The 57,671-nt window shown below is 71.4% G+C and carries 45 protein-coding genes, 1 tRNA gene and 2 pseudogenes (1 of these 48 running past the window's edge); 26 read left to right on the top strand and 22 right to left on the bottom strand.

Annotated elements, in window-relative coordinates:
- The 6 genes from ACIP37_RS13570 to ACIP37_RS13545 all read left to right on the top strand — a co-directional run.
- On the top strand, window positions 1-10,299 hold the 3' portion of the coding sequence (locus ACIP37_RS13570; RefSeq protein WP_400806889.1) for a LamG-like jellyroll fold domain-containing protein. Its footprint begins 1,392 nt before the window's first position; only the last 10,299 of its 11,691 coding nucleotides appear in the window; its start codon lies off the left edge, out of view; it ends in the stop codon at window positions 10,297-10,299.
- Between the two features lie 34 nt (window positions 10,300-10,333).
- Window positions 10,334-10,879, top strand: a complete 546-nt coding sequence (locus ACIP37_RS13565; protein WP_363624238.1) for an SMI1/KNR4 family protein — start codon at window positions 10,334-10,336, stop codon at window positions 10,877-10,879.
- A 92-nt stretch (window positions 10,880-10,971) separates the two neighbouring features.
- A protein-coding gene (locus ACIP37_RS13560) for an IS3 family transposase (RefSeq protein ID WP_400806982.1) occupies window positions 10,972-12,170 on the top strand; the annotation gives its coding sequence in 2 pieces (ribosomal slippage) (window positions 10,972-11,203 and window positions 11,203-12,170; 1,200 coding nt in all).
- Between the two features lie 140 nt (window positions 12,171-12,310).
- Window positions 12,311-12,460 carry a hypothetical protein gene (locus ACIP37_RS13555; RefSeq protein WP_400806892.1) on the top strand — a complete coding sequence of 50 codons (150 nt, stop codon included), beginning with the start codon at window positions 12,311-12,313 and terminating at the stop codon, window positions 12,458-12,460.
- Window positions 12,461-12,943: 483 nt separating this feature from the next.
- Window positions 12,944-13,522: a hypothetical protein gene (locus tag ACIP37_RS13550; protein ID WP_400806894.1), complete on the top strand. Its 579-nt coding sequence runs from the start codon at window positions 12,944-12,946 to the stop codon at window positions 13,520-13,522.
- A gap of 1,012 nt (window positions 13,523-14,534) precedes the next feature.
- Window positions 14,535-14,777, top strand: a complete 243-nt coding sequence (locus tag ACIP37_RS13545; protein ID WP_400806897.1) for a hypothetical protein — start codon at window positions 14,535-14,537, stop codon at window positions 14,775-14,777.
- A 142-nt stretch (window positions 14,778-14,919) separates the two neighbouring features.
- On the opposite strand, the gene ACIP37_RS13540 is transcribed toward ACIP37_RS13545, so the two are convergent.
- The gene (locus tag ACIP37_RS13540; RefSeq protein ID WP_400806900.1) at window positions 14,920-15,879 is read right to left on the bottom strand and encodes an alpha/beta hydrolase family protein; all 960 of its coding nucleotides are present in this window, start codon (window positions 15,877-15,879) and stop codon (window positions 14,920-14,922) included.
- A gap of 167 nt (window positions 15,880-16,046) precedes the next feature.
- Between ACIP37_RS13540 and ACIP37_RS13535 the strand changes: the two genes are divergently transcribed.
- On the top strand, window positions 16,047-16,658 hold the full coding sequence (locus tag ACIP37_RS13535; protein WP_400806902.1) for a TetR/AcrR family transcriptional regulator: 612 nt from the start codon (window positions 16,047-16,049) through the stop codon (window positions 16,656-16,658).
- A 364-nt stretch (window positions 16,659-17,022) separates the two neighbouring features.
- On the opposite strand, the gene ACIP37_RS13530 is transcribed toward ACIP37_RS13535, so the two are convergent.
- Window positions 17,023-17,151, bottom strand: a complete 129-nt coding sequence (locus tag ACIP37_RS13530; protein WP_363585497.1) for a hypothetical protein — start codon at window positions 17,149-17,151, stop codon at window positions 17,023-17,025.
- Between the two features lie 170 nt (window positions 17,152-17,321).
- Complete coding sequence (locus ACIP37_RS13525; RefSeq protein WP_363585498.1) at window positions 17,322-18,080, bottom strand: SDR family oxidoreductase; 759 nt, start codon at window positions 18,078-18,080, stop codon at window positions 17,322-17,324.
- Window positions 18,081-18,226: 146 nt separating this feature from the next.
- On the opposite strand from ACIP37_RS13525, the gene ACIP37_RS13520 reads away from it, so the two are divergent.
- Window positions 18,227-18,862 carry a TetR/AcrR family transcriptional regulator gene (locus tag ACIP37_RS13520; RefSeq protein WP_400806906.1) on the top strand — a complete coding sequence of 212 codons (636 nt, stop codon included), beginning with the start codon at window positions 18,227-18,229 and terminating at the stop codon, window positions 18,860-18,862.
- Window positions 18,863-18,949: 87 nt separating this feature from the next.
- Here the strand turns inward: ACIP37_RS13520 and ACIP37_RS13515 are convergent, their stop codons facing one another.
- Window positions 18,950-19,213 carry a hypothetical protein gene (locus ACIP37_RS13515; RefSeq protein WP_400806908.1) on the bottom strand — a complete coding sequence of 88 codons (264 nt, stop codon included), beginning with the start codon at window positions 19,211-19,213 and terminating at the stop codon, window positions 18,950-18,952.
- On the opposite strand from ACIP37_RS13515, the gene ACIP37_RS13510 reads away from it, so the two are divergent.
- Both ACIP37_RS13510 and ACIP37_RS13505 read left to right on the top strand, forming a co-directional pair.
- Window positions 19,208-19,534: a PadR family transcriptional regulator gene (locus ACIP37_RS13510; RefSeq protein ID WP_363627768.1), complete on the top strand. Its 327-nt coding sequence runs from the start codon at window positions 19,208-19,210 to the stop codon at window positions 19,532-19,534. The two genes, ACIP37_RS13515 and ACIP37_RS13510, sit on opposite strands and share 6 nt — an antisense overlap.
- Window positions 19,531-20,433 (top strand): hypothetical protein, encoded by a 903-nt coding sequence (locus ACIP37_RS13505; protein WP_363627769.1) that lies wholly within the window; start codon window positions 19,531-19,533, stop codon window positions 20,431-20,433. The genes ACIP37_RS13510 and ACIP37_RS13505 overlap by 4 nt, the downstream gene beginning before the upstream one ends.
- 20 nt (window positions 20,434-20,453) lie before the next feature.
- Here the strand turns inward: ACIP37_RS13505 and ACIP37_RS13500 are convergent.
- Both ACIP37_RS13500 and ACIP37_RS13495 read right to left on the bottom strand, forming a co-directional pair.
- Window positions 20,454-20,612 (bottom strand): annotated as a pseudogene (locus ACIP37_RS13500) (IS630 family transposase); the annotation flags it as partial.
- An 81-nt stretch (window positions 20,613-20,693) separates the two neighbouring features.
- A complete protein-coding gene (locus ACIP37_RS13495; RefSeq protein ID WP_363627770.1) occupies window positions 20,694-20,993 on the bottom strand; it encodes a hypothetical protein in 300 nt (99 codons plus the stop codon).
- Between the two features lie 130 nt (window positions 20,994-21,123).
- On the opposite strand from ACIP37_RS13495, the gene ACIP37_RS13490 reads away from it, so the two are divergent.
- The 7 genes from ACIP37_RS13490 to ACIP37_RS13460 all read left to right on the top strand — a co-directional run bounded on the left by ACIP37_RS13490 (window position 21,124) and on the right by ACIP37_RS13460 (window position 30,833).
- Window positions 21,124-21,924 (top strand): maleylpyruvate isomerase family mycothiol-dependent enzyme, encoded by an 801-nt coding sequence (locus ACIP37_RS13490; protein WP_400806912.1) that lies wholly within the window; start codon window positions 21,124-21,126, stop codon window positions 21,922-21,924.
- Window positions 21,925-22,365: 441 nt separating this feature from the next.
- Window positions 22,366-22,902, top strand: coding sequence for a transposase (locus ACIP37_RS13485; protein ID WP_400806915.1), 537 nt, complete (start codon window positions 22,366-22,368; stop codon window positions 22,900-22,902).
- A gap of 555 nt (window positions 22,903-23,457) precedes the next feature.
- A complete protein-coding gene (locus ACIP37_RS13480; RefSeq protein WP_400806918.1) occupies window positions 23,458-24,432 on the top strand; it encodes a DUF4184 family protein in 975 nt (324 codons plus the stop codon).
- Between the two features lie 9 nt (window positions 24,433-24,441).
- On the top strand, window positions 24,442-27,711 hold the full coding sequence (locus tag ACIP37_RS13475) for an AfsR/SARP family transcriptional regulator (RefSeq protein ID WP_400806920.1): 3,270 nt from the start codon (window positions 24,442-24,444) through the stop codon (window positions 27,709-27,711).
- 344 nt (window positions 27,712-28,055) lie between these two features.
- Window positions 28,056-29,219, top strand: a complete 1,164-nt coding sequence (locus tag ACIP37_RS13470) for an alpha-hydroxy-acid oxidizing protein (RefSeq protein ID WP_400806923.1) — start codon at window positions 28,056-28,058, stop codon at window positions 29,217-29,219.
- 367 nt (window positions 29,220-29,586) lie between these two features.
- Window positions 29,587-30,489, top strand: a complete 903-nt coding sequence (locus ACIP37_RS13465; RefSeq protein WP_363585508.1) for a 2OG-Fe dioxygenase family protein — start codon at window positions 29,587-29,589, stop codon at window positions 30,487-30,489.
- Entirely contained in the window at window positions 30,489-30,833 is a 345-nt protein-coding gene (locus ACIP37_RS13460) for a tRNA-binding protein (protein ID WP_400806927.1), read from the top strand. The genes ACIP37_RS13465 and ACIP37_RS13460 overlap by 1 nt, the downstream gene beginning before the upstream one ends.
- A gap of 397 nt (window positions 30,834-31,230) precedes the next feature.
- On the opposite strand, the gene ACIP37_RS13455 is transcribed toward ACIP37_RS13460, so the two are convergent.
- On the bottom strand, window positions 31,231-32,427 hold the full coding sequence (locus tag ACIP37_RS13455; RefSeq protein ID WP_400806929.1) for an agmatine/peptidylarginine deiminase: 1,197 nt from the start codon (window positions 32,425-32,427) through the stop codon (window positions 31,231-31,233).
- Between the two features lie 145 nt (window positions 32,428-32,572).
- Here ACIP37_RS13455 and ACIP37_RS13450 point away from each other — a divergent pair, with 145 nt between their 5' ends.
- Window positions 32,573-33,244, top strand: a complete 672-nt coding sequence (locus ACIP37_RS13450) for a TetR/AcrR family transcriptional regulator (RefSeq protein WP_363585511.1) — start codon at window positions 32,573-32,575, stop codon at window positions 33,242-33,244.
- A gap of 124 nt (window positions 33,245-33,368) precedes the next feature.
- Here the strand turns inward: ACIP37_RS13450 and ACIP37_RS13445 are convergent, their stop codons facing one another.
- From ACIP37_RS13445 to ACIP37_RS13415, 7 genes are all read right to left on the bottom strand, one after another.
- The gene (locus ACIP37_RS13445; RefSeq protein WP_400806932.1) at window positions 33,369-34,166 is read right to left on the bottom strand and encodes an ABC transporter ATP-binding protein; all 798 of its coding nucleotides are present in this window, start codon (window positions 34,164-34,166) and stop codon (window positions 33,369-33,371) included.
- Window positions 34,167-34,230: 64 nt separating this feature from the next.
- Window positions 34,231-35,205 (bottom strand): ABC transporter ATP-binding protein, encoded by a 975-nt coding sequence (locus tag ACIP37_RS13440; RefSeq protein ID WP_400806935.1) that lies wholly within the window; start codon window positions 35,203-35,205, stop codon window positions 34,231-34,233.
- Window positions 35,202-36,056, bottom strand: coding sequence for an ABC transporter permease (locus tag ACIP37_RS13435; protein WP_400806938.1), 855 nt, complete (start codon window positions 36,054-36,056; stop codon window positions 35,202-35,204). The genes ACIP37_RS13440 and ACIP37_RS13435 overlap by 4 nt, the downstream gene beginning before the upstream one ends.
- The gene (locus tag ACIP37_RS13430; protein ID WP_363624274.1) at window positions 36,053-37,012 is read right to left on the bottom strand and encodes an ABC transporter permease; all 960 of its coding nucleotides are present in this window, start codon (window positions 37,010-37,012) and stop codon (window positions 36,053-36,055) included. The genes ACIP37_RS13435 and ACIP37_RS13430 overlap by 4 nt, the downstream gene beginning before the upstream one ends.
- A gap of 73 nt (window positions 37,013-37,085) precedes the next feature.
- Window positions 37,086-38,744: an ABC transporter substrate-binding protein gene (locus ACIP37_RS13425; RefSeq protein ID WP_400806941.1), complete on the bottom strand. Its 1,659-nt coding sequence runs from the start codon at window positions 38,742-38,744 to the stop codon at window positions 37,086-37,088.
- A 172-nt stretch (window positions 38,745-38,916) separates the two neighbouring features.
- Window positions 38,917-39,915 (bottom strand): agmatine deiminase family protein, encoded by a 999-nt coding sequence (locus ACIP37_RS13420; RefSeq protein ID WP_363585517.1) that lies wholly within the window; start codon window positions 39,913-39,915, stop codon window positions 38,917-38,919.
- Window positions 39,916-40,002: 87 nt separating this feature from the next.
- Window positions 40,003-40,296 carry an agmatine deiminase family protein gene (locus tag ACIP37_RS13415; protein WP_363585518.1) on the bottom strand — a complete coding sequence of 98 codons (294 nt, stop codon included), beginning with the start codon at window positions 40,294-40,296 and terminating at the stop codon, window positions 40,003-40,005.
- A 256-nt stretch (window positions 40,297-40,552) separates the two neighbouring features.
- On the opposite strand from ACIP37_RS13415, the gene ACIP37_RS13410 reads away from it, so the two are divergent.
- Both ACIP37_RS13410 and ACIP37_RS13405 read left to right on the top strand, forming a co-directional pair.
- Window positions 40,553-41,149, top strand: a complete 597-nt coding sequence (locus tag ACIP37_RS13410; protein ID WP_063352386.1) for a TetR/AcrR family transcriptional regulator — start codon at window positions 40,553-40,555, stop codon at window positions 41,147-41,149.
- Between the two features lie 251 nt (window positions 41,150-41,400).
- On the top strand, window positions 41,401-42,135 hold the full coding sequence (locus ACIP37_RS13405; RefSeq protein WP_363585519.1) for an alpha/beta hydrolase: 735 nt from the start codon (window positions 41,401-41,403) through the stop codon (window positions 42,133-42,135).
- 212 nt (window positions 42,136-42,347) lie between these two features.
- Here the strand turns inward: ACIP37_RS13405 and ACIP37_RS13400 are convergent, their stop codons facing one another.
- Window positions 42,348-43,526: an agmatine/peptidylarginine deiminase gene (locus ACIP37_RS13400; protein WP_400806946.1), complete on the bottom strand. Its 1,179-nt coding sequence runs from the start codon at window positions 43,524-43,526 to the stop codon at window positions 42,348-42,350.
- 365 nt (window positions 43,527-43,891) lie between these two features.
- On the opposite strand from ACIP37_RS13400, the gene ACIP37_RS13395 reads away from it, so the two are divergent.
- Window positions 43,892-44,524: a cyclase gene (locus ACIP37_RS13395; RefSeq protein ID WP_350878819.1), complete on the top strand. Its 633-nt coding sequence runs from the start codon at window positions 43,892-43,894 to the stop codon at window positions 44,522-44,524.
- A gap of 81 nt (window positions 44,525-44,605) precedes the next feature.
- On the opposite strand, the gene ACIP37_RS13390 is transcribed toward ACIP37_RS13395, so the two are convergent.
- Both ACIP37_RS13390 and ACIP37_RS13385 read right to left on the bottom strand, forming a co-directional pair.
- Window positions 44,606-44,679 (bottom strand) — tRNA-Met (locus ACIP37_RS13390).
- A 184-nt stretch (window positions 44,680-44,863) separates the two neighbouring features.
- Window positions 44,864-47,203 (bottom strand): MMPL family transporter, encoded by a 2,340-nt coding sequence (locus ACIP37_RS13385; protein ID WP_400806952.1) that lies wholly within the window; start codon window positions 47,201-47,203, stop codon window positions 44,864-44,866.
- A gap of 311 nt (window positions 47,204-47,514) precedes the next feature.
- On the opposite strand from ACIP37_RS13385, the gene ACIP37_RS13380 reads away from it, so the two are divergent.
- Complete coding sequence (locus ACIP37_RS13380) at window positions 47,515-48,753, top strand: sensor histidine kinase (RefSeq protein ID WP_400806954.1); 1,239 nt, start codon at window positions 47,515-47,517, stop codon at window positions 48,751-48,753.
- Complete coding sequence (locus ACIP37_RS13375; protein WP_363585542.1) at window positions 48,753-49,451, top strand: response regulator transcription factor; 699 nt, start codon at window positions 48,753-48,755, stop codon at window positions 49,449-49,451. The genes ACIP37_RS13380 and ACIP37_RS13375 overlap by 1 nt, the downstream gene beginning before the upstream one ends.
- Before the next feature lie 150 nt (window positions 49,452-49,601).
- On the opposite strand, the gene ACIP37_RS13370 is transcribed toward ACIP37_RS13375, so the two are convergent.
- Complete coding sequence (locus ACIP37_RS13370) at window positions 49,602-50,777, bottom strand: serine hydrolase domain-containing protein (protein ID WP_400806957.1); 1,176 nt, start codon at window positions 50,775-50,777, stop codon at window positions 49,602-49,604.
- 141 nt (window positions 50,778-50,918) lie between these two features.
- Complete coding sequence (locus ACIP37_RS13365) at window positions 50,919-52,085, bottom strand: serine hydrolase domain-containing protein (RefSeq protein WP_400806960.1); 1,167 nt, start codon at window positions 52,083-52,085, stop codon at window positions 50,919-50,921.
- Between the two features lie 213 nt (window positions 52,086-52,298).
- Here ACIP37_RS13365 and ACIP37_RS13360 point away from each other — a divergent pair, with 213 nt between their 5' ends.
- Window positions 52,299-52,613: a DUF6968 family protein gene (locus tag ACIP37_RS13360; RefSeq protein ID WP_400806963.1), complete on the top strand. Its 315-nt coding sequence runs from the start codon at window positions 52,299-52,301 to the stop codon at window positions 52,611-52,613.
- A 123-nt stretch (window positions 52,614-52,736) separates the two neighbouring features.
- On the opposite strand, the pseudogene ACIP37_RS13355 reads toward ACIP37_RS13360, so the two are convergent.
- Window positions 52,737-53,069: pseudogene (locus tag ACIP37_RS13355) on the bottom strand (cupin domain-containing protein).
- 122 nt (window positions 53,070-53,191) lie between these two features.
- On the opposite strand from ACIP37_RS13355, the gene ACIP37_RS13350 reads away from it, so the two are divergent.
- Window positions 53,192-54,283, top strand: a complete 1,092-nt coding sequence (locus ACIP37_RS13350) for a polyprenyl synthetase family protein (protein WP_400806967.1) — start codon at window positions 53,192-53,194, stop codon at window positions 54,281-54,283.
- A gap of 79 nt (window positions 54,284-54,362) precedes the next feature.
- On the opposite strand, the gene ACIP37_RS13345 is transcribed toward ACIP37_RS13350, so the two are convergent.
- On the bottom strand, window positions 54,363-55,346 hold the full coding sequence (locus ACIP37_RS13345; RefSeq protein WP_400806968.1) for an NADP-dependent oxidoreductase: 984 nt from the start codon (window positions 55,344-55,346) through the stop codon (window positions 54,363-54,365).
- A 140-nt stretch (window positions 55,347-55,486) separates the two neighbouring features.
- On the opposite strand from ACIP37_RS13345, the gene ACIP37_RS13340 reads away from it, so the two are divergent.
- Window positions 55,487-55,864, top strand: a complete 378-nt coding sequence (locus ACIP37_RS13340) for a helix-turn-helix domain-containing protein (protein ID WP_363585541.1) — start codon at window positions 55,487-55,489, stop codon at window positions 55,862-55,864.
- Window positions 55,865-56,522: 658 nt separating this feature from the next.
- Here the strand turns inward: ACIP37_RS13340 and ACIP37_RS13335 are convergent.
- Window positions 56,523-57,671: ABC1 kinase family protein (locus ACIP37_RS13335; protein ID WP_400806972.1), on the bottom strand; the 1,149-nt coding region annotated here is incomplete at its 5' end.

Raw genomic sequence — 57,671 nt, 5'->3', positions numbered from 1 at the left:
TCGAACGACTACCTGCACGCCGTCACCCTCAATCTGAACAACACGCACTCCTACGAGTGCTCGCCGCATCCGGTGTACGTGAACCAGATCACGAGCGGGTGGGACGCGGCGACGATCAACAGCTACCCCGGCGTGTCGATCGGTCAGCAGCTGGGCACCGCGAGCTTCTCCGCGGGCGACACCTGTGGCGGTGCGAAGTGGGAGGCCATCGACCTCGGCAGCAGCCACAACGACGCCGGCGTCCAGCTGGTCGAGAGCTGGGCCCGCGGCGGTGCCAACTACGGCCTCGCGCTGACGGCCAGCACCACCAACTCGTACGACTGGAAGAAGTTCTCGAGCGCCAACAGCGCCTACCCGCCGTACCTGTCGATCGTCTACAGCGACTGGGCCGCGACCTACGCGCCGGCCGGCAGCTACATGCCGCCGACCTACAACACTCCCGGCTACCAGCAGGTCACCCTGACGAACATGGCGGCCAACTGGTGGAACTGGCAGAGCATGCAGGTCAAGGCCCGCTTCTTCGACTCGAACTGGAACGAGCAGTGGTTCAACGCTCCGCCCACCGGCGTCTCCGGGCTGGTCAAGACCTATGAATCCGTGACCGTCAACGGGGTGATCCCACCGCTGCCGCTCGGACGCTCCTACTACCTCTGCTGGGACGGATACGTCGGCGGGACCACGTCCCTGCACGACTCCTACTCGATACCCTTCGGCAACTGCACGACCGTGTCCGGGGTCAACACCTCGCCCCAGCTGGACATGCTGGCGCCGCTCAACGACACGGTGGTCGGCAGCCTCACGCCGCAGCTCTACGCCACCGGCCACGACCCGGACAACTATCCCGGCACGGGCCTGGACTACTACTTCAAGGTCTACACCAACCCTGCCTCGGGCGATCCGCAGCTCGTCGCCGAGTCGGGTTGGCAGCCCAGCGCCTCGTGGGCCGTGCCGCCCGGCAAGCTCGCCTGGAGCACCAGCTACCTGTGGAACGTCATGGTCGGAGACCACATCGGCGCGAGCCCGCTGTCCGGCATGGTCTCCTTCTCCACCCAGGTCCAGCAGCCGGTGATCACCTCCCACCTGGGCGGTGCCGTCGGCGACGGAGCCGGACGCCCCTTCGACGCCAAGGTCGGCAACTACACCACGTCGGCGACCGACGCGGACGTCAAGAGCATCGGACCGGCTCTGACTGTCAACCGCTCGTACAACTCCCTGGACCCGCGCACCTCGACGCTGTTCGGCAGCGGCTGGACCTCCAACTTCGACATGCGGGTCCAGCCCGACAACGACGGCACCGACTCGGTCGTCCTCACCACCGCCAGCGGCCGTGCCGCCCGCTTCGGGGCCGATCCGAACAAGGGCGCCCTGTACACGCCGCCACCGGGTGAGTTCCAGTCGCTCAGCAAGGCCGCCGCCGGCTTCGACCTGATGGCCAAAGACGGCACCCGCTACGAGTTCCATGCCGCTTCGGGCGACGGCTTCGCGCTGTCCCTGGTGCGCGACGCGCTCGGTCGAACCCAGGAGCTGAGCTACGGCAACGGTGTCCTGACGGCGGTGAAGGACACCTCCTCGGGTCGGGTGCTGCACTTCGAGTGGACGGCCGGCAACCGGCACGTCGTGAAGGTGTACACCGATCCGGCCACCGGAACGGACTGGAACACCGCCCAGGCCTGGACGTACACATACAACACCAGCAACCCCGACGAGCTGGACCAGGTCTGCGCACCGGCGACCGGCGGGAACACCGCCCGGTCCTGCACCGCCTACTCGTACACCCCGGGCTCGCACCTGCGCTCGGCCGTCCTCGACTCCGCCCCCGTCTCGTACTGGCGCCTCGGCGAGTCCTCCGGGAACACCGCGGCCAGTGAGGTGATCGAGAACCAGGGCAACGACAACGCGACCTATTCCTCCAGCGGCGTGACCCTGGGTACGCCCGGGCCGGCCGCGTCCGCGTCCGCGACGGCGGCGACGTTCGACGGAAGCACCGGCTATGTGACGCTGCCCCAGACCGAACTGTCCACGTCCTCCTACACCTCGGTCGGGCTCTGGTTCAAGACCACGGGCTCGGGTGTGCTCTTCAGCTACCAGACGGAGAACTTCCCCGGAAGCGGCACCACGGCAGGCGACTACACCCCAGCGCTCTACGTCGGCAGCTCCGGAAGGCTCCACGGCAAGTTCTGGGCCGGCTCCTCCAACCCCATGCAGTCGTCCAAGGTGGTCAACGACGGCCAGTGGCACTTCGCGATGCTGTCGGCCTCCGGCGTCTCCCAGACGCTGTACCTCGACGGCCAGGCCCAGGGCACGCTGGCAGGCCCGGTCCTCGCACCGGGACAGCGCGCAGGGGCCATCGGCGGCGGCTTCACCAGCGCCTGGTGGCAGGACAGCCCCTTCGACGACTTCACCGGCCGGGCCAGCTACTTCACCGGCAGCATCAGCGATGTGGCGTTCTACAACCGGACCCTCGGCGCCCCGACCGTCCAGGCCCTGTGGCAGGCCGGCAGCCAGCCCTCGGTCGAGCTGTCCGGGCTGAAGCTCCCCTCCGGCAAGACCCGGCTCGCGGTCACCTACGACACCGCCAAGGACCGCGCCTCCCAGGTCACCGATGAGAACGGCGGCACCTGGAAGCTCAACGCCCCCACCGTGACCGGTTCCTCCCAGAAGTACCGGGGCGCGGTCATGGGCCCCCGGCCGACCGACTACTGGCGGCTGTCCGACGGCGCCGGCGTGCAGGCCGCGAACCAGATCTACACACCGCGGCCGACCCCCAACAACGGCACCTACTCCGACGTCGCGCTAGGTGCCGCCGGACCGATGACAGGCTCCACCGGATCGGCCTCCTTCAACGGCAGCACCTCCTGGGCCGAGCTGCCGGCCTCGTACGCACCCCAGTCCGGCCCAGGCGCACTCGGGGTGTGGTTCAAGACCCGCAGCGCCGGTGTCCTGCTCAGCTACCAGTCCTTCCCCGTCAACGCCCCACACGCCCAATGGGGCCTGAAATGGAACCCGGCCCTGTACGTCGGCACCGACGGGAAGGTCCATGCACAGCTGTGGACCGGCGACGCCTCCCGCACCATGGCCAGCGCCGCCACCGTGAACGACGACAAGTGGCACTTCGCCATGCTTTCCGCCGACAGCCCCACCTCCCAACGGCTCTACGTGGACGGCGCACAGAGCGCCGGACCGCTGGACGGCACCATCACCCCCAACGGTGTCGAGCACGTCTTCGTCGGCGCCGGCGCCGTCTCCCTCGGCTGGCCCGCCGCCCCGGGCGACGACTCCGGCCACTTCAAGGGCCAGATCTCGAACGTTGCCGCGTTCCCCCACGGCATGGACAGCGCGACGGTCGCCAACCTCTACCAGCTGGCCACCACCAATGGCGCCGTCCAGTACGACGCGGCCGTCGTCGACGCCCACCCCACCGGCTACTGGCGCATGGACGACACCACCGGAAACCAGGCCACCGAGCTGATCTCCTCGGCCGCGCTCGCCCAGAACCGTGGCAGCTACCACAACACCACCTGCTGCCAGCCCGGCCCCTGGGCCTCGGGCACCTCCACAGCCACCGGCTTCAACGGCACCAACGCATACGTCCAACTGCCCCCCAACACCGCTCCCAAGCACTGGGGTGCAGCCACCGTCGAGCTTTGGTTCAAGACCACGGCCCCCGGAGCGCTGTACAGCTACCAGTCCTTCCCGATCGACGGGAAGCCGAACGGCCCGACCGACCACTGGAACCCGGCGCTCTACATCGGCTCGGACAAGAAGCTCTACGGCGCGCTGTGGACCGGTTCGGCCGACAACGCCCTGGTCTCGGCCTCCACCGTCACCGACGGCGCCTGGCACCACGTCGCCCTGACCGGTGACGGCTCCGGTCAGACCCTCTATCTGGACGGCGCCCCCACCGCGACCAACACCACCGCGCTGCCCATCACCTACAACGGCTCGGCGTACGCCTACCTCGGCGCGGGCTGGACCGGCGGCTGGCCAAACCCTCCCACGGGCCAAGCGAGTTACTTCAGCGGCGCCATCGCCGACTTCTCGATCTTCCAGTACCGGCTCACCAAGGACACCGTTTCGGGCCACTACAACCGGGCGGTCTCCGCCGCCACGGTCGGCGGTCTGGACGCGGCGGGCGCCTACCGCGCCAAGATGGTCCAGGACGGTGCCATCGGCTACTGGCGCCTCAACGATCCGTCCGGTTCCGGGTACGCCGCGAGCCAGCTCGGCGCCGCCCGCCCCGACGTCAACAGCGGCAACCTGACCGACGTCCTGCTGAACGGCAACGGCCCCTCCAGCGACCTCAACCAGAGGTCGGCCGTGTTCAACGGCACCACCTCGCAGATCCAGCTCCCGTCCGACGCCGCTCCCGTCCGGGGTCCAGCCAGTGTCGAGCTGTGGTTCAAGACCACCACCGGCGGACCGCTGTACAGCTACCAGGACTTCCCCGTCGGGTCTCCGCTCGGGAACACCTGGAACCCGGCACTGTACGTCGGTTCGGACGGCCGCATCCACGGTGAGTTCTGGATGGGCTCGGGCGCCGTCATGACCTCCGACCGAACGGTCAACGACGGCGCATGGCACCAGGTGGTCCTCGCCGCCGACGACAGCGGCCAGACCATCTACATCGACGGCCGCGCCAGTGCCTCCGACACGACCGGGCGCAAGATCACCTTCAACGGCACGCCGTACGTCTACCTCGGTGCCGGCACCACCACCGGCTGGGGCTGGCCCGGGGGTGGAGCCGACCACTTCAACGGCAGCATCTCGGAAGCCTCCTACTACACGAGCCGACTCGACGCGGACACCGTCACCGCCCACTACAAGGCCATGGGCGACGGTGGTACCGCCACCCCGGTCACCACCGCCATCGTCACGGACCCGACCGGCTACAACCTGACCTACCAGTACGACACCCGCTCCTCCCAGCTGCTCTCCCGCAGCGACGGTTACGGCAACACCACCCGCTACAGCTACGACACCGCCGGGTACCTCTACGCCGTCACCGACCCGAACGGACACACCATCACCACCGGGCACGACGCCCGCGGCAACACGGTCTCCCGGACCACCTGCCGCGGCGCCGGGAGCTGCCAGACCAGCTACGCCACGTACTACCTGGACACCGGGAACCCGTTCAACCCGGCCAACGACAAGATCCTGACCTCCAGCGACGGCCGGTCCTCGGGCCCCGGCGACACCACGTACACCACGCGGTACGCCTACGACGCCAACGGTCAGCTGACCTCCACCACCGTCCCGGCCACGCCCGACTTCCCCAAGGGCCGGGTCAGCTACACCGTGCGCACCGACGCAGGCACCCAGGCCCAGGGCGGCGGAGCGGTTCCGGTCGGGTTGGTGCAGGCGCGAACCGGGCTGCTCGACGCGGCGGCCTACCCGGACCCGAGCAAGATCCCCGCAGACCAGCAGACCACGTACACCTATCGGAGCAACGGCGACGTCGCAGCCATGGCCTCGCCACTGCGACCCAAGGTCACCTACGGCTACGACAACCTTGGTCGCACCATCATCCAGTCGTACAGCTGTGACGACTGCCCGGGCGGCACCGCCGCCGCACCCCGGGTGCTGGAGACCGGCTACACCTGGGACGGCCAGGGCAACCAGGTCACCCGCACCGACCCGTACACCACCGACGCCGTCACCGGCACCAAGCACACCCGAAAGACCACCACCGCCTACGACGTCGACGGCAACCAGGTCAGCCAGGCCATCGCCGACACCACCGGTGGCGACCTGTCGCGCACCACCACCTGGACGTACGAGCCCGACACCAGCGGGGTGAAGCAGGTCAAGGATCCTGGCGGTCACGTCACCTCGTACACCTACGACCGCTACGGCAACGTCGCCACCCGCACCGACGCGGCCGGCACCACCTACAGCTACAGCCATTCGCCAATGGGGCAGCTGCAACAGACTGCCGTGAGCAACTACACCGGCAGCAGCGCAACCCCGACCGCACCGCGCTGGCAGGTCCTCGGCTCGCGCGCCTACGACCCGGCCGGCCGCCCTGCCACCGACACCGACGCCATGGGGCGGACCACCCACACCTACTACAACGACGACAACACCGCCGCCGAGGTCGACCTGGACGGCTACCACAACACCGACGGCTCGCTGCGCAACGTGGTGCTCCAGCAGAACACCTACGACGACGCAGGCCGCCTCACCCAACAGGTGACCGGTGGCGGCAAGACCACCACCTCCACCACCTATGACGCGGCCGGCCGCGTCACCCGTACGGCCGTCGACCCCGGCGGCCTCAACCGCACCACCACGTACACCTATGACGTGGCCGACCGCCCGACGACCGTGGTCAGCACCGGCGGCGCTGACACATCGGCCTCCGCCGAGACCGACTACGCCTACGACGTCACCGGGAACGTACTCAAGCAGACCGCCCGCAACCAGCCCGCGGACTCGGTGGTGGCGTACGGCTACAACGGCCGCGGCCTGCGCACCAGCACCGTCAGTCCGAACGGCAACGCGGTCGGCGCCGATCCCGCCCCGTACACCAGCAGCACCGGCTACGACGAGGCCGGCCGGCCCACCGTCACCACCGGCCCGCTGATCAGTGCCGAGGCCTACGATCCGACCAGTCGCGGCAGCAAGCCGCAGCAGGTTCGGCCGATCGGCCGGACGGGTTACGACACCTTCGGCCAGCTGACCTCCCAGGTCGACGCGGTGGGCAACACCGTCACCTACACCTACGACCTGAACGGCAACCGGGTCGCCGTGGCCGGCGCCGCCTACACCGACCCGCAGTCCGGCATTACGGTCACTCCAGCCTCCACCGTCGAGTACGACGCGCTCGGTCGCCCTGTCACGAGCGTCATCGACCCGACCGGTCTCAAACTGACCCGCACCACCCGGTATGACCAGTTTGGCAACGTGGTGCAGAGCACCCTGCCGCCGACCGGTGGTATCACCGCCCCGACCGTCACCAACTCCTACGACCTCGACGGCGAACTGCTTGCCACCACCGGTCCCACGGGCGCGGTCGGCCAGGCCACCTACGACGACCTCGGCCGGCGCATCACCAGCACCGAGTTGGAGCGCTACCCGGCCGCAGCCGCCTACACCAGTACGTTCACCTGGGACGACGCTGGCAACCAGCTCACCTCCACGCTGCCGGGTGGCGCCACCAGCAAGGCGGCGTACAACGCCGTCGGCCAGGTGCTCAGCGCCACCGACCCGGCCGGTGTCACCGTCCGTTCCGCCTACGACGGGCTCGGACGGACCAGCCGGGTGACCAGGGCCGACGGCACTGCGACCACCACCGGCTACGACCGGCTCGGGCGGACACTGAACACGGCCGACCTGGACACCTCGGGTGCCACCGTGGCCGGCCAGTACGCCACCTACGACCTGGAGGGGAACGTCCTCAGCGCCACCGACAAGGTGGCGAGCAGTGCCGACATTGCCGCGCACGCGCGGAAGTTCAGCTACGACCCGGCTGGACAGCTGGTCCAGCAGGTCGAGCCGGTCGCCGCCGGGCAGACGATCACCACGACCAACGGCTACGACACCGGCGGGCGAAGGACCCGCTGGACCAACGGCAAGAACACCCCGGTCTACTACACCTACAACACCCTCGGCCTCCCCGAGTCCACCGTCGAACCGCCGACCACGGCCCACCCGACGGCAGCCGAAGGCCTGTTCACCACCAGCTACGATGCCGCCGGGCGCGCCGTCACCCTCACGGAACCGGGCGGAGTGGTCCGCCGCCGCAGCTACGACGGCATGGGCAACCTGACCCAGGAGACCGCCACGGGCGCCGAGGCGGCAACGCCGAACCGGACCCTCGGCTACGACGCGGCCGGGCGTCTCATATCCGTCGGCACCCCGAGTACCACCCCCGACACCTACACCTACAACGACCGGAACCAGCTGCTCACCTCCGCCGGCCCCGGCGGCTCCAGCAGCTACAGCTACAACGGCGACAGCCGGATGACCGCCCGCAAGGACGCGGCGGGGAGCACCTCCTTCGGCTACAACGCGGCCGGCCAACTCGCGAGCACGACGGACCCGTTGACCGGCACCACGGTTGGCTACGACTACGATGCAGCCGGCCGCCTCGCTACCGAGCGCTACGGCACCGGCGGCGGCACCCGCAGCTACGGCTACGACAACCTCGGCCGCCTGCGCGACGACACCGTCAAGAACCCGAGCGGCGCCACCGTCGCCTCCATCGGCTACGGCTACGACCTCAACAACCGGATGACCAGCAAGACCACCACCGGCACCGCCGGGGCCGCCACCAACCAGTACGGCTACGACCTGGCCGGTCGGCTCACCTCCTGGAACAGCGGTACCAGCGCCGCTGCATACACCTGGGACGCGGCCGGAAACCGGACATCGGCTGGCGGCGCCACGTCGACGTTCGACGAACGCAACGAGCTGCTCAACGACGGCACCACCACATACACCTACTCGGCGCGCGGCACCCTCACCGGCAGCACTGCCCAGGGCTCCCAGCCCAAGGATGTCCAGTTCGACGGCTTCGACCGGATGGCCAAGGAGGGGCCGTCCACCTACACCTACGACTCGACCGACCGCGTCGCCCAGCGCGGGAACACCGCCTTCACCTACGACGGCGGATCCAACAACGTGGTCACGGACGGCACCGCCAGCTACACCCGCACCCCCGGCGGCAGACTCCTCGGCACGGCGGCGGGCGCAACACCCAGCCCACGCCTGGTGATCAGCGACCAGCACACCGATGTGGTCGCCACCATCGACCCGGCCGCGAAGGGCGTCACCGGCTCCACCGCCTACGACCCCTTCGGCAAGCCCACGGCGAGCGCCGGGGCCACCAACTCGCTCGGCTACCAGAGCGGCTGGACCGACCCCGCCTCCGGCGACGTCAACATGGCCGCCCGCTGGTACCGCCCGGGCAGCGGCACCTTCGCCTCCCGCGACTCCTGGCAGCTGGGCACCAACCCGTCCGCCCAGGGGAACCGGTTCACCTACGGCAACGGTGACCCGGTCGACTCGACGGACCCATCGGGGCACTACACCGTCTGCCACGGCGGTAGAGTTCTTCCCTGGATCGGCCTGGTTCTTGATTGTGAACTCATCAGGGAAAACCACATAGATGAGGATTTCCGCGGCGGATTTTCCGATGATCCTCAGGCTCCCGTCAAGCCGCAGATCAACTGCGACAAATACTGGTGGACGACTGACTGCGGAGGCTCCGGTTTTAGGCAGGCGCCCGCGCCGACATCAACGAGTGAACTCAACAGGGGAATCACAGCGACCATCGAACTCGGGCGAATCAGCCGCGGAGGCGGTTCAGGTGGCGGAGCGCACCCCAAGCCGGCACCGCCCCACCGGCGCCCCAGCCCGCACACGCCCCCCGGCCCCACCCTGCCCCGGCCCAAGCCGCCAACGGATACCCGCCCGATCAACGACAACGACCGCCCGCACGCCAACCCCGACCCGATCGACTTCTTCACCGACACCATCGTCACCATCGGTACCGCCGTCGTCTCCAGCGTGGTCGTCGAAGGCGCTCCGGTCGTCGTGGGCACCGCAACCGCCGTCGGCGCCGGCATCGTCGCCGGCACCGACGCCGCGATCGACCTCCTCACTGAGTCGGAGCCCAAGCCGATTCCCGGCCCGCGCCCCGGCGATCCGGGGGGAGAAGACAAGCGTCGAGGCCAGAGCTGCCAGCGCGACGGCGTGGGCTGGGTCGACATTGGTCCGGTGGATGTCGGCAACGGTGGGCGAGCCACTGGTATCACGGCCTGCCTGGACAGCGCCTACCTGAGTTCGCATAAGGGCAGCAGCACGGACGTGAAGAATGGCATCAAGCCCGCTGGCTACGACTGGGCCCGGAAGCAGGTGGGCTACTGGGGCGGGAATACCCGCGATGTAAACGCCTGCCACGTGCTAGGGGCCCAGCTGTCCGGATCGGGCACCAACCTTGCCAACCTGGTCACCTGCGGCAGCGACGCCAACTCCTACGTTGGGAAGAAGAAGCCGAGCGGCTCCAACCCTGGCCCCATGGACAGCATGCTGACCTTCGAGGACAAGGTGAAGAATCAGGTCGATAGCGGGAACACCGTGCTCTACCAGGTGACCCCACACTACGCGGGCAGCCGGAACGTGCCCTACAAGATCGAGATGTCCTACATCGCCTGGAACAAGGACGGCCATTTGATCGGCGCGGACCACGACAAGCCGCCGAACCTGATCTACACCGCAGGGAGCGGCTGGAAGAATCTCGGCAGCTCGATTCACAGCGGCACAGGGCAGGACGCCGGGCAGTACGGTGACTGATCGAACCGCGCCATCCCAAGGAGAAGATACCGCCATGGTCCACCCGGCCATTACCCGCCTCTCGGCCCTGCTTGGGGAGCCGAGCACCCTGGGCGACACCGTCGACTGGGATGAGCTGGCGCAGACCACTGGCCTGCGCCTGCCCGCCGACTACCGCGACTTCGTCACGCTCTACGGCGGCGGCGAGCTGGACGAGTACCTCGCTGTTAGCACGCCGCCGGTGGCCGGCTCCCTGTACGGCGACCTCGTCGACGGACTGGACTTCGACCCGAGGGAGGAGCCAGCGGCCCCTACCGGCACCGTCCCGGAGGACCTGGAAGACAGGAGGCTTCTCCCCTTCGCGAGCAGCGCCAATGGGGACGTGGTCTTCTGGCTCTGCGACAGCCAGAACCCGGACACCTGGGACGTCGTCGTCTTCAAACGCCAGCCCCTCTACGGGGAGGAACGCTGGATCCGCTTTGAGGCGGGCTTCGGTGACTTCCTCCTCGGCGCCCTCGGCGGCACGCTGCCGAACCCGTTCAGCGACAGAGGCTTCGCTGAGCCCCCGCACGCCTACCGCAACTGGCGGCAATCGCTGTAACTCGCATGGTGTTCACGCACGGCTGAGGTGACCCCGGCGATGTGGACACACCTGACAATGGATCTTGTAGATCCAGGAAGGTGAAGATCCGCGTGGCAAGGCCATCGAAGTACAACCCGGAGTTCAGAGCCGACGCGGTCGCGCTGTGGCGGGCATCGGCGGGCAGGCGGACGTTCAAGTCCGTCGCCGACGACCTCAGCATCAACCACGAGACCCTGCGCACCTGGGTGCGCGAGGCAGAGAGGACAGCACCCTCCGGCGGCGGGGGCGAGGACGAGCTGGCCCGATTGCGGGCGGAGAACGCGCGGCTGGTCAAGGCGGAGAAGGAGTGGCAGTTGGAGCGGGAGATCCTGCGCCGGGCGGCCGCCTATTTTGCCAGGGAGATGAAGTGACGCCCCGCCGCTGGGACTTCATCTCCTCCAACGCCGCTCTCGTCGGCGTGCAGCGGCTGTACCGGGTGCTGGGAGTCTCCCGCTCGGGCTACTACCGCTGGCAGGCCGGCGCCCAGACCCGTGCCGCGCGCCAGGAGGACGAGGACGCCCTGGTCGAGGAGATCCGGGAGATCCACGCCGAGCACAAGGAGACCTACGGCGCGCTGCGGGTCCATGCCGAACTTCGTGGCTACGGACACGCCGTGAACCGCAAGCGCGTGGCGCGGCTGATGCGCAAGCACGGCATCGTCGGCCGCCACCTGCGCCGCCGGAAGACCACCACGATTCCTGACCCGGTCGCGCCGCCGGTCCCGGACCTGGTCCAGCGCGACTTCACCGCCACCGACCTCGACGAACGCTGGTGCGGCGACATTAGTACTTATATCCAGGTCGGCGCGACGTGGCTCTACTTGGCCTGCGTCGTCGACATCCGCTCACGCCGGGTGCTCGGCTGGTCGACGGCTCCCCACATGCGGGCCGAACTCGTCATCGACGCGCCGCGGGCCGCCGTCGCGGCTCGTGGCGGGAACGTGGGCGGAGTGGTCTTTCATTCGGAGCGCGGGTCGCAATACACGTCGGCCGCGTTCGCGCGGGTCTGCGACTCGCACGGCGTCCGCAGAAGCATGGGGCGGGTCGGCTCGAGCTACGACAACGCCTCGGCCGAGAGCCTGTGGCAGGGGCTGAAGCGAGAGGTGATGCACAGGAAGCTGCTCCTGACCATCAGTCAGGCGCGGCTGGAGATATTCCAGTGGCTTACCTACTACAACGCTCGCCGGCGCCACAGCGCGCTGGGCTACCTCTCCCCGATGGAGTTCGAACAGCAGCACCACGCAGCAGCTAAACTCTCACTCGCAGCATGAACCCCTGTGTCCACATTCCGGGGGTCACCTCAGCTGCAGCTGACACCTTCTGCTGGATCACGTCGTCTCCGGATCCGGACCGATGGCCAGTCGCCGTCTACTCGCGCGGGGACCTTGAGTGGTCGGTGTATCCGTGTGGGATGGTCGAGTTCCTGCTCAAGCTGCTGCGCAACGAGTGGCCGAAGTGGCCGATCAGTGACGACTCGCTCCAGGACGTGGAGGATCCGCGCTTCCTGCACGACAAGGACGAGGCCGCGGGACGGGAGTCGGGGGACGACCCCTGGGAGTAGCCGGGGCGTTGTCGGCGTCTGCTGTCAGTGCGGTCGGTGATGGTTGCTTGCGCGGTGGAAGATCGTCCGTCGTGGGTCGGCGGGGCAGGGAGCGCGTGGTGACTCGGATTGGTGTGGAGGCCATGCGGTTGCGAGGGGTGCCCGAAGGGGTCACACACGGACCGAGCCGGGATTCGAGCCGTCCGAACTCCTCGACGGCGCTGTCGAGGGCGTCCTGCGGGTCCTCGACCTGGAGGCCTTTGCCAGCGAGAGCCACCTCTGGCCGATACGGGTGGACGACGGGCACATGGGCAGTCTGTTGGAGTAGTGGATGGGCGATCAGGGTGATCGGGGTGGATAGTTGAGCGACAGCGGGTCCGTGCGGGCGTTGGTACGGGTGGTGTGGCGGCGGAAGGAATTGGTGCTGCTGCCGGGGGTTGCGCTGGCGGTGGTGGGTGGGCTGCTTTGGCTACTGATCTCGGCGGAGGCTCGGGTCGGGGGAGTGTGCTGCTGGGGGTGGTCGGGGTAGTGGTGCTGGCCGTGGTCGCCACGTTCCTGAACGCGGTGATGCTCATCGCGGCCGATGACGCTCTGTGGGGTCGGCCGGTGGCGATCAGGGGCTGTTACGCGCGGGCGGCCGGGCGGTGGCGGGCGATTGCGGGGTGGGCGCCGGTCGGTGCCTTGGGAGTCGTCGGCGCGATGTTGCTGGTCGGGATGGCGTGGTCGCTGGCGAGCTATCTGGTGCTGCCGGCGGTCGTGCTCGACGGGGCCGGGGTCCGCGAGGCGCGGCGGCGGGCCCGGGAGTCGTACCGGAGGGATCGCGGGCGGTTCACGGAGGGCTCGGGCGCGGTGACGGCGCCCGTGCTGGTGACGTTGCTGCCGTCCTTGGTGATGTTCGCTGCGGGTCTCACCCTGACCGGCCGGGGTCTCGGGGTGCTGCTCATGGTTGGCGCAGCTCTTTGTCTGGGAGTGGGGGTGACGGCGTCCGCGAGCCTGTATGGGGTGTTCCGCGTGCGGCTGTACCTGGAGTCGAAGGGGGCGGCCGCGCCGGAGCCGGCGTTCCATGTGTCGCCGGTGCAGTAGCAGAGGGCGCGGGTTGGCAGCCGAGTTGATCGGCTGCCGCCCTGGTGCTGTGCTCGGCTCAGTCGGGCAAGTGTGGGGGCGGGCCCCGGATCAGGGCTTGAGGATGAGGCGGACGGGGTTGCCCTCCTTGCGTTCCAGGGTCTGCACCGGTGGCCTTCTCGAGGATCTGCAGCGCAGGTTTTCCGGCAGCGGCCACGAGCTCCCGCATTGGCAGGATAACTATCGCCGCGACGCCGAGCAGTATGGCTCCGGGTCCTACATCGGCGGCTGAGCGGCCTGCCCCGTTCCGCAGCGCCACCGACAAGGTGGCGAGCAGTGCCGACATCGCCGCGCATGCACGCAAGTTCAGCTACAAGCCGGCTGGCCTGGCGGTCCAGCAGGTCGAGCCGGTCGCCGCCGGGCAGACGATCACCACGTCCTCCGGCTACGACATCGGTGGGGGCAAGTCCCGGTGGACCAACGGCAAGAACACCTCGGTCGACTACACCTACAACTCCCTCGGGCCTCCCGAATCGACCGTCGAGCCGTCGGCCACCTCGCATGCCCCCCCGACCCCACCCTGCCCCGGCCCAAGCCGCCAACGGATGCCCGCCCGATCAACGACAACGACCACCCTCACGCCAACCCCGACCCGATCGACTTCTTCACTGCCGCCGTCGGCACCGCCACCGTCTCCAGCGTGGTGGTCGAAGGCGCCCCGGTCGTTGTCGGCACCGTCACCACCGTCGGCGCCGGCATCGTCGCCGGCACCGACGCCGCGATCGATCTCGCCGGTGACCTGCTCACCGAGCCGAGGCCTACGCCAATCCCGGCCACGGCCCCCCGCCGATTCCATTTCCGCTTCCGATTGGCCGCACAGGGGGCAGGACTCGTGAGGACGACGAATCCTGTGGCGAAGGCGCCAGCGCCAACGTGCACGGCAACATCACCTATCTGCCGAGGGAGCGCTTCCGTCCGGGGCGGGAGGGTGCCGTGCTACGGGCACCCATGGAGCTTCCAGGGTTCCAGTTGGATGGCGATGCCCGTTCTGCTGTCGTTCCCCCTCTCCCTGGTGGTGTTCGTCCCGGGGCTCACAGCGGCCGACCAGGGGCTCGGGGTGCTGCTGATGAGCGGCGCGGCGCTGTGTCTGGGCGGTGGTGTGGCGGTGACGGCAAGTCTGTTCGGTTTGTTCCGGGTGCGGCTGTACCAGGAGGCGACGGGGTGGGAGCCGGAGAAGCGCGTAGAGCCAGTGATCCATGTCTCGGCCGTCGAGTAGCGGCACGTGCCTGTGGCGGTTCGGCGGTTCTCGGCGGCACGCCTGTGTCCATCACTCGCGGGGATCCGGGCGCCGCTGAGCACGACCCGGATTCCCCACGTCGTCGAGGACGGCGCCGGATGACGCACGCGCTCGGCCGCTGCTACCTGGAGTCGACCCGGCCGAGCGGGTCGGCTTCGGCCGTCAGCGCGTCGCATGCCGTTTGCCAGGCGGGGTCGCCGGGGTGGAGCGCGGTGCGCAGGTAGGCCCAGGTGAGCCGTTGGAGCAGCGCGACCCGTGCGGGGTTCTCGTCGGTGGTCTCGGCGACGTCGTATCCGGAGATGCCGCCGAGCCCGTGCTCCGCGTCGAACAGGGTGAGCAGCGACTTGGGGCCGGGGGAGAGGGTGTACGGATCGGTGTGCCAGTCCGGCCCCCGGACCGTCAGGTGGGCGGAGGCGTCCTTGTCCCCGGCCACCACGAGCGCGGGCGTCGTCATCCGGGAGAAGTCCGGGGTCGAGAGGAAGGGGTAGTTCTCGGCCACCAGCGGGGTGAGGGCGTCACCTCCCCTGCCGGGTGCGGCCAGGAGGACGCCCGCCGTGATCCGGGGTTCGGCCAGGTCCACCGTCGTCCCGTCGTCGGGGTCGGTGAGCCGGGCGCCGAGCAGCAGGCTCGCGGTGTGCCCGCCCATCGAGTGCCCGGCGACGGCGACCCTGCCGTGGTCCAGGCGTCCGAGGAGTTGGGGGACGGCGGCCTCGATCGCGTCGAGCCGGTCGAGGATGTGCGTCATGTCCTCGGCCCGGGACCGCCAGTACATGGGTGCCCCGGGGGTGTCGGGGGCGAGGTCCAGCGTCGTCGAGCTGAGATGGGTGGGCTGGATCACGGCGAAGCCGTGCGCGGCCCAGAAGTTGACGAGGGGGGCGTAGCCGTTCAGCGAGGAGAGGTTGTTCGAGTGGCCCTGGCCGTGGGAGAGGAGGACGACCGGCAGGTCGCTCCCGGTCAGCGGCGCGGAGACCCGCACCTCCAGGTCCACGGCCCGGCCGGGCACCGGCAGGACGACCGGGCTGACGGAGAGGACGGGGACGGGCGGGCCGAAGGTGTCGGTCGGGTGCGTCGATTCGCTCATGGTGCGCATGTCCCTTCAGGGGCCTCTCCCCGTCGGGCCTGAGCGGCCGGCGGCGGGCGAGGCGGTCGGGAGCGTCCGGTTTCGGCTATGCTGAAATCGGAACCTTGTTCCACTTACTATACGGAACAGCGTTCCGCTTCGTCAATGACTATCGGGAGGAGAGCGTGGTGTCCACTGCGGGCCAGTCCGGGGAGACCCGGTCCGGGGAGTCGCCGGCCAGGGGAAGGCGGGCCGACGCGCAGCGCAACCGGCAGACGCTGCTGGCCGCCGCCGCCGAGGTGTTCGTCTCCTCCGGCGTCGACGCACCGATCCGCGAGATCGCGGCCAGGGCGGGCGTCGGAACGGGGACGATCTACCGCCACTTCCCGACCCGCGCGGATCTCGTCGTCGCCGTCTACCGCCACCAGGTCGAGGCCTGCGCCGAGGCCGGCCCGAGCCTGCTGGCCGAGGCCGACTCCCCGCTCGCGGCACTTCGCCAATGGGTCGACCTCTTCGTCGACTTCCTGGTCACCAAACACGGACTCGCCAACGCGCTGCAATCGGACGGCGGCGGCTTCGACGCGCTGCACGCCTACTTCCTCGACCGCCTGGTGCCCGTCTGCGCCCAACTGCTCGCCGCCGCGGCCGAGGCCGGCGAGACCAGGCCCGGAACGCAGGCCTACGAACTGATGCGCGGCATCGGCAACCTCTGCGCCGGCCGCGACGACGACCCCCGCTACGACCCCCGCCGCCTGGTCGACCTGCTCCTCCAGGGCCTCCAGCGACCGCCGTCATCCTGACGGGCCACGGCCTTCCGCAACCGTGAGCTCTCCTCGGTTCGGCCGGTCCTGGCCGGCATGGCGTGGATGGACCTGATCACTATGCCCCGCCCCGGCTGCGGCCGTGGTGCCCAGCTCGTGTTCGACGGCGGTGAACGCCTCGTCCACCACGGGCGGACGGATCGGTGCTGGTCACCAGGGGTGGAACTGCTGCTCGGGCCCTCTCAGGCCAACCCGCCAAAGCGGGCTGTCTCACCCAAGGCTGACAGAGAGGGCCAGTGCGGCGGGCAGGTGCACCACGAGTGTGAAGTAGAGGATGGCGGCGGTGCCCGCCAAGCGCGCGCCGCCGCAGGTCGTCCGCAGCGGCGCGCGTACCGGGTCGGTGCTACGGCGCGGTGACGCTCGGCTGGCCGCCCGCGCCGAAGGCCCAGCCCTCCACGTCGCCGGGGGCCGGCTGGTAGCTGGCGGCGCCGAGTTGAACATCGGTACAGCCGTTATCGGTGAGAACGATCATGGTCGTCCAGCACAGTGGTCACCGCCATCCTTCCGGCCGCCGGCGCCCTGAGCCCGCTTCGGGACCCTGATGCGCCAGAGCTGGACGAGGATGAGGATGAGGACGAGTCGGTCGGCTCGGAGTGAGCCGGGGCCGTCACTGCCTGCTTCCCTACCGACCGTCGCCCGGCGTCACAGGAGAGCGCCGCCGGAGACCTCGATGCGCTGGGCGGTGACCCAGCGCAGTCCCTCGGAGGCCAGCGTAGCGATGGCGTCGCCGATCTCCTCAGGTTCGCCGACGCGGCCGAGCGCGGTCTGTCCGGCCAGAACCTGGCGCATTCCGGCGTCGTCCCGCATCGCTCCACCGTTGAAGTCGGTGGCGGTCGGCCCCGGGGCGATGGAGTTGACCCGGATGCCGCGTGGTCCGAGTTCTGCGGCGAGGGTGCGGCTCAGAGCTTCGACGGCGGCCTTCGACGCGGAGTAGGCCGAGGTGGCGGGGCTGGTGTGGCGGGTCAGTGACGTCGAGACGTTGATGACCTGGCCGCCCTGGGCCAGCAGCGGCACGAGCGACTGGATGAGGAAGAACGTGCCCCGGACGTTGGTGCCCATCACCGTGTCGAAGTCGTCGATCGTGACAGTCTCCAGCGGCCCGAAGACTCCCACTCCCGCGTTGTTGACCAGGATGTCGAGCCTCGAAGTACCCCAGCGCTCCAGCTGCGCGCCCAGTTCGGAGGTGAAGGACGCGAAGGAGGAGACGTCGCTGATGTCGAGCCGGAGAACAGCGGCAGTCCCACCCACGGCCCGCACCTGTTCCGCCGTCCTCTCAGCCCCGGCCACATCGCCGCGGTGGGTGACCACGACCCGCACTCCGCGTGTGGCCAGGGCGATGGCCGCGCTGCGCCCGAGGCCGCGATTCGCACCGGTCACCAAAGCGATCTTGTCGATTGTCATGAACTTCCTCCACCGTGCGACAACCAGGATCCGCCCAGGTGCCACAGATCAGATGCGAGTCACTTGACTCGCCTTGTTGGTGCACCGTAAGCGGGCCCCCGAGGCGAGTCAAGTGACTCGCCTCGGGACTGCGGCATACTCTCCGCATGGCAGCAGAACTCACCGCGCATCACCGCAGGCTCGCCCAGCAGAAGCGCGAGGCGATCACCTCCGCGGCCACAGAACTGTTCTTGGACCGTGGCTACGCCGGCACTTCCCTCGCACGGATCGCCGAAGCGGCCGGGGTCTCGAAGTCCACCCTGTTCAAGCGGTTCCCCACCAAGGCGGCCCTCTTCGAGGCCATCGTCACCGAGTCCTGGCAGCGTGACGCCGGCGATACCGCCGCCCGGCCGCAGGCGGGAGATCTGCGCTCCGGGCTGACAGCCATCGGCCACCGCTACGCCGACCTGATCAGCCAGCCCCGCATGACAGGCCTGTTCCGGATCGTCATCGCCGAACTGCCTCGTTTCCCCGAGCTGGGACGGATGCAGTTCCAGCTCGGCAAACTGCCCTACTTCGCCTCCGTCCAGCACTACTTGGAATCCGAGCATGAGGCGGGCAACGCCGATGTGTCCGACGCTGAGAGCGCCGCGAACCAGTTCCTCGGCATGATCGCCAACTACGTCCTGTGGCCCCGCATGCTGCTGACCGGCTGGAACCCCGCAGCCTCCGACATCCACAACGCCGTCGAAGAGGCCGTCGAGACCATGCTCGCCAGATACACCCCTGTCCCGTCGGCCTGACCCGAAGCCGGAACTTCGACACTGACGCGCAATGCCAAAGACCGCGACGCCTTCACCCGCGATACCTGTCGGCAAACGAAGGCGAGCTCAAGCGGTCAGCGCATCACCGCTGTTCAGGAGCACCCCCTCGACCTCGGCGACAGCACCCCCCGCTTCGAACTGTTCCTCGGCACGCTGCTCCGCGGCCTGCCCGCGCAGGAACCGGGCGTCGAACGTGGCGTCGAACGGAGCGCCGAATGACGCGCCGAACGGCGATAGGCCCCGGCACCGCACCTCAGGGCCCCGGCCGACCGCGTTGAGATGGTCCGGCGGAGTGACTATCTTCGTGAGGTGAGTGAACGTGTGATGCAAGAGCCCACCCTGATGGTGCTGACCGCCCTCGCGGACGCGCCCCGGCACGGATACGCCATCGCGCAGGAGGTCAAGACGATGACCGGCGGCCGGGTCGCGCTGCGCACGGGTGCGCTGTACGGGGCCCTGGACCGGCTGCTGGCCGACGGCCTGATCGACATCGACCGCGAGGAGATCGTCGACGGCCGGGCCCGGCGGATCTTCACCTTGTCCCCGGCGGGGCGGGAGCGGCTCGCGGTGGAGGCCGAGCGCCTGGCCGCGGCGGCGAAGGAGGCCACCCGCCGCCTGTCCGTCGCCAAGCCGCCGGCGGCCTCCGCATGATCGAGCGCGTCCTGCGGCTCTATCCCGCCGCCTACCGCCGGGCCCACGGCGGGGAGATCGTCGCGACCTTCCGCGAGATGACCGCGGGCGAGCCGCTGGGTTCGCGGCTGCGGGAGGGCGCGGGTCTGGCGGCGCACGCGATGAGGATGCGGATGGGGCTGGGCCCGGCCGCTCCCGTCGCGAAGGTCCTCGCGCTGGCGTACCCCTTCGCGCTGGCCGCCTCGGCCGCCGCCTGCGGCCTGCACCTGCTGACCTGGTACGCCGACGTCGTCTCCTCGCCCGCCCCGTTGGGGGCGCGACTCGAAGCCGACCTGTCGGGGGCGTGGGGCGCGCTGCTCGTCTCGTCGCTGGTCGTGGTCGCGGGGGCGGTAGCGGCGCTGACCGGCCGGTGGCGCGTGGGGGTGCCCTGCGCGGTGGCCGGGCTGCTCTCCTTCGCGGTGGCCGCGGTGGTCAGCGGGCCGGGGTTCGGTGACCCGGTGGTCACCCCGGCCGCGATGGTTCTGGCGGCGGCCGTGCTGCTCGCCTGCCCGCAGGACCGGCGGGCGGAGGGCGTCGCGGCGGGGCGAGCGGGCGAGGCCGCTGCCGTGGTCGCGCTCGTGGTCGTGCCGCGGGCGGCCATCGCCTCGCACGGGGTGCCGTGGGTCAGCACCGACTACGGGTGCTGGCCGCTGGTCGTCCTCGCCGCGACCGGTGTCGCGCTGACCTGGTCCAGTGGATCGCGGGGCGGCCGCGAGCTGGCGGCGATGGCCCTGGCCTCCCCGCCGCTGCTCGCCCACGCCTACACGGTGGCGTGGGGCGAGGCGGCTGTCGTGGCGTGCCTGGCGGCCGCGCTGCCGGCCACCGTGGTGGCCGTCGGGCTCGCCGGCCGCCTGAAGCGAAGCGGTCGCCTCCTCCGCTGACCGGCAGCTCGGGGACGGTGCAGCTGGGCGATGACCGGCACGCGGTTCCCGCCGGCCGAGGCCAGCAACATCATCGCCCGCCGGTAGCGCACCGAACCCGTACTGCCACGCCGCACAATCCGCTGTAACTGCGGGCCCTCCTGGCCGGCCAGTCTCCGGACCTTGACCGGCTCCGCCACCACGCCTCCCCGAACCTCGGATGTCCACCCACGTCCAACCGGTCCGGACCGTGCCACCGCGAACCCGGTGAACCTTCGCGGTCAGAGCACCAGGAAGGCGCCGGGGTTGTCCGCGCAGACCAGGGCCGGCGACCCGAACTCGCTCACGCAGACGACGATCCGAGTCCCGCACACGGTCGCATCTGCCGGTACGGTGACACGACCGTACTCACTGCGGTCCTGGGCGTCTCGCTCGGTCGCACACCGCATGGCGAAGTCGTCCTCGAGGCGCGACACAAGGTCTCCGAACAGCGCGTACCGGGTGGACGTCACGTCGCCGAGGTGCCCGGCCGCGCGGCGAGGCCAGGGCACCCACAGGCACGACGCCTGGCGTACCGCCACCACCGGCGTCCTCGCAGCAGTGCGCAGCTTGTCACCCGAGCGGTGGGAGGCGAGACGTCCGCAGTGGCCAACCGGCGGCGACTGTGAAAATCGCTGTCCGATCACCGGAGCACGGTGATAGACATCCGGCGTGGAAAAGAATCTTGAGTTCCCTGACCTGCTGCGACTGATCGATGAACGGTCGACCGCCTTCCGCGCCGTGGTCGCCGCCGCGCCCAGTCTTGACGCACAGGTGCCGACCTGCCCCGGGTGGACGTTGTTCGATCTGGTGAAGCACCTGGGCGGGGGAGACCGTTTCTGGGCCGCCATCGTCGGTGCGGGGCCTGCCGACGCGCCCCCGGCCGAGGCCGTCGCCGCGCGCGTCGCTCTGGTAGTGCCGCGGGAGCGTGAGGCCCTGCTGGCCTGGTTGGCCACGTCGACGCAGCTTCTGCTGAGCGCCCTGCGCGAGGCAGGACCGGAGAGCGGTTGCTGGACGTGGTGGCCCGCGTCGCAGTCACCGCCAACCTCCGGCGGTGTCGCCCGGCACCGGGTCCAGGAGACCGCGGTGCACACGTACGACGCCCAGCTCGCCTGGGGCGCCCCGCAGCCGCTGCCGGTCGAGGTGGTACTCGACGGTGTGGAGGAGTTCCTGTTCACCGTCTGCGGAACGCCGAGTGCCTGGCCGCACAAGCCCACGGCCTTCGACTTCCACGCCGCCGAGGGCCGCTCCTGGCGCCTCACCGTCGACGGCGACGGCGCACGCACCACCCGCATCCCCGCGCCCACCGCCGCGACCGACGAGGACTCGGACGCAGCCGGCGCCTCCGTCCACGGCACGGCCAGTGAGCTGGTCCTCTACCTGTACGACCGGATCCAGGCCGACTCCTTGCACGTTGACGGAGACGCAGGGCTGCTCGACCTGCTCCGCGCCTGGGAGCCGGAGGAGAAGTAGGACGTAGCGGGGGCGGGGCGGGGCGGGGACCGGGCCTCGAGCCGGTAGGACACGACTCTTCGCCGGGTTCGTCGGTCGCGGCACCGGGCTCGAACCCGCGAGGCGGCCTCGGGGCGTCACCAAGCCGACCGTCTACCTGGATGGCAGTGCGAATGTGTCCGCCCCAGCGATCATGAGAAGCGACGCGACTGCCGTCGTCCCGATCTCGTCGAGAAGTCAGTCGATCGGGTGACTGCGGCGGCTGCCGTGCATGAGAGCAGGGCCTCTTGGCAGCTCGAAGGGTGTCGAAGCCAACGTGCGGTCCAGGAGGCCCTGTTGTCGCATTTCTACGGCAACGCGGGAGTGGGGTCCACTTCGGCCACTCTCGCGTGCGACTGTCTGGCTCACAGGTTCGGGAACGCCGGAGACCACGGGGTGCGCGAGCGTCGGTATCCCACCGACATGTCGGACGCCGAGTGGGCGGTCGTCCGGCCACTGCTGCCGGTGCCGGGCTGGCTGCGGGGTCGGGGTGGGCAACCGGAGGCTTATTGCCACCGCGCGATGCCGGACGCGATCCGCTACCTGGTCGACAACGGCACGAAGTGGCGGCCCATGCCTGCCGACTTCCCACCGTGGGACCGGGCCTACGCGTTCTTCCGGCGCTGGCGCAACCACGATCTGGTCCGCGAGTTCCACGACCGGCTCCGCCGCCGGGTCCGCGAGCGGGCCGGGCGGGACTCGGAGCCGGGCGCGGGCGTGATCGACTCGCAGTCGGTCAAAGCGGACGCGGTCGTCGGCTCTGACCGCCGCGGCCCCGCGCGCCACACCGGCACCACTGTTTTCGGCTTCGCCGCCTCCGCCGGTTCGGGCCGCGCCGGTTGCACACCAGGAGCCGGCAGACCCCCGGAGGCGGCAGACCCTCGGAGCCGGCAGACCCTCGGAGGCGGCGGGGCCGATGACGGCGTCGTTGCCCGGGGCCAGTACCTCGCCAACGCGTGAGCGGGCGATGACCCACTCGTTCCACTCCCGCTCGGCCACGGCCAGCTCCGTCTGGAGGCGGTCGGCCTCCTCCCGCAGATCGTCGACACGACGGCGAGCGGTGAGCTCACGCTGTTCCAGCAGTCCCACGACCGACGGCATCCTCGACCTCCACCAACGCGACGACACGACACGTCACCACTGCCACGAGACCGCCGACCCTATGCCTGACCAGCGAGAACGCAGTCCTCAAGCCCGGAAAGACGACAACCTCTCTGCACCGGGAAGTCGGGTTCGACCGGGTGGCGTTCGGTGCTTCCTTCCAGGGCATCGAGTTCGCCGGTGGTGAGGGTTGGCTTCTGCGAGCGGACCCGCGGCGACCGTGACGGGGAGGATGCCGGATTCCGGACGGCGTTCAGGCCCATCTGGCCTATCGGGCCTTGGGCATCGACAGCACGGTCGCCCGCCGCAGCCGGAGCCGCGAGGGATGACGCGGCGCATCCGCCAGAGGTCATTAGTCCGTTTGACGTAGCATTCCGTTCGACGGACTATTGGGGTCTGCGCGAGAGGATGCTCATGCCGTTCACCCTGGCCCACCCCGCGGCCGTACTGCCGTTGCTGCGGAGACCCTTCAGTCGGGCCGCGCTGGTTGCCGGAGCCGTCGCACCGGACCTGCCCTACTTCGTCGTCACCACGGGACTGCCCGTCAGCGCGCAGTCCTGGTACGAACCGTTCGTCAACGCCACGACCTCGCACAGCGCTCCGGGCGCCGTCACCGTCGCCCTGCCGTACGCCCTCGCCCTGTGGGGACTGCTCCGCGCCGGCGAACGCCCGCTGGCGTCCCTGCTGCCGCTGCCGCTGCCGCTGCCGGTGCCGGTGCCGGTGCCGCTGCCGGAGCCCAGCGCCGCGTCGCGGCTCCGCACTGCCGGCGCGCTGGCGCGGCGAGCCGGGTGGATCGTGCTGTCCGCCCTGATCGGCATCGCCACGCACCTGGTCTGGGACGCCTTCACCCACTTCGACGGCTTCGTGGTCGCCCGTACGCCCTGGCTCAACTCCACGTTGGTGGGCAGCCTCACCTGGGCGCGGGCGTTGCAGCACGCGAGCACGATCGGCGGCCTGGCCGCCATCGCGGTGTACGTGTGGCCGAGGCGGGCCAGCTTCCTCGCCGCTGAGGGCCGCACGAAGCCTGGCAGCGAAACCCGGCGCCCCGTCCTCCTCGCCATGGCCCTGGTCACGCTCGTCGGAGCCGTCGCCCACGCCTGGCGGTGGCTCGCCGGCCCGGAGGCGGTGGCCGACGGGCTGCCGCTGAGCGCCGTCGTCGAAGGGGTGCTGTCCGACGCGGCGAAGGGCGCGGGCGCCGGCCTGATCGGCAGCCTGACCCTGTACGTCCTCATGTGGTGGAGTCGGCGCGCCCTCGCAGCAACCCGCCTCCGCCGGGGCAGAGTTGACACAGTACGCCCGGGTCCGCAGGGAGAACGCGGGGCCGTTCACCGACAATCGGAACACCAGGCAGAGGCCGATGGCCGGTTCGGTACCCGGCCGACCAGATGAGGGGAACACGTGCGTCCAGATCATGATCAGGATTCGCTGAGCTTCGCGTTACTCGGCGAGCTGCGGGTCCGGCGCGCCGGCACGGACCTGCACTTCGGCGGCCCGCAGCAGCGGTCGGTACTGGCCGCCCTGCTGCTGCGCCCGAACGCGGTCGTGACGGTCGACGAGCTGATCGACGGCCTGTGGGGAGACCGGCCGCCCGGTGCGCCCGACACCAGCTTGCGCACCTACGTGTGGCAGCTGCGGAACCTGCTGGAGCCCGTGCGCACGGCGCCCAGGGTGCTGGTCTCCCGAACGGGTGGCTACCGTCTGGCCGTCGAGCCGGACCGCGTGGACCTGTGGCGGGTCAAGCGCTTGCAGGAACTGGCCGGGACGTGCGCCGCCGAACGCCCGCAGGACGCCCGGAACGCACTGGGAGAAGCCCTGGCCCAGTGGCGCGGGGAGCCGCTCGCCAGCCTGCCGGGGCCGCTCATGTGCCGCGAGCGGGAGCGGCTTTCGAGGCTGCGCCTCACCCTCCTGGAGGAGCGCCTCGCCCTCGACGTGGCCCTCGACGTGGCCCACGGTGCGGGACTCGGCGCGGCCCTCGACGTGGCCCTCGACGTGGCCCTCGACGCTCCCTCCGGCTACCTGTCGGAGCTGGAGCAGCTGGCCGGTGACCACCCGCTCCACGAGCGCCTCCAGGAACTGCTCATCCGCGCGCTGCGGCGGCAAGGGCGCACGTCCGAGGCGCGTGCGGTCTACGACGCGCTTCGATTACGGTTGGTCGAGCAGCTGGGGATCGAACCGGCGCCCGCGCTCACGGAGTTGTGTCACGATCTCGGTGTGGATGCCGCCATGCGATCGAGGACCGCTGCACCCGGTCCGGACTTGCGCCCAGACGTACCGTTATCACCCGCGTCGGCTGACCGAGGCGCTGACCGAGGCGCTGACCGAGGCGCCGACCGAGACGTCGACCGAGGCGCAGGCGATGCGGCCGACAGTGAGGCCCTGGACCAACTCCCCCCGGTGCTGGCGCAGTTCATCGGACGGCAGGACCACATCGCCGGAATCGGACAAGCGCTGACCGGGCGAGCACCGGCCGGACGGACCAGCCCCGCACTGCGACTGGTGACCGTGACCGGGATGGCCGGGGTGGGGAAGACGACCCTCGCGGTGCGAGCCGCCCACACCGTGCGCCCGGACTTCCCCGACGGCCGGCTGTACGCGGACCTGCGCGGCGCCGACCTGGTGCCCGCGAACGCGTCCGACATCCTGGCGGACTTCCTGACAACGCTGGGCGTCCGGGCGGCAGTTGTGCCCAAGGACCTCGAAAGCAGGTCGGCGCTGTTCCGGACCGCCAGCGCGGGACGACGGCTGCTCATCCTCCTGGACAACGCACGCGACGAGGCCCAGATCCAGCCGTTGCTGCCCGGCTCGTCGGACTGCGCGGTCATCGTCACCAGTCGCACGGTGCTCACCAGTGTGCCGTCGGTCCTGCACGTCGCGCTGGACGTGTTCAGCGAGCCCGAGGCGATCGGCCTGCTCGACTCGGTCATCGGCGCGGCACGCCGGTCCGGACAGGGCCCCCAGGCCAGGATGCTGGTCGATGCCTGCGGCCGGCTCCCCCTGGCCGTACGGATCGCCGCGGCCCGGCTCGCCGCCACCCCGGATCAGCCGATCGCCGAGCTCGTCCGGAGCCTGGCCGACGACCGCGAGGGCATCGACGCCCTGCGCACGGGCGACCTGGCGATCGAGCAGGTCTTCGAGCTCAGCTACCGGCTGCTCCCACCACCCCTGGCCACGGCGTTCCGGATGCTCTCCTGGGCGGAGCCCGACCTCGGTCTGGCATCGGCAGCCGCAGTCCTGGGCCTGGCGGAGTACCAGGCGGAGCGGCTCGCGGAGTCGCTGGTGGACCAGGCGCTGCTGGAGTCGACGGGCGCCGGGCGCTACCGCTACCACGACCTGGTGCGCGCCTTCGCCCGCCGGGCGTCGCTGCGGACCGGCGACCACGAACGGGCCTGCGCCCAGCAGCGGCTGCTGACCCATCTGCTCGGCTGCGCCCGTACGGCCTTCACCCTCGCCGTACCCGGCGACCCGGTCGCCGACGTCTTCGGCGAGCCGCTCCAGCAGCCGGCCGCCCCTCCTGGCCGCTCCCCGGCCGCCCGTCCAGGCCGCTCCCCGGTCGCCCGTCCAGGCCGCTCCCCGGTCGCCCCGGCTTCCTTGCGCCCCTCGGTCTCCCCGGTCTCCCCGGTATCCCCGGTCTTCGCGGATCTGGCGGACGCCCGCCGGTGGGCCCGGACCGAGACACCCGGCGCCGTGGCGCTCGCGGCCGCCGTCGCGACGGACACCCTGCGCGCCCTCGCCGACGGCCGGCCCTCGGCGATGACCGACCTGCGGGCGGCCGTCAACCTGCTGATCGCCCTCAGCCCGCTCGGCCTCGGCGCCGTCGGCGGCCGAGCGGAAGACGCCACCCGCACGCTGATCGCCGCCGCCGTCGCGGCCGGCGACCGTTGCGCGGAGGGCCGGTCGCGGTTCCTCCTCGGCACGGTCCTGCTGGCCCGGGCCCGGCTCGGCGAGGCCGGCGCACAGGCCCGGCAGGCGGCCGAAGCCTGCCGGGAGGCGGAGGACCCGGCCGTTCTCCGGCAAGCCCTCAACGACCTGGGCCTCATCGCCCAGGCCGAGGGCCGGCACGAGGAGGCGATCGCCGCCTTCGACGAGGCGGTGGCGCTCGCCCGGCAGCTCGGCCACCGGTCCGGCGAGGTGGCGAGCACCGCGAACGCGGCCCTGTCCCGCATCCGCACCGGTCACGTGGCCACGGCGGTGCAGACCTGTCAGCGGATCCTCGCCGAACCCGGGGGGACCGCCGACGTCGCGATGACCGCGTACGTGCACTACGTCCTCGGCCTCGCCTACCAGGAACTGGGCCGACTCGACGACGCCGCGGCGCAGCTGCGGTCCTGCATCTGCTGCGCGGGCGTCACCGGCGATCTCAACCGGGAGTCGGCCGCCCGAAGCCGCCTGGCCGACGTCCTGCGCCTGCTCGGACGGCTCGACGAGGCCGTTCAGCAGGCGGAGCGGGCACTGGACCTCGCAGAAGCAGGTGGGCGACAGCGCGAACGCGCTCTCGCCCACCTGGTGTTGGCCCATGCGATGACCGCCCGCAGCGACCACCACGCCGCCCGGCATCAGGAAGCGAAGGCGCGCCTACTGCTCAGCCGCCTCAGCGCCCCGGAGGCCGCCGACGTGACGTCGATGCTGGCCGCCCTGGCGACCGCCGACCGGACCCCTCACCCCCGGTAGCGGATGACGAGACCGGTGCCGTTCCACGCGATGCGCCCCGAGAGGCAGTGCACGTCGGCCGACCCGCCGCAGGCCTGCGCCGACGGCTCGGTCGGCGAGCCCTGTCGCACGGGGGCCCCCGCGCCCACGGCAACAGCGCCCACCACCGGCACCAGCACGGCCGCACCGGCAACAGCCGTACGGACAACAATCGTTCGAAACACGGATGACGCTCCCTACGTACCTACGGCAAGACGTCCGAACGCTCGCAGGGGCCGGTAGACATCAGATCAACGCAACCGTCACTCCCGTCACTCCCGCACACGGACACCGCACCGCACCGCACCAACAGGAGGTTGGGAACCATGGCCCAGCAGTTCGGTGACTACCAGAACGAGATCTACTTCGAGGGCCTGCGCGGGGTGCAGCCCGCCCTGCCGATGACGTACGCCGGGCTGGAGGCCGGGGCGCAGGCCGCCCTCCCCCCGTCGATCTGGTCGTACGTGGCCGGCGGCGCGGGGGACGAGCACACCCAGCGCGCCAACGTCCGGGCCTTCGAGCGGTGGGGCCTCTACCCCCGGATGATGGTCGGCGCCGCCCGTCGCGACCTGACCGTCGACCTGTTCGGCCACACCCTGCCCTCGCCGCTGTTCCTGGCGCCGGTCGGCGTGATCGGCCTCTGCGCCCAGGACGGCCACGGAGACCTCGCCGCCGCCAGGGCCGCCGCCCGCACCGGCGTGCCGATGGTGGCCTCCACCCTCACCGTCGACCCGCTGGAGCAGGTCGCGGCCGAGTTCGGCGGCACGCCCGGCTTCTTCCAGCTCTACACCCCGACCGACCGAGACCTCGCCGCCAGCCTGGTGCACCGCGCGGAGGCGGCCGGCTTCCGGGGCATCGTGGTCACCCTGGACACCTGGATCACCGGCTGGCGCCCGCGCGACCTCGCCACCTCCAACTTCCCCCAGCTGCGCGGCCACTGCCTGGCGAACTACTTCACCGACCCGGTCTTCCGGGCCCGCCTGGCCAAGGCCCCCGAGGAGGATCCGGGTGCGGCGATCCTGGAGTGGGTCGGTATCTTCGGCAACCCGCTGACCTGGGACGACCTGCCGTGGCTGCGCTCGCTCACCGACCTGCCGATCATCCTCAAGGGCGTCTGTCACCCCGAGGACGTCCGCCGGGCCCGGGACGGCGGCGTCGACGGTCTCTACTGCTCCAACCACGGTGGCCGCCAGGCCAACGGAGGCCTGCCCGCCCTGGACGCGCTGCCCGCCGTGGTCGAGGCGGCGGGCGCTCTGCCGGTGCTCTTCGACTCCGGGGTGCGCAGCGGCGCCGATGTCGTCAAGGCGCTCGCCCTCGGCGCCACCGCGGTCGGCGTCGGCCGCCCGTACGCGTACGGGCTGGCGCTCGGCGGCGAGGACGGCATCGTGCACGTGCTGCGCTCACTGCTGGCGGAGGCCGACCTGCTCATGGCGGTCGACGGCTACCCGACCCTGGCCGACCTGACCCGCGAGGCGCTGGTGCGCCTCTGAGGCGGCCGACGGCCGACGGCCGAATTCACGACACGTATTCGGTGGCGATGCGGTCCGTGCTTCCCCGGACTACGTGAACCCGGTTGTGGTGAAAGCGGTCCTGACCGGATCTCTGTGGTCGGCTTGACCGTCAGGAGTTCATGTGTATGACTGGCCGTCACTTGACTGTGATCTGCGGGTTCGTGGAGCCGTCAAGACCTTGAATCAGCCATGACGCGCACGTAGATCCATCGTTGACTGATCATTGATCAGCTGCTCGTAGGTTTTTCTCGTCGGAGGCGATCGGTTCCGCCCCAGGGCGGACGTCACCGATGACACGAGAGCCTGCGGGGAGTCGTCCCCTGAACCGGAACGGAGTATTCATTCTATGAACACCAACGACCTCGACCAGGTCATATCCGAGTTGACCCGGATCAAGAAGGAGTATGTCGAGCAGCGTTCGGCTTTCGTCCCTGGAGAGCGCATGGCCGGCTTACTGAAGGGGCTCGGCGCCACCGACGCTGACCTGGCCCAGCTCCAGCGGGTGAGTGACGACCTGCCGGACGACCCCACCCTCCCCTTCCGCCAGTCGAAGAACGGCCGCTTCCACTTCGACGTGAAGAACGGGACGATCGACCGGGGCGAATTCCAGCCGTTCGCGCTCTCGGCGGACGAGGACTTCGTACGCCATGACTCCGGACAGAAGCGTGAGTTCGCGGAGGTCGGTGACGACCTCCAGCTGAACCGGGCCTTCCAGGGGCTGCTCCTGTTCAAGGCGTTCATGGTCCAGGACGTGGAGATCGCGCACCGCCCGAAGCTGGACTACGACTACCCCGGCTGGGTGTGCACCCTGTTCAACCTGCGGACCGTCACCACGCCCGAACTCGTCGGCGAGCCCGCCCTCGAAGGGGTGCACAGCGACGGCGTGGACCACACCATGACCACCCTGCTCGGCAGTGAGAACATGACCGCCGACAGCGCCATCACCTTCCTCCACGACATGCGGCAGATCAACGCGGTCCGCTGGGACGAGGTTGAGCCGGAGCTCGTCGTGGGCCAGTACCAGCACCGCCACTTCCTCGACACCATGCTGGTCGTCGACCACGAGCGGAAGCACAGCCTCTCCCCGGTGGTCGCCGCCGACCCGCAGCAGACCTCCACCAGGGATATGCTGATCTTCTTCACGCGGAAGCCCGCCCTGGAGGGTCACATCTCCCACACGCACGACTCCCTCGCCTGCCACTCCGCCCTGCCGATGTCGGTCGGGTTGCTTCCCTCGGTGATGGTCTGATGGCGGCGGACGGGATCACGATCACCGACTTCCTGGACGTCGACATCCGTGCGGGCCGGATCGTCCGCGCCGAGGCGTTCCCGCGCGCCCGCCGGCCCGCGTACAAGCTGTGGATCGACTTCGGCGATCTGGGCGTTCGGAAGTCCAGCGCCCAGATCACCGACCTGTACGCGCTCGATGACCTCGAAGGTCGCCTGGTGATGGCCGTGGTGAACCTCCCGCCCCGGCAGGTCGCGGACTTCATGTCCGAGGTCCTCGTCCTCGGAGTGCCGGGCGAGGGCGGCGGCGACGTGGTCCTGATCGCCCCGGACCGGGAGGTCAAGCCGGGAGCGCGGCTGCTCTGACGCGAACCGGCATCACCGGCCGGACGACCGGGCCGGGGACGCCGCGGAGGAGCGACCTGACGTCACTCTGTGGGAGCCCGGGGGAGATTCCCCCGGGCCTCCCGACCGGCCGGCCCGGTCCCGTTCGTGGAGGGTGAACAACCTCTTCCGGCGCACCCCCGCCGGCCGGGTCCTGCACTGATCGTTCAAAACTCCGTCCGCGCATGCTGGGGAAGCCGGGGTCGGTCGGGGCGGGGGTGATCCTGGTGTCCAGGGTGGGCAGGGCGCTGACGATGTCGCGGTGGACGAGGTGTTCGGGCGTGCCGGCCGGACGCCCGGGGCAGTTGCGGGGGGTTCGGCGCGCACGCCTGCGCGTGGCCGGTGGGCCGTGCCGGTGTGCGCGCCGCTCCGCCGGGTGTCAGACGGCGGGCTGTTGCTGGGTGACGCAGTGGATGCCGCCGCCGCCGGCGCCGAGGGAGTCGATGTCGAGCTGCTCGACGGTGCGTCCGGGGAAGAGCCGGGCCAGGGTCGCCCGGGCGGCGGCGTCGGCCGTGCCGTCTCCGAACTGGGCGGAGATCACGGCGCCGTTGCACGCGTAGTAGTTGGCGTAGGAGGCGACGAAGTTCTGGTTGGTGGAGCGGATCCTGTAGTAGTCCGGGCCCTGGAGTCTGGTCACCGCGGTCGGACCGCCTGCGGCCGTCGTGGCGGCGGACAGGATCTGGTACTGCTCGCGCGCGTCGCTGGCCCACGCGTCGGTGTCGGTCGCCAGCGGCAGCTGGACCAGCCCGGCGCCGGGGGCGAGGAAGCGCGAGGTGGCGTCGACGTGGTCGTCGGTGATGTCCTGGTTCCTGATGCCGGTGAACCAGATGACCTTGGACGCGCCGTAGGCCTGGCACATCGCGGTCTCGATCTGCGCCTGGCTCATCCCGGGGTTGCGGTTGTCGTTGACGATGCTGCTGCGGGTGGCCATCAGGGTGCCGGCGCCGTCCTGTTCGATGGCGCCGCCTTCGGCGATCAGGCCGGCGGCGGTGAACGGCACCCCGACGTAGGCGGCGATGCGCCGGGCGACCAGCGCGTCGTTGGCGTGGGTCTGCCGGTTTCCCCAGCCGTTGAAGTTGAGGCCGACGGCGTCGAGGGCTCCCGGCCCGTCGGTGCGGAAGACCGGGCCGGTGTCGCGCATCCAGCAGTCGTCGACGGGGATGGTGGTGATCACGGTGACCGACGAGCCGCACAGGGAGCGGGCCTTGGCGGCGCTCGCGGGGTTGGCGCACATGATGACCGGCTCGTACTTGGCGATGGTCCTGGCGATCAGCGCGATGTTCGACTGGACGCCGCCGAGCTGGCTGCGCCAGATCGCGGTGCTGTCGGGCCAGGCCATCCAGGTCCGGGTGTGCCGCGCGCCGTCGATCGGGACGGCGAACGCACCCGCCAGTGCGGTGTCCTCGCTGCGGGAGCTGCGGAGGCCGGCCGCCGCGGCGGCTGAGCCTGCCGCCGACGTCACGGCCAGGCCGGCGGCGGTGAGGCCGGCCGCGGTGAGGAACTGTCGTCTGCCCAGGCCGGGCCTGTCCAGGCCGGGCCTGTCCAGGCCGGGTCTGCTCGGGACGTGATCGTTCATCGGGTCCTCCGGTCAACTGCCCGTCTCGGCAACGGGATTGACTCGAAAGGTAGAACTAACCGAGCGCTCGGTCAATTATCTGCGCATCATCGGACGAGGATTTCTGGAGCGGGGGCGTGGGTCGGACACGCCCTAGAGTTGCGCCATGGCGACAGGCGAGAAGGAACAGGTTCAGGCGGCCCCCGTGGTTCCGCAGGGGCGCACGCGCTCGTCGGCCAAGGGGGAGCAGACCCGGTCACGGCTCGTCTCCGCCGCCCGGACCCTGCTGGCCGGCGAGAGCGCCGGGCGCTTCACCACGCGCAACGTCGCCGCGCTGTGCGGCGTTTCGCACGGGATGTGCCACTACCACTTCCGCGACCGCACCGATCTGATCGTGGCGGTGATCGAGGACATCCGGCCGGAGTGGATCTCCCCGCTGGAGGAAGCGGTGGACGGCCCCGGCGACTTCGCCGAGCGGGCCGAGCGCGTGATCGGCCTGCTGACCCGGGGCGAGAGCCCGGACCTGTCGCACCTGCACGCGGCCCTGCACTGGCACGCCCTCAACGACGAACGCGTCCGGGGGAGTCTGGAGCAGGAGTACCTGCGCTGGCGGTCGTGCTTCGTCCGGCTCTTCCAGGTGCTCGCCGACGAGCGGGGCGGCGGCATCGACCCGCGACCCCTGGGCGAGGCGGTCGCGGCGGCGGTGGACGGCCTCGCGGCCATCCAGTCCCTCGACTCGAACGTGGACGCGGCGACGGTGCTGGGGACGCTGGTGCGCGCGCTCGCCGGAGCACCGTCCGGGACGGCACAGGCCCCGGCCGACGCCGGGACGGCATAGGACCCGGTGTCGTCCGCCCGTCGGCCGAACGACACCGGGGCCCCGTGGAGTCCGCCGACCCCGCGGGACCCCGGCAGTCCGGAGGGCCCGGCAGTCCGGAGGGCGCGGCAGTCCGGGGGGCCGGCTACAGGGCCCGGCGGGCGGCCGCGATGGACCGCGGGTCCCAGCCCGGCCTGGGCACGGAGTCGAGCAGCAGCCGGGTGTAGGCGTGCCGGGGGCGGGCGAGGACCTCGGTGGTGGGGCCGGACTCGACGATCCGGCCGTGCCGCATCACGACCACCTCGTCCGTGACGCACCGGACGACGCCCAGGTCGTGGGTGATGAACAGGTAGCCGATGCCGGTCTGTTCGCGGATGTCGGCGAGCAGGTTGAGGATCTGCGCCTGCACCGAGACGTCGAGGGCGGCCACCGCCTCGTCGAGGACGAGGACGGCGGGCTCGACGGCCAGCGCGCGGGCGATGGCGACGCGCTGGCGCTGGCCGCCGGAGAGCTGGCGGGGCAGGGCCTCGGCCTCGCGCTCGCCGAGGCCGACCTGGTCGAGGAGTTCGGCGATCCGGCGGGGGTGGTCCGCGTCGGGGAAGTGCAGCCTGAGCGTTTCGCGCAGCGCGGTGCCGACGCTGGTGCGGGCGTCGAGGGACAGGTACGGGTCCTGGAAGACCATCTGGACCTCGCGGGCGCGGGCCAGCCGGTGGGCCCGGCCGCGCCGGTGCTCGGTGCGGTCCCGGCCGTGCACCAGGACGCGTCCGGAGTCCGCCCGTTCGAGCCCGACGACGATCCGGGCGGTGGTGGTCTTGCCCGACCCCGACTCGCCGACGATGCCCAGCGATCCGCCTTCGGCCAGGGTGAAGGAGACGTTGTCGACCGCCTGGACGCTCCCGTACGCGCGGTGCAGGCCGACGGCCTCCAGGACGGTCTTCGGCATCGCTGGTTCTCCTCCGGGGCTCGTCGTGGCGGGGCTGGTCGTGGTGCCGCTACCGGCAGTGCTCCTAGGCATCGGCGGTCACCTCCGCGACGCGGTCGCCGTGGTGGCAGGCGGCCCGCCGGGCCGGCTCGTCGGCGAGCGGCAGCAGGGCCGGCGCCCGCTCGGTGCACACCTCGGTCGCGAGCGGGCAGCGGGCGGCGAAGGGGCAGCCCGTCAGGTCCTCGCGCAGGCTCGGTGGCCTGCCGCCGATGGCGGCCAGCCGGCCCCGGGGGGTGTCCAGGCGGGGGGTGGAGGCGAGCAGCGCGGCCGTGTAGGGGTGGCGCGGCCGCTCGAACAGGGCCTCGGCGGGCCCGGTTTCGGCGATCCGTCCCGCGTACATGACGTAGACGCGGTCGCTGATGGCGGCGGCGAGTCCGAGGTCGTGGGTGACGAAGACCAGTGCGGTGCCGAAGCGTTCGCGCAGGTCGCCGAGGAGGGCGACGACCTCGGCCTGGGTGGTGACGTCCAGCGCGGTGGTGGCCTCGTCGGCGAGGATCAGGGCGGGGCCGCCCATCAGCGCCCCCGCGATCATGACGCGTTGCAGCATGCCGCCGGACAACTGCCCCGGGTACCTGCCGAGCGTGGTCTCCGGGAGCCCGACGGCGGCCAGCATCTCCGCGGCCCGTCCGGCGGCGGCGTCGGCCCCGCCGGGGCCCCGGCGGCTGGTCTCGGTGAGGAAGTCGCCGATGCGCCGGAGCGGGTTGACGGAGGCGCGCGGGTCCTGGAAGACCATGGCCGCGGTGTCGGTGCGCAGGCGGCGCAGTTGCTCCGGGCTCATGGTGAGGACGTCGTCGCCGTTGACGCGCACGACGCCCTCGGTGGTGGCGCCGCGCGGCAGCAGCCCGAGGACGCTGCGGGAGGTGAGGCTCTTGCCGGAGCCGGATTCGCCGACGAGGGCGACGGTCTCGCGGGCGTCGACGGTGAGGTCGACGCCGTCGAGGACGGGCCGGGCCGTGCCGGGCAGGCGCAGCCGCAGGCCTTGGATGTCGAGGACGTTCAACGGTCCCTCCTGGCGACCTGGTCGGCCCAGCGTTCGCCGACGACGTTGAAGGCGACGACGGTCAGCACGATGGCGACGCACGGCAGGATCGCCGACAGCGGGTAGCCGTGCTGGATGGCGGTCTGGCCGTCGAAGACCATGCGGCCCCAGTCGGGGGTGAGCGCCGGGACGCCGAGTCCGAGGAAGGAGAGGCCGGCGAGGTCGATCAGGGCGTAGCCGAAGTTGATGGTGGACTGGGCGAGGACGACGGGGGCGATGCCGGGGATGATGTGGCGCAGGCAGATCTGGAGCCCGGAATGGCCTTGGACGCGGTGGGCCTCGACGTAGGGGCGGGAGCGTTCGGCGAGGACGAGTGAGCGGCTGAGGCGGCTGACGTAGGGCAGGTAGGCGATGGCGAGGGCGATCACCGGGGCGATCAGCCCCTCGCCGTAGACCGCGACGATCAGGATCGCCAGCAGCATGCCGGGGAAGGCGAAGACCAGTTCGGTGGAGCGGGACAGGACGGAGTCGAGCCAGCCGCCCCGCCAGGCCGCGGTGACGCCGATGGCGACGCCGGCCAGGGTGGAGAAGGCGACCACTCCGAGCGGGCCGAGCAGCGAGGTGCGGGCGCCGAGCATCAGCCGGGACAGGGTGTCCCGGCCGGCGGCGTCGACGCCGAGCAGGTGGTCGCCGGAGGGGCCGGCGAGGGCGTTGCCCAGGTCGACGGCGTTCGGGTCGTACGGGGCGAGCCAGGAGGCGAGCACGGCGACCAGGACGACCACGGCGACGAGGCCGAGGCAGAGGTGGTACAGGGGTGCTCGGGCGGTGCGCAGGCGGACGAGGCCGGGGCGGCGCAGGACGGTGGTGCTCATGCGGCGGACCTCTTCGGCGCGAGGGTGACCCTGGGGTCGACCAGCGGGTGCAGCAGGTCGACGACGAGGTTCACCGCCATGAACAGCCCCACCATGAGCAGGGAGATCGCCTGCACGGTGGGGAAGTCCTTGGTGGTGGTGGACAGTTCGAGGAGCTGGCCGATGCCGCCGACGCTGAACGCGGACTCGACCAGGACGGTGCACACCAGCAGGGTGGAGACGATCAGGCCTCCCGTGGTCAGGACGGTGCCCAGGGCGTTGCGGAACACGTGCCGGCGGATCACCTCGTGCTCGGCGACGCCCCGGCTGCGGGCCACGGTGACGTGCTCCTGGCCGAGGACCTCCTGCATCGCGGCCCGGGTGACCCGGGCGAGCATGCCGATCAGGTAGAGCGCCAGCGCGACGGCGGGCAGGGCCAGGTGCCACAGCATCTGGCCGGGTCCGTCGCCGGTGCCGCCGGTCGGGAACCAGCCCAGCTTCACCGCGAACAGGCCCTGCAACAGGACGGCCGCGACGAAGGACGGGGTGCCGACGGCCACGGTGGTGGCGACCAGGACGGTCGAGTCCACGGCGCCGCCGCGGACGGCCCCGATCCAGCCGAGCAGCAGTCCGACGGCGACGACCAGGAGCAGGGCCATGGTGACGAGCAGGAGGGTGGCGGGCAGCCGGTCGGCCAGCAGCCGCGACACGTCGGTGCGGTAGGTGATGGAGCGGCCGAAGTCGCCGTGGACGATCTGGCCGAGCCAGCGCAGGTACTGCAGCAGGAACGGTTCGTCCAGGTGGTACTGGTCGTTGATCGCCTTGAGTGCCTCGGGGGAGGCGGAGCGGCCCGAGAGCAGGAAGCTGGCCGGGTTGCCCGGCGCCAGGTACATCGCGCCGAAGATCACGAAGGAGGCGCCGAGGAGGGTGGCCGCCATCTCGGCCAGCCGTCGTGCGGTGAAGCGCAGGAAGCTCACGTGGAGGCCCTCACGTCCGGGGGCGGGGCGGCGGCCGGGAGTACCGGCCGCCGCACGGTGGATCCGGGAGACGTCACTGGGCCGATCCCACGTCGGCCGCCCACGGGTAGTACATGTAGGAGATGGTGGTCGGGGCGCCGGTGATCCTCTTGTTGAGGAACACGGCGGTGGGCCACTCGGCGACCGGGATCCACAGCAGCTGGTCGGACGCGGTCTTCTGGAGCTGCGCTTCGAGGGTGAAGCGCTCCGCCGGGTCGGCGGCGGCGGTCGCCTTGTCGACCAGGTCGTCGTAGGCCTGGTCGCTGTGGCCGGCGAAGTTCTGGTAGGCGCCGGTCTTGAAGTTGGCCAGCAGGTCCAGCGGGTCGGTGATGGAGTCGTAGTACGTCTCCGGGAACAGGTCGATGCCCTCGCGCGCCTTCGCGTCCGTGAACAGCGCGGTGAACGCGTTGGGCGCGATCGTCTTGAGCTGGACGTCGAGACCGATCCTGGCGCCGGCCGACTGGACGGCGGTGGCCAGCAGCGAGACGTCCTGGCCGATGGAGCTGGTCGCGACCGTGACGGTCTTTCCGGTGGCGCCGGCCTCCTTGACCAGGGCCTTGGCCCGGTCGATGTCCGGGGCGGTCGGGGTGAGCCCCTCGAACGCCTCCTTCCTGACGTCCGGCGGCGCCGCGGCCCAGGCCGCGCGGGAGGTGAGGGAGCCGGTGGCGCTGCCGGCGCCGGCGAGCCCGGTGCGCACGAAGCCGGAGCGGTCGAGGGCCAGCGACAGCGCCTTGCGGACGCGGACGTCGCCGAGCACGCCCTTCATGTCGGTGACGTTGACGTTGACCGTGCTGAGGCCCTCGCCGAAGTAGAGGGTGCCCGCGCCGCTCCTGCTCAGGCGGTCGTAGCTCTCGGTCGGGATCAGGTAGCCGCCGTCCGCCTCACCGCTGATCATGGCGTTGACGCGCGCCGAGGGGTCGGTCAGGAAGCGGAAGTCGACCTTCGCGGACTTGGCCTTGGCGCCCCAGTAGGCGTCGAAGCGCCGCAGCTGGATGGACTGGCCCTTGTTCCAGGAGCCGAGCTGGTAGGGGCCGGTGCAGTCCAGGCTGCCGGAGGTGCCGTAGTCCTTGCCGGCCGCCTCGATGCCGGCCTTGGACGCGACGACGCCCGCGGCCGTGGCCATGTACTGGTTGAACTGCGAGTCGGGCTGCTTGAGTTTGACGGTGACCTGGAGCGGGCCGCTCTTGGTGACGGTGCTGACGTTCTGGAACTGCTGGGCCCAGGCCGCCGCGTTGTCGGGGTTCATCTGCCGGCCGAGGCTGTACACCACGTCGTCGGCGGTCATCACGCCGCCGTCGTGGAAGTGCACGTCGGGCCGCAGGTCGTAGACCCAGGTGGTGGGGTCGGGGCTGGTGGTCTTCGCCGCGAGCCCGGGGGCCAGTGTCAGCTGCGGGGTCCACCGCATCAGGCTCTCGCACACGTTGGACAGGATGGTGTTCTGCGGGTAGTCGAACGCCGAGATGTAGTCGAGGGTCGGCGGCTCGGCGTACACGGCCCAGCTGAACGAGTCGAGCCGGCCCTTGGCGGCCGGGGTGTCGGCGGACAGCTTGTACGCCTGGTCGCCGCTGCCTCCGTCACCGGTCTTCGGCGGCCCGGCGCAGGCGGCGACCAGGGCGAAGGCTGCCAGGGCGGCGGCCGGCAGGGCGTGGCGGCGGTGCGGGGATCTGTGCTCCGGGCGCTGGTTTCGTGGCATCGAGGGTTCTTTCTTCCAGGCTCAACGGGGGTCCGGCGGGCGGGGGGAGGGGCGGCCCCGGCAGCGGGGGTTCGCTGCCCGGCCCGCGGCGAGGGGCGGGGCGAGGGGTGGGGCGACGGGCGGGGCGAGGGGTGGGGCGACGGGCGGGTGGCTGGGCCGGCGGGCGGGCGGCTCAGGCGGTGGGCACCTGCTGGGTGATGCAGTGGACACCGCCGCCGCCGTAGGCGATCACCCGGGAGCGGACCCCGACGACCTTGCGGCCGGGCAGGGCGGCCGCGATGGCGGCGAGGGCCCCCTCGTCCTCCGGGACGTCGGCGACCGGGACGACGACGCCGCCGTTGGCGATGTAGAAGTTGAGGTAGCCGACCTCGACGTCGGTGCCGTTGACCTCGACGAAGGCGCTCTGCGGGACTTCGAGGATCTCCAGCTTGCGGCCCCGGGCGTCGGTGGCGGCCGTCAGGACGGCGTGGTTGGCGCGCATGCGCTCGTGGTCGGGGTGGTCGGGGTCGGCGGGCAGCTGGACGATCACCTTGCCGGGGGCGACGAACGCGCAGACGCCGTCCACGTGGCCGTCGGTCTCGGTGTCCAGCAGACCGCCGTACGGGAGCCAGATGATCGTGCTGACGCCGAGCTTCGCGATCAGTTCGGCCTCGATCTCCTCCTTGCTCATCCCCGGGTTGCGGTTCGGGTTGAGCAGGCACTGCTCGGTGGTGATCAGCGTGCCCTCGCCGTCGACCGTGATCGCCCCGCCTTCGAGGATCATCCGGGAGTCGACGCGCTCGACGCCCAGGCGCTCCAGCAGCCGCCCGGCGATCAGGTCGTCGGTGTCGTACGGGTGGTGCTTGCCGCCCCAGGCGTTGAAGCGGAAGTCCACACCGGCCCGCCGGCCGTCCTCGCCGAGGACGAAGATCGGCCCGGAGTCGCGGAACCACGAGTCGTCGATGGGGAGTTCCACGACCTCGACGCCCTCCCCGCACAGCTCCTGCGCCTCGGCGCCCCGGCCCGGCAGCGCGACCATCGTGACCGGCTCGAACTCGGCGATCGCCCGGGCGACCTGGGCGTACTCCCGCTTGGCCTCCTCGAAGGTCTCCCCCCAGAGGTCCGACCTGGTCGGCCAGGCCATCAGGCACCCGTCGTGGGGGGTCCACTCGGCCGGCATCTGGAACGTCATGACGGATCCTTCTCTCTTGTTCTAATTTTCAGTCAGGATGGGGTCGAGAGTGGCCGACCGAGGTGGTCGGCGGGGGCTCGGCCGCGCTCAGCCGGCGGGCGGTGCGGCGGGCTGCGACTGGGTGGAGCAGTGGATGCCGCCGCCGCTCGCGATGTTGTCGATGTCGAGCTGGACCACGGTGCGGTCGGGGTACTTGGCCTGGAGGACCGCGTAGGCGACCCCGTCCGCGTAGCCGTCGCCGAACTGCGGTACGAGGACGGCGCCGTTGAGGACAGGGCGGGCCAGGCCATGAAGGTGAGGGTGTGCAGATCGGTCTCCGCGGGCATCCGCGGCAGCGCCGAATCCGAGCAGGCTGCGGCGGGTGGGAACGGGCGTGTCCAAGAGGACTCCCTTGGGGGCGGGAGGTGTGGGGTGACGCACATCTTGGCTGCAACTAAAAATTCAGTCAATACCCGATACGTACGGTATCGCGGTTTTCCTTGCCGCACCGGCCTGTCGTGAGCCCGCCACGAGCTTGCCGTGAGTCCGCCGTGAGCCCCGGGCTGGGGTCACCCGCCTGGCCGTACGGGAGTTGGGCCCTGAAATTTTGATCAGGAATTCCTCCGCGCGAGGCCCCGGCCGGGTAGGGTGATCGCTTGTGTCGGATCGTCGAACAGAGATACTCATCGCCGCCACCCGCGTCATCGCGCGGCGTGGTGTGCGCGGGCTGCGCGTGGGCGAACTGGCCGCCGAGGCGGGGGTGTCCACCTCGCTGCTGTACTACCACTTCACCGACCGGGCCGGGCTGCTCCGCAAGACCCTGGAGTTCATCAGCGACCGGGCGGACCGCTACACCGCGGAGGGGGACTCGGCGGGGTACTCGGACGATCCCCGGCGTGATCTCGAACAGGTCCTGCTCCTGGAACTCCAGGACACCCCGGACGTGCGGGAGAACAGCACGGCCTGGGGGGAGTTGAGGGCCAGCGCGGTCTTCGAGCCCGATCTCCGGGAGGAACTGGCACGGGCCACCCACGCCTGGGTGCACGACGTCGCGGACCTGCTCGGCCGCGCCCGCCCCGAGGCCACGGCGCCGGCCCACACGGCCTCCGCCGAACGCCTCACCGTCCTGATCGAGGGCCTCAGCGCCCGCTGGCTGACCGGTTCGATGCCGCTGGAGCACGCGCGACGCTTGCTCCGGGAGGCGATCGAGGTGGAGTTGGAGGCGCTTCCGGCCGTCGTGCGGTGCCGCTGCTGACCGATCCTCCACCTGCCCGAGGTCCGGGGCAGGCCGCCGCCGGCGCCGGTGCACCCCGCCGTCGCGGAGACTCCGTAAAAACCCGTTTGGCGGACGAGGCGACCGCTGCTATGTTTCCGGAGGCCGTGCGAGAGAACGAGGAGGTGGTACCCGTGAACGCAGTATTCACATGGGTGCTCTCCTCCGGGGTCACGGTCGGGCGATAGGTCGTCCGGGAGCGCCGTATCCGAGCCCTCCCGAAAGGCACGACCATGCACTTCACTTCTGAACAGCGCCTCGACGACGGTGTCCTCGAGCGCGAGTTCACCCTCGGCGAGATCCCCGGCATCCTGTGGACGCCCGGAGCCGCATCCGCACCGGCGCCGCTGATCCTGCTCGGCCACCCTCCCCTCGGACTGCGCAGGATGTACCCCCGACTGGTGGCCCGGGCCCGGCACGCCGCGGCGGACGGCTTCGCCACGGCGACCATCGAGCTCCCGGGAAGCGGCGACCGGCCTCGTTGGCCCGCCGTGGAGCAGGCCCGCGCCGACCTGCGCCGGGCGCTGGAGGCCGGCGAGCCGGTCAGCGACGAGATCGTCGACGCCCTCATCCTCCCGCTGGTCGACAAGGCGGTCCCGGAATGGCGGGCCGCCCTGGACGCCCTCCTCGCGCTGCCCGAGATCGGCGGCCCGGTCGCGTACTCGGGGGGAGTGATCTCCATCGGGATCCGGCTGGCGGTGGTCGAGCCGCGCATCTCGGCCGCCGTTCTGTTCGCCGGCAGTTTCGTGCCTCGCTCCATGTTCGAGGAGGCCCGGCAGGTCACCATTCCGCTGCATGTCCTGCTGCAGTGGGACGACGAGGGGAACGACCGGCAGGCGGCCCTGGACCTGTTCGACGCCTTCGGCTCGAAGGAGAAGTCCCTGCACGCCAACATGGGCGGGCACACCGGCGTCCCGCAGTTCGCCGGGGACGCCGCGGCCCAGTTCTTCACCCGACACCTGAGGTGAGGCCGGGCCGTCGGACCGGCGGCAGACGATAGCTGATGCCGACGGCCTGCCACTTGTCGAGGGCAGGCCCCGGCCGTCCACAGCTCTCTGCACCGTGGGCCCCTGCTGAACTCTCGGCAGGGGCCCGTGCTGCCTGAAGTCATCAACGGTTCGATTTCTGTGGAGCTTCGAGGAGACCGCACGCCCCGGCGGGTGTCAGGCGAACCGCGCGTTCACCCGACGGCCGGGATGTCGTGGGTGGCGCAGTGGATGCCGCCACCTCCGGCGGCGATGTTGTCGATCTTGACGGGGACGATCTCGCGGTCGGGGAAGTGCTGCTTGAGGATCTGCTGGGCGCGGACGTCGGCGCGGTCGTCGCCGAACTTCGGGAGGTAGACGCCCTTGGAGCCGACGTAGAAGTTCATGTAGGAGGAGACGAAGGCGTCGCCGCGGCCGGTGATCTTGTCAGGGTCGGGCTGCTGGAGTTCGATGACGTCGAGCTTCCTGCCGCGGGCGTCGACGGCGTCCGTGAAGACGCCGCGGGCCTGGTCGGCGGAGCGGGACCAGACGTCGGCGGGTGAACCGGGGAAGGCCTGGTCGAGCAGGACGACTCCGGGGGCGGCGAAGCGGGTGAGGCAGTCGACGTGGGCGTCGGTGATGTCCTTGCCCCTGACGCCGGCCAGCCAGATCACGGTGGTGACGCCGAGGGCCTTCTTGAGCTCGGCCTCGACCTGGTCGCGGGACATGCCGGGGTTGCGGTTGCCGTTGACGACGGAGCTCTCGGTGACCAGCAGGGTGCCCTGGCCGTCGGTCTCGAAGGAGCCGCCCTCGGCGACCAGCTTCGTCTCGATGCGTTCGACGCCGTACTTGGCCAGGACGGTGCGGGCGATCTTACCGTCGTTGGCGTGCTGCTGCTTGTCGCCCCAGCCGTTGAAGTTGAAGTCGACGCCCTTGACCTTGCCGCCCTCCTCGACGAACACCGGCAGGGTGTCGCGGGCCCACAGGTCGTCGACGGCGATGGGGACGACCTCGACCGCGGAGCCGCACGCGCTCTGCGCGGCGTCCTTCTGCTCGGGGCGGGCCATCAGGACGACCGGTTCGCGGGCGGCGATGGCCCGCGCCAGGCCGGCGATGTCCCTCCGGACGTCGGGGAGCTGGTCGCCCCAGACGCTCTCCGAGGCGGGCCAGGACATCACGGTGCGGACGTGCTTCTCCCATTCGGCGCCGAAGCGGCGCGCACCGGGAGCCGCCGAGGACCCGGACGGCTGTGGGGCCCCGGATGGCTGCGGGGCCTGCGTGGCGTCCTCGACGGGTTCGTCGAGGTCCGAACAGGCGGTCAGGCCGAGGGCGAGGACGCCCGCGCCGCCGAGGGAGCGCAGGATGGTGCGGCGGGACAGATCAGGGTAGGGCACGGGGATTCTCCGGTCAGGGGTAGCGCCGACGTCGAGCTCGCCGTCAACACTTTCATTGACTGAAAAGTCAGTCAAGCCCGAAGCGGCCCGTCCGCTGATGACGGGCGCCGCCTTCGCCACGCATGCGTCGGCCGCCGCCGACCAGCCATGAGGGCCGAGCGCGGCGCGGCCGGAGAATGGCCGGAAAGTGCTGCAACTGCCTTGCGCAGCAGGATTGTTGGAGGTCCCTGACGCGCCCATGCTGAATTCGCCCGGCCTGCGCCGGGCCGCCGGGTGGGCGGGCGGCTCAGGTACCCCACGCCCCGACGCTCGCGCGCCCCACCCTCACCCCCCACCTCAGGCTTCGCGGGAGAACCCTCATGGGAATGACCTCTGCTCTGCGACGTGCCTCGGTCGTGCTCGCCGGCGGCGTGGCCGCGGTCGGGCTGTTCGCGCCGACCGCCGCGGCCGCGGACACCCCGGTCGTCCTGGCCTGCCAGGCGACCCCGCCGATCGGGTCGGCACAGACCTTCAACCTCAACGCCGGTGTCAACGCCGCCGCGCCCGCCACCGTCACGGCCGGCAGCCAGTTCACCGTCACCCTGGCCCCCGACGCGCTCACCGTGCCCACCACGGTGGGTGGTTACAGCATCCAGTCGATCAGCAACATCGTGCTCACCGTGCCGGTCCCCGCGAACGCCACGCTGACCGGCGAGTCGCTGACCGGCGGCTCCGGCTACTCGGGCAGCGCGAGCGTCGCGGTGAACAACGGCAACGTCGTGCTCACGGTGAACGGGTCGGTCGACGGCGGCGGCACCTTCACGCTCCCCGCGCTGACCCTGAACCTGGCCGCCGGGGCCTCCGGCAGCGTCATCCGCACCTCGGTGGCCGGTACGAGCTACACGGACCCGGGGCTGACCTTCACGGCGACCGTGCCCGTCTCGTTCTTCACCGTCGACGTGCCCACCGCCTGCTACCCGGCCACCGCACAGGCGCTCAGCACCACGACGGTGAGCTGACCGGGGGCTCGCGCCGAAGGCGACCGAGGGAGAACAGCACCGGGGCCGGCGCACAGTGTGCGTCGGCCCCGGTGTCGGAAGTAGCGGGGACAGGATTTGAACCTGCGACCTCTGGGTTATGAGCCCAGCGAGCTACCGAGCTGCTCCACCCCGCGTCGGTAGTACCGACCGTACGGCACCCGGCGGCGATCACCTAATCGGCCACCGGGCGGCCGGGTGCGCGGCTCCAACGGCGGCCCCGAGGTGATGCGCGTTCAGCGGAAGCCGACAGCCGCAGCGCGACGGAACCGGGGGCGCCGGCCGTTGCGCCCGGTGTCGTCGTCCGAGCCCGCCCGCTTCCTACGGGTGGTGGCTGCTTCCGGTCCAGGAGGAGGCTGCGCCCTGTTCCTCCTGCGGCGCGTACGGCTGGGGATAGGGCTGAGGGTAGGGGGAGGGGTGGTCGTCCGGCTGCGGCGGCGTGGGCCACTGCGACCAGGGCTGGGACTGCGGCGACTGCGGCGCCTCTGCGCGGGGGTGCCCGGGGGCCGTGCGGGCCGTGGTACGGCCTGGACGCAGGGGCCACCACAGGCTGCGGCCGAGGAGCGCGGCCAGGGCGGGCACCAGGACGACGGACAGCAGGAACGCGGAGAGCAGGATGCCGAGCGCGGTCGCGAAGCCGATCTGCTGGGTCGAGGGCTGCGGGGTCACGGCGAGGCCGGCGAAGGAGCCGGCCAGGACCAGGCCCGCCGTCGCGATGGCCGGGGCGGTGTGCCGGAGGGCGCGCGCGACCGCGGCCCGGGGCGGGCCGGGGTGTTCCATCTCCTCCCGGATCCGGTCGCTGATCAGGATGTTGTAGTCGGTGCCGAGCGCGACCACGAACAGGAACAGGACCAGCGGCAGCGTGAAGTTGACGCCCGGCTTGCCCATCGCGTGCTGGAACAGCAGGGCGGCCGCGCCGAGGGTGGCCGCGAAGCCGAGGCCGACGGAGAGCATCAGGACGACCGGTGCGAGCAGGCTGCGCAGCAGCAGGAGGAGGATGACCCCGATCAGTGCCGCCGCGACCGGGAAGACCAGCCGCAGGTCGCGGCCGACGGCGGTGGAGACGTCGGCGAAGACGGCCGGGGTGCCGCCGACGTGTGCGCTCAGGCCAGCCGGTGTGCTCTGGGCGACGGCGGCGCGGATCGGGCCGGCGACCAGGTCGCGGGCCTGCTGGGACTGCGGGTCCTCGGTGAGGAAGAGGTCGATTCTGGCGGCCTGCCGGTCCTCGCTCAGGACCGGCTTGGTGACCTGGCCGACGCCGGTGACCCGGGTGAGGCCCTGGGCGAGGCCGTCCAACGCGCCGGGGGTGAGGGGGCCGGCGTTCTTGGTCTCGACGTAGACGCTGGTCGGGTCCGCCACACCGGCGGGCAGGACGCGGGAGATCTCGGCGGCGGTGGTCTGGGAGGCGGTGCGCGGTCCGCCGCCCAGGCCGTAGTCCATCCTGATCCCGGCCAGCCCGCCGGCCAGGGCGCCCAGGAGGGCGAGCGAGGCGAGGACCATGACCACGGGCCGGCGGGCCACCAGGTCGGCGAAGCGGGCGGTGGCGCCGTCGCGGGGCACGGTCTTGAGGGCGCGCGAGGGCCAGAACAGTGCGCGTCCGCAGGCCGCGAGTACGGCGGGCATCAGGGTGAGGCTGGCCAGCAGCATGACCAGGACCGAGACCGCGACGGCCGGGCCGAGCACCCGGAACTGCCCGAAGCTGGCGACCCCGAGGGTGGCGAAGGCGGCGACGATGGTCAGCGCGGCCGAGGTGATCGCGGTGCCGACCTTGTGGCCGACCTCGGCGGCGGTGGCGCGGTGGTGGCGTTCGGGGTGGGCCCGCAGCTGCTCGCGGAAGCGGAACATCAGGAACAGGAAGTAGTCGATGCCGATGCCCAGCAGCACCACGCCGATCAGGCTCGGTACGGACGGGTCGAGCTTGATGCCGGTGAGCAGGGCGGTGCCCACGACGGCGCCGGCGGCCACGCCGCTGACGAGGGCCACCGCGATCAGCGGCAGCAGCGCGGCCAGGGCGCTGCGGAACATGAGGATGTGGAGCAGGATGATCAGGCCGACGGCGCAGGCGGACGCGACGGTCGCGAGGGTCTTGCCGTCGTCGGCGGAGTCGACCTGGTCGGCGAGGGCGCCGGTGAAGCCGGTCCGCAGTCCCTGGGCGGCGAACTCCGCCCGGGTGCCGTCCCGGAACGCCCGGTAGGTGTTCTCCAGGCCCGGGTCGGCGGGGTTTCCGGTGAGGTTGGCGGAGAGCAGCTCGAAGGTCCCGTCCGGCGCGGTCATGGCCGGGTCGACCTGGGGGACCTGCGAGTAGTCCCGCTGAAGGGGCGCGGCGTCCTTGGGCTTGGGCATGGTGACCTTGAGGCGGCTCAGCCGCTTCGCCCCGTCGTCGATCTGCTGCCGGTCCGCGGCGGTCAGCGCCCGGCCGTCGGCCCGCGCGACCAGGACGGTCACCGGGTTGGCGTCGGGCTTCGTCCCGAAGCGGTCCTGGGCGACCTTCATGGCGGCGGCCGAGTCGTAGCTCTTCGGCAGGAAGTCGGCCGTCTGCGTCTGGGTCACCCGGTAGATCAACGTCTGGCTCAGGACGGTCAGGAGTACTCCCAGGACCGCCCATACGGCGATCACCTTCCACGGATTCCTGGTGGAGAATCCGGTCAGGGCGCGGATCACGATGTCCTCCGGCTGTGGTGCTGTCGCCGGGGATTTCCGGCACGTCTCCAGACCATCACGGCGTACCGGGCGTTCTCGTCCGAGCGCGGGAGGAGAACGGCATCAGGACCTGAGCCCGCCACCAGGCCCGGACCAGGACCAGGGGCCTGGTCCGGGATCGGTCCCGGGTGCCGGCCCGGGGCTGGGGGCCACAGGGAGAATGGACCGCAGGCCCCCCCCGAGGGCTCCGCGGGAACGGCTCACGGCTCACGGCTCGCGGCTCACGGACGACGGCACACGGCCGACCGGCCACGGAAAGGACCACCACCAGCATGTCGACGCACCACCGGCCGCTGCTGCTGCCGCAGCCGCAGCAGCCGCCGCCGAGAGCCGACGGTCTGCCCTGGACGGCCAGTGACGCGCTGGTGGCCGTCGGGGCTGCCGCCCTGGACCTCCTCGGCTACTCGATCGGCGGCCCGGACGGAAGCCAGCCGATCGCCCTGACGGCGCTGGTCCTGCTCGTACTGGCGGCCATGCCGCTGCTCACCAGGCGCCGCTACCCGCTGGCGTCGCTGACGGCTGTGCTGGCCCTCGGCCTGGCCCTGAACCTGAGCGGGCCGGTGCCGCAACACTTCAACTGCACGCTCTGCATCGCGCTGTTCGCGGTCGCCCGCTCGCGCGGCCTCGTGGTGGCGGTGACGACCGCCCTCGTGGCGGCCGTCGTACCGCTGCTGGGCCGGGGGCATCCGCTGCCGCCTCCGCTCTCGCAAGTGGCGTCCAACGTGGTCGCCGTGGCGCTGGTCATCGCCGCGGCCGAGGCGCTGAAACGCTGGCAGCACGCGGTGGAGGCCAGGCGCAGGCTGCTGGCCGACCGCGCGGTGGCGCAGGAACGGCGCCGCATCGCACGGGAGTTGCACGACATCGTCGCCCACCACATCACCACCATGCAGCTGATGGCTGGCGGTGCCAGAGCGAACCTCGGGGGTGACGCCGAGGTGGTGCGCGACGCCCTGGTCACGCTGGAGGGCTCCGGGCGGATGGCGCTGCGCGAGATGCGCCAACTGCTCGACGTGCTCCGGGCCGGCGACGAGCCGGAGGAGTCGCCGGCCGAGCCGCAGCCCGGTGTCGGACACCTCGGACGGCTCGTCGAGGAGTCCCGCAGGGCCGGTCTTCCCACTGAGTTCGCCGTCCTGGGGGAGGAGCGCCCGCTGCCGCCGAGCACCGGCCTGGCGGTGTTCCGGATCGTCCAGGAGTCCCTCACCAACACCCGCAAGCACGCCGGCCGGGCCCAGGCGCGGGTCCGGCTGACGTACCACCCGGACCGGATCACCGTCGAGGTGTCCGACAACGGCACTGCCGCGCCGGCCGACACCCTGGTGGGCGCCCTGGCGGGAGCGGGCGGTGCGGCCGGACCGAGGGCGGGCCGCACCGGATACGGTCTGATCGGCATGCGCGAACGCGTCGCGCTGCAGGGCGGCAGCATGGTGGCCGGCGCCGTGGACGGTGGTGGCTTCCGGGTGGCGGCCAGCCTGCCGGTGGCGCCGGCCGACGGAGAGGAACGGCTCGGATGATGGGAACCCCGGAGCGGATCAGGGTGCTGATCGCCGACGACCAGCCGCTGGTACGGCGGGGCCTGGCCCTGATCCTGGCACCCGACCCGGCCTTCGAGGTGGTGGCCGAGGCGGACGACGGCCAGCAGGCGGTCGACCTCGCGCACCGGCACCGGCCCCACGTCGTGGTGATGGACATCCGGATGCCGGTTCTCGACGGCGTCCAGGCGACCGAGCGGCTCACGCGGGAACTGCCGGCCTGCCGGGTCCTGGCGCTGAGCACCTTCGACATGGACGAGTACGTGGTCGCCGCCCTGCGCGCCGGCGCCTCCGGGTTCCTGCCCAAGGACGTCTCCCCGGAGGAGCTCTCGGCGGCCGTGCGCACCGTGCACACCGGGGAGGCGGCGGTGGCGCCGCGCCTGCTCACCCGGCTGATCTCCACGTACGTCACCGCGCCCCGCCTGCCACCGGCACCGGTGCCGTTGCCGGTGTCCAGTCTGGGCGAACTGACGCCCCGCGAGATCGAGGTGTGGCACCTGCTGGCCACCGGCCTGGACAACGCCGAGATCGCGTCGGCGATGGGCATCAGCGTCTCCACGGTCAAGAACTACATCACCAGCATCTTCGCCAAGCTGAGTGTCCGCGACCGTGCCCAGGCGGTGATCGCGGCCTACGAGTCCGGCCTGGTCGAGGCCCGGCCCGCGAACCCGGCGGGCTGAGGCGGGCTGAGCCTGCCCGAGTCGGACTGATCCCGGCAGCGGTACTCCACAGACGGCCTCGCGGTCCCCGCCCACGGGAGCCGCGAGGCCGTCTGTCCGGTGTCCGCCCCCCCCCCGCGCAGGCAGGGGGCGCCCCGAGGGGTGGGGCGGTCAGCGGCAGAGGGCCGCGTCCAGGGCGTCCGCCATGTGCTGCGCGCCGGCCTCGCCCGGGATGGCGGTGACGGTGATGGCGGCGGCGCGGCCGTCGTCGGTGACCCCGTTGCGGGAGCGGTAGCCCGCGGTGGTCCCGCCGTGGCCCCAGGAGAGGCCGCCGCAGGAGAGCGGCTTGCTCTGCAGGCCCAGCCCGTAGCGGACCCCCGGGCCCAGGAGCTCGGCGGGGACGGTGGTGCGCATCTCGGCGAGCTGCGCCGCGGGCAGGAGTCGGCCGCCGAGGAGCGCGGCGTAGAAGGAGTTGAGGTCGGTGTTGGTGGAGACGATCGCCCCCGCCGCCCAGGCCGCCGAGGAGTCCATCTCGGTGTAGTCGATCGTCCGCGCGTCCGGCGAGCTGCGGTAGTAGCCGTGAGGGTGGGCCTCGTGGATGCCGGTGTCCCCGGGGGTGGGGAAGTAGGTGTGGCGCAGGCCGATGCGGTCGATGACGCGCTTGGTGATCTCCTCGCCGACGGGCCGTCCGGTGACCTTCTGGACGAGGAGTCCGGCGACGATGTAGTTGGTGTTGCTGTACTCCCAGCTGGTACCCGCGGGGAAGCGGGCCTGTTGGGCGAGGGCCGCGTCGAGGAGGTCGCGGGGCTCGAAGTAGCGGTACTGGATCGTGGTGAAGTCCGGGAGTGCGGGGGTTTCCATGTAGTCGGGCAGGCCGCTGGTGTGCTGGAGCAGCTGGCGGACGGTGATGCGGCGTCCGTCGATGCCGTCGCCGCGCAGCAGGCCGGGCAGGTAGGTGTCGACGGGCGCGTCGAGGCCGACCTTCCCTTCGGCGACGAGCTGGAGGACGACGACGGCGGTGAAGGTCTTGGTGTTGCTGCCGGCGCGTATCTGCCCGTCGACGGGGACCTTGGCGCCGGTGGCGAGGTCGCCGACGCCCGCGGTGTAGGTGCGGGTGCGGCCGTCGCGGCCCTTGACCGAGGCCAGTGCGGCGGGCAGGCCGTCGTCCTTGACCAGCGCGTTCAGGCTCGACTGGACGTTGTCCGGCTTGCCGCCCGCGAACGCCGCGGTCGGTGCCAGCACTCCGGCCGCCACGACGCCGGCGGCCACGGCTGCCGCCACCATGTGCCGACCGCGGCGGCTCCGGTGGGACTGGGGGGACCGGCTGTGCGGGACGTGCTCGTTCACGGAAGAACTCCTCTACGGGAAAGGGGAATTGGCGGGATGTGCAGGTGCGCGGGTACGCGAGCGCGCGGGTTCCGCGCGCGCCGAGGCGCGCAGAACCCGCGGGTCGTACTGGTGCGGAAGCTCAGGCCGGATCGGGGAGGGTCAGCGGCACAGGGCCGCGTCCACCGCGGCCTCAACGTGCTGTCCGGCCGCACCACTTGGGATCATGGTCACCGCGATGCTGGTGGCGCGGCCGTCATCGGTGGCGCCCCCGGCGGTCTCGTAGCCCGGAATGGTCCCGCCGTGGCCCCAGTAGAGGCCGCCGCACGACAGCGGCCGGCTCACCAGGCCCAACCCGTAGCGGGCGCCGGGGCCCACCTCGTCGGCGGGGACGGTGGTGCGCATCTGGGCGAGCTGCGCCGTGGGCAGGAGCCGGCCGCCGAGGAGCGCGGTGTAGAAGCGGGTGATGTCGCTGTTGGTGGAGACGACGGCGCCTGCCGCCCAGCCCCAGGAGGGGTCCAGTTCGGTGTAGTCGCGGAGCGAGCCGTCGGCGTCCCGGTTGTAGCCCTTGGGGTGGGCCTCGCGGATGCCCGTGTCCCCGGGGGTGGGGAAGTAGGTGTGGCGCAGGCCGATGCGGTCGACGATGCGCCGGTTGACCTCCTCGCCGAGCGGCCGCCCGGTGACCTTCTGGATGATCAGGCCGGCCAGCAGGTAGTTGGTGTTGCTGTACTCCCAGCTGGTGCCCGGGGCGAAGTGGGCCTTCTGGGCCAGGGCCGCGTCGAGGAGTTCGCGCGGTTCGTAGTAGCGCGTCGGACCGGTGAGGATCGAGTCCTTGTCCACGTACTCGGGCAGGCCGCTGGTGTGCTGGAGCAGTTGGCGGACGGTGATGTTGCGTCCGTCGATGCCGTCGCCGCGCAGCAGGCCGGGCAGGTAGGTCTCGACGGGGGAGTCCAGGCCGACCTTTCCCTCGGCGACGAGCTGGAGCACGACGACGGCGGTGAAGGTCTTGGTGTTGCTGCCGATCCGCACCTGCCCGTCCGTGGGCACCTTGGCTCCGGTGGCGACGTCGCCGACACCGGCGGTGTAGGTGCGGGTGCGGCCGTCGCGGCCCTTGACGGCGGCCAGCGCGGCGGGCAGGCCGTCGTCCTTCACCAGCGCGTTCAGGCTCGACTGGACGTTGTCCGGCTTGCCGCCCGCGAACGCCGCGGTCGGTGCCAGCGCTCCGACCGTCATCACGCCGGCGGCCACGGCGGTCACGACCGCCACCGCCCGGTGCCGGCCGCCCCGGCGCGAGCGCGGGAGGCGACTGTGCGGTGCATGCTCGTTCACGAAGAACCCCTCTGAGGAATGGCGCCGGTGATTCCCGGCCTTGATCAAGAGGACCATTCAGGGGCAGGCGAGTTCGTCCGTACCCAGGACGAGACCGCACCCGGGAGCCGGCTCCGGGAGCCGGCCCCAACCAGGACCGTGCTCCCGGCAGTGCTCTTGCCGGCCTTCCGGTGGAGAGGCGCTTCGAACCGTGGGGTGTGTTGTACTGCTGCGGTGAGCGCTGAATATGGGCTTGGCCAGGTCATCGCCAGTCGTGAGCTGGCCTTTACCGCTCCGGACGGGACGCAGAGGCCGGTGCTGCTGGAGGTCGGGCTGCCCTGCCGCGACCCGGAGGGGCCGGACTGGTACTGCCCGTACCGGATCACCGGACACCCGGGCGTCGTCGACCGCGTGACGGCGATCTTCGGCGTGGACTCGTTGCAGGCCCTGCAACTCGCGCTGACCCGCTTTCCCAGCGAGTTGAACGACGCCGCCGGGCTGACCTTCCTGGGCGGGACGGACTTGATGCTGGGGGGCGAGGGTTCCTGAGGGCGCAGAGCGGATGAGGCGTGACGGCGGTGACGGGGGCGGCCGCCTCGGACGGGGCGGGTGCCGGACAGGGCGCGTCCGCAGGTGGGCACGCCCTGTCCGGCACCTGTCCGGTGTGCTGTTTCAGTCGCGCTTGGCGATGGTGAGGAGCACGGCCGAATCCTCGATCGCTTCGACACTGTGGCGAGCCTCGGGGATGGGGATCAGGTCACCGGCGCGGCCCTCTCAGCTTGTGTCGCCCTCGACGAGCCGCACGTGTCCGCGCAGTACCAGGAGGGTCGCGTCGCCGGGGTTGTCGTGCTCGGCGAGGCCCGAGCCGGCGGTCAGGGCGAGGACGGTCTGACGCAGTCCGCGCTCGTGGCCGGTGTAGACGGTCGCCGCGCTGCGTCCCGAGGAGGCTGCCGCCGCACGCTCCAGGTGCTCACGGGCCTGTGTGTCCAGAGAAATCGTCTGCATGCTCCCCAGTATCTCGGACCGGAAGGCCGATGGGGCAGCATGGGTGACGGACCACCACCGGGATCCGTGGCACCTCCGCGCCTGCGCGGGCCCGTATCCCCGCCCGAACGGAAGACATCTTCGTGACCGATACCGCCGCCGTCCCCACCGAGCAGATCCGGGCCCGTCTCGCCGGGTACGAGCGCCGGTTCAGCACGCTGTCCGAGCAGTACTTCCAGGACCTGGCCGCCGCCTTCGACGCTCCGTCGTTCAGCCGGTTCACCCCGGACTGCCTGGCCCTGCTGCGGGACCTGTCGCTGCGCGGCGGCAAGCGGATGCGGGTGGCCCTGCTCTTCGAGGCCGCCCGGCTGGTGACCGCCGAGCCCGTGGCGGGGCTGGACGACGCCGCGCTGAGCATCGAACTGCTCCAGACCCACGGGCTGGTCCACGACGACATCATCGACGACAGCCCCACCCGCCGGGGCGGGCCCTCCACCTACTACGCCTACCGGGGGCGGTTCCCCGACCGGCCGCAGACCGCGCTCGGGCTCGCCGTCCTCGCCGGCGACCTCGCACTCGCGCTGTCCCTCCAGGTCCTCCTCGATTCCCGGGCCCCGCTCCCGGTCCGACAGGCCATGGTCGAGGTGCAGACGCGAGCGGCAACGGCCACGTTCGTCGGCCAGATCATCGACCTGGAGCGGGACTTCACCGCGGACCCGGACGAGGAGGTGCTGCACGACGTGGCCGACTACAAGACCGCCCGCTACTCGGTCCTCGCCCCGCTCCAGCTGGGACTGCTCGCCGCAGGCGTCCAGCCCGCCCGCCACGACGAGGAACTGCGCCGCTACGCCCGGCTGGTGGGGATCTGCGGGCAGCTGCGCGACGACTACCTGGACCTCTTCGGCGACGCGGGGACCATGGGCAAGCCCACCGGAACGGACCTCCGGGAGGGGCGGCGCAACTACACCGTCCGCGCCGTCCTGGCGGCGGCCACCGACGCCGAGCGGGCCGTGGTGGAGTCCGCACTCGGCGACGGAGCCTGCACCGAGGAGACCGTCGCCGCCATCCGCGACATCGCCCACCGCCACGGCGTCCCGGAGCGGATGCGGGCGGACATGCGGCGCTTCGCGCACGCGGCCGCCGCGGAAGCCGCGGCCTGGCGCCCCAGGTGGCGGGAGGAAGCCGTCGCGTTCTTCGAGTACCTGCCGAGGTGGAGCGTCGAGCGAGTCCGGTGAGGTGGGGTGAGCCCGCGACAGGGAGGGCGGAGGACGGGGGAGGGGCGAGCGGGGAATCCCGTCCGTTCCTGATCGGTGGTCAGTTGGCTCCGGGCCCGACCCCGGTGGTGAGGACGAGCTTGCCGCGGGTGCGGCCCGCCTCGCCGCGGGCATGAGCGGCCCCGGCCTGCTCCAGCGGGAAGGCCCGCTCCACCTCGACGGCGACCTCGCCGGCGTCGATCAGCGCGGCGATCGTCGTCAGCGCGGCGCCGTCCGGCTCGACCAGGAACGGGGTGACCCGCACGCCGGCCGCCTCGGCGGCCGCGGCCAGCTCGGGGGAGACGCCGGCCGGGACGGCGACCAGCAGGCCGCCGGGGCGCAGGACCTTCAGGGAGCGGGTGCCGGTCAGGTCGTGCTCGTCGCCCACCAGGTCGATGACGACGTCGACGCCGGTGGTGGCGTCCTCGAAGCGGGTGCTGGTGTAGTCGATCACCTCGTCGGCGCCGAGCTCCTTGAGCCAGGGGTGCCGGGCGGCGCTGGCGGTGGCGACCACGTGGGCGCCCAGGTGGCGGGCGAACTGGACCGCGAAGTGGCCCACCCCGCCGGCGGCTGCGGTGACCAGCACCCGCTGGTCGGCTCGCACCTGGGCGGTGTCGACGACGGCCTGCCAGGCGGTCAGTGCCGCCAGTGGCACGGCGGCGGCGTGCACGTGGTCGAGCGTGGCCGGCTTGCGGGCGAACTGCCGGGCCGGGGCGGTCACGTACTCGGCGTAGGCGTTCGCGGCGCGCGGGAACCACGGCATGCCGTACACCTCGTCACCGGCCTTCAGCGTGGTCACGCCGAAGCCGACCTCCTCGACCACGCCGGACACGTCCCAGCCGAGCGTGAACGGCGGCTCACCCAGCAGGCCGGCCATGCCGGAGCCGCCGCGGGTCTTCCAGTCCACCGGGTTGATCCCGGCCGCGTGCACCCGTACCAGCACCTCCGTCGGCAGCGGCACCGGACGCGTCACCTCGGCGACCCGCAGCACCTCCGGCCCGCCGAACGTGTCCTGGACCACCGCGCGCATCGTGTCTGCGGACATGCGTCATCTCCCGAAGCATCAGAGTGCGGAAGGCCGTTCAGCGGCCGTTCCTCGATGCCGGCGACGCTATCCCCGCGGGTATGGTTACCTTCAAGGGCTAGTACTTCCCATCGGGAAGTGTCCTGGTGAGGAGAGTGAGCATGACGACCACCTGCCCCAGCGGCGAGCACTCGCAGCACGACGTCTACGCCGCCCAGTGCCCCTGTCGCATCCTGCTCGACCTGCTCGCGAACAAGTGGGCCGCCCTCGCCATCGGCGCCCTCGAAGACGGTCCCCAGCGGTTCGGTGAACTCCAGCGCCGCCTCCAGGGCGTCAGCCCCAAGGTGCTGACCCAGACCCTGCGCCGCCTGGAGGACTTCGGCATCCTCGACCGCACCGTGTACCCCGTCGTCCCCCTGCACGTCGAGTACTCCCTCACCCGCCTCGGCCAGAGTGCCGCGGTGCCGTTGAACGCGCTTCGCTCCTGGGTCGAGGAGAACATCGACCAGGCCCTCCGGCCCGAGCCGGTCGCGGGGTAGCCCGGCAGTGGCCACGACCGGTTCCCGCAGCCGAGGGTTCAGCACGCCGCCGTCCGCAGGTCGTGCGGCTGGGCGTGGACGGCGGACCTGGGACAGGTGGCCAGCAGCCACTCCTCCGCCTGCGCGGCGCCCTCGGCGGCGGTGGTCTCGGCCTCCGCGCAGGCCGCTGTGACCCGCTGCGCGGCGTCCGGCAGCAGGTGGGAGAACCTGCCGATGGTCGCACCGGCGTGGTCGCGCCGGTCTCCGGGGTCAGCCAGAGTCGGAGCCAGCCGTGCCCCAACGCCTCGGCGGAGCCGGCCAGTACCCGGGCGTAGAGCTCCAGGGAGGCGGGCGGGGGCAGGGCGGTGTCGGTGCTGTCCGCCCCGCCGGGCGGGCCGGCGCCGGTCTGGTCAGGATCCCCGGGAGTGTCAGGCGCTCACGGGCGGTCCGGGAGGTGAGAGTGCCCGGGCCCGGACAGCGCCCCGCAGTGCAAAGCGGTGGCCTGGCGCCACCCGGCCCGCTCAGTAGCCGCACCGCGGGTGAGAACGACGTCGCCCCTGTGTCGGTGCCTTCCCCAGGATGCGCGACAGGGCCGGTGACGGGAGAGGTCCGACCCGGGGCGGCGCGCTCGCGGGACGTACCCGGCGTTCGTTGTCCATTGCCGTGGTCGGGAGCGGGGTCATCTTCTGTGTCTGGCGGCCCAGATGATGGCGGCGGCGAGGATGAGTGCGGCGTGGGTGTGGCTGTGGTCCGGCCGGTCCGTGGTGTTGGTGATGCTCAGGGTGAGGTCGTTGTCGGCGAGGTTGCGCAGGATGTTGCGGCTCTGCTGGAGGGTGCCGGGGGCGGCGATGATGAGTTCGAGGGCGGTGCGGGCGGCTTGTTGTTCGGAGAGGGTCTCGCGGGTGAGGCCGAAGATGATGGTGCGCAGGTTGTCGGCGAAGACGTCGGTGATGGAGAGTTCGGGGCAGAGGTGGCGGATGGATCCTTCGAGGTTGGCGAAGGATTTGCCGAGGAGGGCGATGACGGGGCTGGAGCGGATGCCGCGTCGGGTGGCGTGGGTGAGGACGGCGGTGAGGGTGACACCGAAGTCGAGATCGTCCAGGGATGCGGAGGTGACTTTCGGGACGAGGGCGCTCATGTCGGTGCGGAATCCGGCGAGGTCGGCCCAGGGGGTGGGGTTGCCCATCTCGGCCCAGGTCCGTGCCAGGCCGGGGCCGTCGCCTGCGGCGGCATTGAGCAGGACGAGGACGAGGCTTCGGCTGATGGTGGCATCGATGCGGCCGACCATGCCCCAGTCGATCAGGTGGGCGGGGTGGCCGGGGGCGACGAACAGGTTGCCGGGGTGGGGGTCGGCGTGGAAGTAGCGGTCGAGGAAGTACCCGCGGTACATGAACGCCATCAGGTCCCGGGCGATGCCGGTGCGCTCGTCGGCGGTGAACGCGGCGGGGTCGGCGTCGCGTACGGAGGTGCCGGGGGCCAGCGACTGCACCAGGACCCGCCGGGTGGGAGCGAGGAGGACCCGGGGCACGGTCAGGTGCTCGAACCCGGCGGTCAAGCCGAGGGCGTGGCGCATGTTGGCGGCCTCCCGACGGAAGTCGCTCTCGTCCCGCATGGCGTCGAAGAGCACGCCGAGCATGGCCGGCACGTCGACGACCGCGGTGAAGCGGGGCGCTGCCCGGACGACCAGACGCGCCGCGCGGCGCAGGACGGCCATGTCCTGGGCCATGACCTGGGCGACACCGGGGCGCTGAATCTTCACCGCCGCCGCGGTGCCGTCCGCCAGATCGGCGCGGTAGACCTGGGCCAGCGACGCTGCGCCGAGCGGCGT

Origin of the sequence: Kitasatospora sp. NPDC088861 (assembly GCF_044750105.1) — a bacterium.
In the GTDB taxonomy this organism is placed as follows: Bacteria; Actinomycetota; Actinomycetes; order Streptomycetales; family Streptomycetaceae; genus Kitasatospora.
Note: the sequence above shows the minus strand (reverse complement) of the source record. Positions and strands in the feature narration are given on the sequence as shown.

Coding starts and splice junctions, on each gene's coding strand:
- ACIP37_RS13565 (WP_363624238.1), top strand. CDS start 10,334: ATGGTCCACCCGGCCATTACCCGCCTCTCGGCCCTGCTTGGGGAGCCG.
- ACIP37_RS13555 (WP_400806892.1), top strand. CDS start 12,311: ATGGTCGAGTTCCTGCTCAAGCTGCTGCGCAACGAGTGGCCGAAGTGG.
- ACIP37_RS13545 (WP_400806897.1), top strand. CDS start 14,535: ATGGCGATGCCCGTTCTGCTGTCGTTCCCCCTCTCCCTGGTGGTGTTC.
- ACIP37_RS13540 (WP_400806900.1), bottom strand. CDS start 15,879: ATGAGCGAATCGACGCACCCGACCGACACCTTCGGCCCGCCCGTCCCC.
- ACIP37_RS13530 (WP_363585497.1), bottom strand. CDS start 17,151: ATGATCGTTCTCACCGATAACGGCTGTACCGATGTTCAACTCGGCGCC.
- ACIP37_RS13525 (WP_363585498.1), bottom strand. CDS start 18,080: ATGACAATCGACAAGATCGCTTTGGTGACCGGTGCGAATCGCGGCCTC.
- ACIP37_RS13520 (WP_400806906.1), top strand. CDS start 18,227: ATGGCAGCAGAACTCACCGCGCATCACCGCAGGCTCGCCCAGCAGAAG.
- ACIP37_RS13510 (WP_363627768.1), top strand. CDS start 19,208: ATGCAAGAGCCCACCCTGATGGTGCTGACCGCCCTCGCGGACGCGCCC.
- ACIP37_RS13505 (WP_363627769.1), top strand. CDS start 19,531: ATGATCGAGCGCGTCCTGCGGCTCTATCCCGCCGCCTACCGCCGGGCC.
- ACIP37_RS13485 (WP_400806915.1), top strand. CDS start 22,366: ATGTCGGACGCCGAGTGGGCGGTCGTCCGGCCACTGCTGCCGGTGCCG.
- ACIP37_RS13480 (WP_400806918.1), top strand. CDS start 23,458: ATGCCGTTCACCCTGGCCCACCCCGCGGCCGTACTGCCGTTGCTGCGG.
- ACIP37_RS13470 (WP_400806923.1), top strand. CDS start 28,056: ATGGCCCAGCAGTTCGGTGACTACCAGAACGAGATCTACTTCGAGGGC.
- ACIP37_RS13465 (WP_363585508.1), top strand. CDS start 29,587: ATGAACACCAACGACCTCGACCAGGTCATATCCGAGTTGACCCGGATC.
- ACIP37_RS13460 (WP_400806927.1), top strand. CDS start 30,489: ATGGCGGCGGACGGGATCACGATCACCGACTTCCTGGACGTCGACATC.
- ACIP37_RS13455 (WP_400806929.1), bottom strand. CDS start 32,427: ATGAACGATCACGTCCCGAGCAGACCCGGCCTGGACAGGCCCGGCCTG.
- ACIP37_RS13450 (WP_363585511.1), top strand. CDS start 32,573: ATGGCGACAGGCGAGAAGGAACAGGTTCAGGCGGCCCCCGTGGTTCCG.
- ACIP37_RS13445 (WP_400806932.1), bottom strand. CDS start 34,166: ATGCCGAAGACCGTCCTGGAGGCCGTCGGCCTGCACCGCGCGTACGGG.
- ACIP37_RS13435 (WP_400806938.1), bottom strand. CDS start 36,056: ATGAGCACCACCGTCCTGCGCCGCCCCGGCCTCGTCCGCCTGCGCACC.
- ACIP37_RS13425 (WP_400806941.1), bottom strand. CDS start 38,744: ATGCCACGAAACCAGCGCCCGGAGCACAGATCCCCGCACCGCCGCCAC.
- ACIP37_RS13420 (WP_363585517.1), bottom strand. CDS start 39,915: ATGACGTTCCAGATGCCGGCCGAGTGGACCCCCCACGACGGGTGCCTG.
- ACIP37_RS13405 (WP_363585519.1), top strand. CDS start 41,401: ATGCACTTCACTTCTGAACAGCGCCTCGACGACGGTGTCCTCGAGCGC.
- ACIP37_RS13395 (WP_350878819.1), top strand. CDS start 43,892: ATGACCTCTGCTCTGCGACGTGCCTCGGTCGTGCTCGCCGGCGGCGTG.
- ACIP37_RS13380 (WP_400806954.1), top strand. CDS start 47,515: ATGTCGACGCACCACCGGCCGCTGCTGCTGCCGCAGCCGCAGCAGCCG.
- ACIP37_RS13375 (WP_363585542.1), top strand. CDS start 48,753: ATGGGAACCCCGGAGCGGATCAGGGTGCTGATCGCCGACGACCAGCCG.
- ACIP37_RS13345 (WP_400806968.1), bottom strand. CDS start 55,346: ATGTCCGCAGACACGATGCGCGCGGTGGTCCAGGACACGTTCGGCGGG.
- ACIP37_RS13340 (WP_363585541.1), top strand. CDS start 55,487: ATGACGACCACCTGCCCCAGCGGCGAGCACTCGCAGCACGACGTCTAC.